The 49,629-nt window shown below is 32.4% G+C and carries 46 protein-coding genes; 22 read left to right on the top strand and 24 right to left on the bottom strand.

The features are described from left to right. Positions 1-2,128 (bottom strand): HYR-like domain-containing protein (locus VBY68_RS01910; protein WP_462218632.1); only part of this gene is annotated, 2,128 nt, incomplete at its 3' end. A 421-nt stretch (positions 2,129-2,549) separates the two neighbouring features. On the opposite strand from VBY68_RS01910, the gene mnmE reads away from it, so the two are divergent. The 7 genes from mnmE to VBY68_RS01875 all read left to right on the top strand — a co-directional run bounded on the left by mnmE (position 2,550) and on the right by VBY68_RS01875 (position 10,575). Then, the gene (mnmE, locus tag VBY68_RS01905) at positions 2,550-3,944 is read left to right on the top strand and encodes a tRNA uridine-5-carboxymethylaminomethyl(34) synthesis GTPase MnmE (protein ID WP_273695449.1); all 1,395 of its coding nucleotides are present in this window, start codon (positions 2,550-2,552) and stop codon (positions 3,942-3,944) included. Positions 3,945-4,156: 212 nt separating this feature from the next. Next, the gene (locus tag VBY68_RS01900; protein ID WP_415268694.1) at positions 4,157-4,954 is read left to right on the top strand and encodes a hypothetical protein; all 798 of its coding nucleotides are present in this window, start codon (positions 4,157-4,159) and stop codon (positions 4,952-4,954) included. A gap of 24 nt (positions 4,955-4,978) precedes the next feature. Then, complete coding sequence (locus VBY68_RS01895; RefSeq protein ID WP_415268693.1) at positions 4,979-5,974, top strand: metal-dependent hydrolase; 996 nt, start codon at positions 4,979-4,981, stop codon at positions 5,972-5,974. A 260-nt stretch (positions 5,975-6,234) separates the two neighbouring features. After that, positions 6,235-6,588: a hypothetical protein gene (locus VBY68_RS01890; protein ID WP_164723475.1), complete on the top strand. Its 354-nt coding sequence runs from the start codon at positions 6,235-6,237 to the stop codon at positions 6,586-6,588. Then, entirely contained in the window at positions 6,588-7,031 is a 444-nt protein-coding gene (locus tag VBY68_RS01885) for a hypothetical protein (protein ID WP_176550604.1), read from the top strand. Before VBY68_RS01890 ends, VBY68_RS01885 begins: the two co-directional genes overlap by 1 nt. A gap of 141 nt (positions 7,032-7,172) precedes the next feature. Further along, positions 7,173-8,069 (top strand): leucine-rich repeat domain-containing protein, encoded by an 897-nt coding sequence (locus VBY68_RS01880; protein ID WP_415268692.1) that lies wholly within the window; start codon positions 7,173-7,175, stop codon positions 8,067-8,069. Positions 8,070-8,199: 130 nt separating this feature from the next. Next, positions 8,200-10,575 carry an FdhF/YdeP family oxidoreductase gene (locus VBY68_RS01875; RefSeq protein ID WP_415268691.1) on the top strand — a complete coding sequence of 792 codons (2,376 nt, stop codon included), beginning with the start codon at positions 8,200-8,202 and terminating at the stop codon, positions 10,573-10,575. A gap of 4 nt (positions 10,576-10,579) precedes the next feature. Here VBY68_RS01875 and VBY68_RS01870 read toward each other — a convergent pair whose 3' ends face one another. Beyond that, a complete protein-coding gene (locus tag VBY68_RS01870) occupies positions 10,580-10,870 on the bottom strand; it encodes a chaperone modulator CbpM (protein ID WP_415268690.1) in 291 nt (96 codons plus the stop codon). Between the two features lie 2 nt (positions 10,871-10,872). Continuing rightward, complete coding sequence (locus VBY68_RS01865; protein WP_415268689.1) at positions 10,873-11,775, bottom strand: DnaJ C-terminal domain-containing protein; 903 nt, start codon at positions 11,773-11,775, stop codon at positions 10,873-10,875. A gap of 110 nt (positions 11,776-11,885) precedes the next feature. Between VBY68_RS01865 and VBY68_RS01860 the strand changes: the two genes are divergently transcribed. Next, positions 11,886-12,245, top strand: coding sequence for a hypothetical protein (locus VBY68_RS01860; RefSeq protein WP_415268688.1), 360 nt, complete (start codon positions 11,886-11,888; stop codon positions 12,243-12,245). Between the two features lie 14 nt (positions 12,246-12,259). On the opposite strand, the gene VBY68_RS01855 is transcribed toward VBY68_RS01860, so the two are convergent. The 5 genes from VBY68_RS01855 to VBY68_RS01835 are packed head-to-tail and all read right to left on the bottom strand — an operon-like array spanning position 12,260 to position 15,972. After that, positions 12,260-12,970, bottom strand: a complete 711-nt coding sequence (locus VBY68_RS01855; RefSeq protein WP_121147287.1) for a LytR/AlgR family response regulator transcription factor — start codon at positions 12,968-12,970, stop codon at positions 12,260-12,262. Between the two features lie 10 nt (positions 12,971-12,980). After that, a complete protein-coding gene (locus VBY68_RS01850; protein WP_273694063.1) occupies positions 12,981-13,298 on the bottom strand; it encodes an Hpt domain-containing protein in 318 nt (105 codons plus the stop codon). A gap of 2 nt (positions 13,299-13,300) precedes the next feature. Further along, entirely contained in the window at positions 13,301-15,025 is a 1,725-nt protein-coding gene (locus VBY68_RS01845) for a GAF domain-containing sensor histidine kinase (protein ID WP_121147285.1), read from the bottom strand. Continuing rightward, positions 15,025-15,564 (bottom strand): heme NO-binding domain-containing protein, encoded by a 540-nt coding sequence (locus tag VBY68_RS01840; RefSeq protein WP_099216161.1) that lies wholly within the window; start codon positions 15,562-15,564, stop codon positions 15,025-15,027. Before VBY68_RS01840 ends, VBY68_RS01845 begins: the two co-directional genes overlap by 1 nt. Before the next feature lie 3 nt (positions 15,565-15,567). Continuing rightward, positions 15,568-15,972 carry a response regulator gene (locus VBY68_RS01835; protein WP_415268687.1) on the bottom strand — a complete coding sequence of 135 codons (405 nt, stop codon included), beginning with the start codon at positions 15,970-15,972 and terminating at the stop codon, positions 15,568-15,570. Positions 15,973-16,133: 161 nt separating this feature from the next. Here VBY68_RS01835 and VBY68_RS01830 point away from each other — a divergent pair, with 161 nt between their 5' ends. Further along, positions 16,134-16,499 (top strand): YchJ family protein, encoded by a 366-nt coding sequence (locus VBY68_RS01830; RefSeq protein ID WP_415268686.1) that lies wholly within the window; start codon positions 16,134-16,136, stop codon positions 16,497-16,499. 142 nt (positions 16,500-16,641) lie between these two features. Here the strand turns inward: VBY68_RS01830 and ilvA are convergent, their stop codons facing one another. The 6 genes from ilvA to VBY68_RS01800 form a co-directional block, all read right to left on the bottom strand. After that, complete coding sequence (ilvA, locus tag VBY68_RS01825; RefSeq protein ID WP_099216164.1) at positions 16,642-17,907, bottom strand: threonine ammonia-lyase IlvA; 1,266 nt, start codon at positions 17,905-17,907, stop codon at positions 16,642-16,644. A 4-nt stretch (positions 17,908-17,911) separates the two neighbouring features. Continuing rightward, the gene (gene ilvC, locus VBY68_RS01820) at positions 17,912-19,414 is read right to left on the bottom strand and encodes a ketol-acid reductoisomerase (RefSeq protein ID WP_121147282.1); all 1,503 of its coding nucleotides are present in this window, start codon (positions 19,412-19,414) and stop codon (positions 17,912-17,914) included. 19 nt (positions 19,415-19,433) lie between these two features. Further along, positions 19,434-19,961 carry an acetolactate synthase small subunit gene (gene ilvN / locus VBY68_RS01815; protein WP_121147281.1) on the bottom strand — a complete coding sequence of 176 codons (528 nt, stop codon included), beginning with the start codon at positions 19,959-19,961 and terminating at the stop codon, positions 19,434-19,436. A 6-nt stretch (positions 19,962-19,967) separates the two neighbouring features. Continuing rightward, positions 19,968-21,701: a biosynthetic-type acetolactate synthase large subunit gene (gene ilvB / locus VBY68_RS01810; protein ID WP_415268685.1), complete on the bottom strand. Its 1,734-nt coding sequence runs from the start codon at positions 21,699-21,701 to the stop codon at positions 19,968-19,970. Positions 21,702-21,866: 165 nt separating this feature from the next. Then, positions 21,867-23,543, bottom strand: a complete 1,677-nt coding sequence (gene ilvD / locus VBY68_RS01805) for a dihydroxy-acid dehydratase (protein WP_415268684.1) — start codon at positions 23,541-23,543, stop codon at positions 21,867-21,869. 1 nt (position 23,544) lies between these two features. Further along, positions 23,545-24,432 (bottom strand): branched-chain amino acid transaminase, encoded by an 888-nt coding sequence (locus tag VBY68_RS01800; RefSeq protein ID WP_415268683.1) that lies wholly within the window; start codon positions 24,430-24,432, stop codon positions 23,545-23,547. A gap of 897 nt (positions 24,433-25,329) precedes the next feature. Here VBY68_RS01800 and VBY68_RS01795 point away from each other — a divergent pair. The 9 genes from VBY68_RS01795 (at position 25,330) to argH (ending at position 34,724) form a co-directional block, all read left to right on the top strand. Continuing rightward, entirely contained in the window at positions 25,330-25,941 is a 612-nt protein-coding gene (locus VBY68_RS01795; protein ID WP_124591130.1) for a GNAT family N-acetyltransferase, read from the top strand. Next, the gene (argG, locus tag VBY68_RS01790) at positions 25,938-27,116 is read left to right on the top strand and encodes an argininosuccinate synthase (RefSeq protein ID WP_415268682.1); all 1,179 of its coding nucleotides are present in this window, start codon (positions 25,938-25,940) and stop codon (positions 27,114-27,116) included. The genes VBY68_RS01795 and argG overlap by 4 nt, the downstream gene beginning before the upstream one ends. Before the next feature lie 150 nt (positions 27,117-27,266). Continuing rightward, complete coding sequence (argC, locus tag VBY68_RS01785; protein ID WP_415268681.1) at positions 27,267-28,244, top strand: N-acetyl-gamma-glutamyl-phosphate reductase; 978 nt, start codon at positions 27,267-27,269, stop codon at positions 28,242-28,244. An 86-nt stretch (positions 28,245-28,330) separates the two neighbouring features. Then, positions 28,331-29,128 (top strand): pyrroline-5-carboxylate reductase, encoded by a 798-nt coding sequence (gene proC, locus VBY68_RS01780; RefSeq protein WP_415268680.1) that lies wholly within the window; start codon positions 28,331-28,333, stop codon positions 29,126-29,128. After that, complete coding sequence (locus tag VBY68_RS01775; protein ID WP_415268679.1) at positions 29,128-30,255, top strand: aspartate aminotransferase family protein; 1,128 nt, start codon at positions 29,128-29,130, stop codon at positions 30,253-30,255. The genes proC and VBY68_RS01775 overlap by 1 nt, the downstream gene beginning before the upstream one ends. Continuing rightward, positions 30,252-31,187: a Rossmann-fold NAD(P)-binding domain-containing protein gene (locus VBY68_RS01770; RefSeq protein WP_415268678.1), complete on the top strand. Its 936-nt coding sequence runs from the start codon at positions 30,252-30,254 to the stop codon at positions 31,185-31,187. Before VBY68_RS01775 ends, VBY68_RS01770 begins: the two co-directional genes overlap by 4 nt. Then, on the top strand, positions 31,184-31,963 hold the full coding sequence (gene argB / locus VBY68_RS01765) for an acetylglutamate kinase (RefSeq protein ID WP_415268677.1): 780 nt from the start codon (positions 31,184-31,186) through the stop codon (positions 31,961-31,963). The genes VBY68_RS01770 and argB overlap by 4 nt, the downstream gene beginning before the upstream one ends. Next, positions 31,960-33,018 (top strand): M20 family metallo-hydrolase, encoded by a 1,059-nt coding sequence (locus VBY68_RS01760; protein ID WP_415268676.1) that lies wholly within the window; start codon positions 31,960-31,962, stop codon positions 33,016-33,018. The genes argB and VBY68_RS01760 overlap by 4 nt, the downstream gene beginning before the upstream one ends. 434 nt (positions 33,019-33,452) lie before the next feature. Beyond that, positions 33,453-34,724 (top strand): argininosuccinate lyase, encoded by a 1,272-nt coding sequence (gene argH, locus VBY68_RS01755; RefSeq protein WP_415268675.1) that lies wholly within the window; start codon positions 33,453-33,455, stop codon positions 34,722-34,724. Positions 34,725-34,859: 135 nt separating this feature from the next. Here argH and VBY68_RS01750 read toward each other — a convergent pair whose 3' ends face one another. Genes VBY68_RS01750 through VBY68_RS01740 form a run of 3 tightly spaced genes read right to left on the bottom strand, consistent with a single transcriptional unit; the run spans position 34,860 to position 37,632 of the window. After that, positions 34,860-35,525, bottom strand: a complete 666-nt coding sequence (locus tag VBY68_RS01750; RefSeq protein WP_415268674.1) for a response regulator transcription factor — start codon at positions 35,523-35,525, stop codon at positions 34,860-34,862. A 2-nt stretch (positions 35,526-35,527) separates the two neighbouring features. Continuing rightward, the gene (locus tag VBY68_RS01745; protein WP_415268673.1) at positions 35,528-37,399 is read right to left on the bottom strand and encodes a hypothetical protein; all 1,872 of its coding nucleotides are present in this window, start codon (positions 37,397-37,399) and stop codon (positions 35,528-35,530) included. Between the two features lie 59 nt (positions 37,400-37,458). Next, positions 37,459-37,632 (bottom strand): hypothetical protein, encoded by a 174-nt coding sequence (locus VBY68_RS01740; RefSeq protein WP_415268672.1) that lies wholly within the window; start codon positions 37,630-37,632, stop codon positions 37,459-37,461. A 373-nt stretch (positions 37,633-38,005) separates the two neighbouring features. Here VBY68_RS01740 and VBY68_RS01735 point away from each other — a divergent pair, with 373 nt between their 5' ends. After that, on the top strand, positions 38,006-38,710 hold the full coding sequence (locus tag VBY68_RS01735; protein ID WP_099216597.1) for a hypothetical protein: 705 nt from the start codon (positions 38,006-38,008) through the stop codon (positions 38,708-38,710). Positions 38,711-38,766: 56 nt separating this feature from the next. On the opposite strand, the gene VBY68_RS01730 is transcribed toward VBY68_RS01735, so the two are convergent. Next, the gene (locus tag VBY68_RS01730; RefSeq protein ID WP_415268671.1) at positions 38,767-39,099 is read right to left on the bottom strand and encodes a hypothetical protein; all 333 of its coding nucleotides are present in this window, start codon (positions 39,097-39,099) and stop codon (positions 38,767-38,769) included. A gap of 103 nt (positions 39,100-39,202) precedes the next feature. Then, positions 39,203-40,678, bottom strand: coding sequence for an IMP dehydrogenase (guaB, locus tag VBY68_RS01725; protein ID WP_099216670.1), 1,476 nt, complete (start codon positions 40,676-40,678; stop codon positions 39,203-39,205). Between the two features lie 255 nt (positions 40,679-40,933). Between guaB and VBY68_RS01720 the strand changes: the two genes are divergently transcribed. From VBY68_RS01720 to VBY68_RS01710, 3 genes are all read left to right on the top strand, one after another. Further along, positions 40,934-41,698, top strand: coding sequence for a hypothetical protein (locus VBY68_RS01720; protein WP_415268670.1), 765 nt, complete (start codon positions 40,934-40,936; stop codon positions 41,696-41,698). 123 nt (positions 41,699-41,821) lie between these two features. Next, on the top strand, positions 41,822-42,409 hold the full coding sequence (locus VBY68_RS01715) for a hypothetical protein (RefSeq protein WP_415268669.1): 588 nt from the start codon (positions 41,822-41,824) through the stop codon (positions 42,407-42,409). A gap of 5 nt (positions 42,410-42,414) precedes the next feature. Further along, on the top strand, positions 42,415-42,684 hold the full coding sequence (locus tag VBY68_RS01710; RefSeq protein WP_099216594.1) for a hypothetical protein: 270 nt from the start codon (positions 42,415-42,417) through the stop codon (positions 42,682-42,684). Here the strand turns inward: VBY68_RS01710 and VBY68_RS01705 are convergent, their stop codons facing one another. From VBY68_RS01705 to VBY68_RS01685, 5 genes are all read right to left on the bottom strand, one after another. Beyond that, on the bottom strand, positions 42,685-43,428 hold the full coding sequence (locus VBY68_RS01705; protein WP_121147395.1) for a LytR/AlgR family response regulator transcription factor: 744 nt from the start codon (positions 43,426-43,428) through the stop codon (positions 42,685-42,687). Between the two features lie 3 nt (positions 43,429-43,431). Further along, positions 43,432-45,150, bottom strand: a complete 1,719-nt coding sequence (locus tag VBY68_RS01700) for an ATP-binding protein (protein ID WP_415268668.1) — start codon at positions 45,148-45,150, stop codon at positions 43,432-43,434. Between the two features lie 4 nt (positions 45,151-45,154). Continuing rightward, positions 45,155-45,643, bottom strand: a complete 489-nt coding sequence (locus VBY68_RS01695) for a hypothetical protein (protein WP_415268667.1) — start codon at positions 45,641-45,643, stop codon at positions 45,155-45,157. Between the two features lie 168 nt (positions 45,644-45,811). Then, positions 45,812-48,274, bottom strand: a complete 2,463-nt coding sequence (locus VBY68_RS01690) for a TonB-dependent receptor family protein (RefSeq protein ID WP_415268666.1) — start codon at positions 48,272-48,274, stop codon at positions 45,812-45,814. Then, positions 48,264-49,628 (bottom strand): HTTM domain-containing protein, encoded by a 1,365-nt coding sequence (locus VBY68_RS01685; RefSeq protein WP_124590318.1) that lies wholly within the window; start codon positions 49,626-49,628, stop codon positions 48,264-48,266. Before VBY68_RS01685 ends, VBY68_RS01690 begins: the two co-directional genes overlap by 11 nt. Position 49,629 lies beyond the last annotated feature (1 nt).

Here is a 49,629-nt window from a genome sequence, read left to right as displayed (position 1 = left end):
ACACTACGTCTACTACTGTATCACAATTATCGGTTGCGGTAATTGTTGGTACTGCTGGTATTCCTTCACAGTCTACACTTACATCACCTGGTTCTGATGATAAGACTGGTGCAGTAGTATCGGTTACAGTGATGGTTTGGGTATGACTTACTGTGTTTCCACAATTATCAGTTGATTCCCATTGACGTACAATCTCTCCACAGCCGTCTACTACCGTGTTACTTACTTCGGTAAACACTACGTCTACTACTGTATCACAATTATCGGTTGCGGTAATTGTTGGTACTGCTGGTATTCCTTCACAGTCTACACTTACATCACCTGGTTCTGATGATAAGACTGGTGCAGTAGTATCGGTTACAGTGATGGTTTGGGTATGACTTACTGTGTTTCCACACTGATCTGTAGCATCCCATTTACGTACAATCTCTCCACAGCCATCTACTACCGTATTACTTACTTCAGTGAATACTACTATAGCATTATTACAATTATCTGTTGCAGTGATGGTTGGTACTACTGGAATTGCTTCACAGTCTACACTTACATCGGCTGGTTCTGATGATAATACAGGATTTTCTGTGTCTTGAATAGTAATTATAATTGAATCTGTTCCTGTTTTACCACAAGTATCTGTTACAGTAAACGTTCTTGTAACTGTAGTAATACATCCATCATCAGAACTAATTGCATCTATATAAGTTATATTTGCTATTGTTCCATCATCTGAAGCCGTATAACCAGTGGTAAAAAAGCTATCTTTTATATCTGAAGATTCTACTAAACTAAAAGAGTATCTAGCATTAGTATTTGTAATATCGTTTTCATCACAACCTTCTAAGTCTAAAGTTTCAGGAACACTTATTACAGGATCCTCATCATCATTTGATACTAAGGTAATAGAATCTACTTCTTGACAACCATTGGCATCAGTAACGGTAACTGTATAAGTCCCCTCTGTTAACCCACTAAGGTCTTCTGTAGTTGCTCCTGTATTCCATAAGTAAGTATAATCTGCTGTTCCTCCTGATACTGTCAAATCAATAGCTCCATCACTTCCTCCACAACTTAAATCACTTCCTAAAAGAGAAAGAGATAATATTGGTGGTTCTGTTATAGTAACATCCGCTAATGCTATACAACCATTGGCATCTGTTACAATAACATTATGTGTTCCTACTCCTAAGCCACTTACATCTTCTGTAGTGGCTCCCGTACTCCATAAATAGGTATAAGGAGCTTTTCCTCCTGTTACTGTTAAATCAGCTGTGCCATCATTAACCCCATTACAAGTAATATTCGTTCCAACAATAGCAGCTGTAGGAGTACTATCAATGGTAATATTTTTTATTATTGAGTTTGTATCACCATCTTCGTCGGTCACAATTAATGTTACCATCTTTGATCCTGCACTCGTGTAATTAACAAGATGAGGGCCTTCTGATGTTGCCACCGTCGGAGAAGCATCCGTTCCAAAACTCCATTCATAAGTTAACACCCCATCTCCTCCTGTAGAAGTATTTGTAAATGTTGCTCCTTGAAATCCGCTATCGTTAGTTCCACAATTATATTCAAATGTAAAATCTGGTGCTATTGGTGTTTGTACATCAATTGGTGGTAAGTTCTCACCAGAACACTTGGAAGTTTGTGTAGCACATCCTGGTCCTACAACACTTCCAGGTGTTTGCCAAGAAAGATAAACGTCTGTTAAAGTTAATTCTTCACCACAAGTGTAATTTATTAATTCAAACATTTGATAAGTACCTGGACTAATTGAACCTGGGATTCCAATACTAATCTTATCAGTACCTACATAAACATTTCCGTCTTTATCAATTTTATCTGTACCATTCATCAAGTAAAACTGCATGTATAGGTCAATTTTACTTGCTGCTTTTGAAATATCTACATATAAATAAACGTTAGAGAGCTGTTGCCCTACTGTACACGTGCTTATTGGATTTCCATTTATGTCTCCTATATAAACACTCCCTATTTCAACATCCTGAGCTCCACACCCAGAAAGGCTACAGGGACTCTGCATAGATACCGTTGTTTGTGAAAAAATATAGTTAGCACTAAACAACAAAAGTATCAGCATTAATTTTCTTAAATGAGTAGTTTTCATTCCCATACCTTAACTTTTAAAATTTAACTTTTAAATACTCTAAACTTCTTTAGGTATTACTCTTATCAAGTCTTAGTGTTAGCTAAAACCATTTTACGGGGATAGGGTAAAATGGGGGTGGTTGGGGTAATTAAGGGTTACGCATTTCTGGGTATTACAAGAATGTAACACATCAATAATACACAATGGGTATACAATAAAATTTTTTGAGGAAACTAAAATAATACTGAGTGGGAATAGTATTATTTTGAGGGATTAACGTTTTTTAAGTTCTAAAAACTGTTATACCAAAAGTAGCACTTATTTTTAGGTTTAAAAAATGAAATGTTAAAAAAGGGTGTTTTCCCCTATGCTTATACAGGTAAAAAATATGTTCTATATATTTTATAATACTTCTTTTTTAATTAGGTAATTTTGCAGTATGATACAAAACGATACAATTATTGCTTTAGCAACACCAGCAGGGGTTGGTGCTATTGCTGTTATTAGACTTTCTGGGGAAAAATCGATAAAAATTGTAGATTCATTTTTCTCTTCTATAAAGAAAAATAAATCATTATTAAATCAAAAATCTCATACCCTACACTTAGGTCATATTGTAAATAATGGTGTGGTTATTGATCAAGTTTTAGTATCTATTTTTAAAAACCCGCACTCTTATACTGGTGAAGATGTAGTAGAAATTTCGTGTCATGGTTCTAGTTTTATTCAACAAGAAATCATTCAACTTTTCTTACAAAATGGTTGTAGAATGGCTGATAATGGCGAGTTTACTATGCGTGCTTTTTTAAATGGTAAAATGGATTTATCGCAAGCTGAGGCTGTTGCTGATGTAATTGCTTCTAATTCTGCTGCTTCTCATCAAATGGCAATTCAGCAGATGCGTGGAGGTATCACCAATGAATTAAAAGAGTTAAGAGCTCAACTATTAGATTTCGCTGCATTAATTGAGCTTGAACTAGATTTTTCTGGTGAGGATGTTGAGTTTGCTGATAGAACCAAATTTAAAGAATTGGTTGCTAAGATATCAGCTGTTTTAAAGCGTTTAATTGATTCTTTTGCTTTTGGAAATGCTATGAAAAATGGAATTCCTGTTGCTATTATTGGAGAACCTAACGTTGGTAAATCTACGTTGTTAAATGCCTTACTAAACGAAGAAAAAGCTATTGTATCTGATATTGCTGGTACTACTCGTGATGCTATTGAAGACGAACTAATTATTGATGGTGTTGTTTTCCGTTTTATTGATACCGCCGGGATTCGTGAAACAGAAGATGTTGTTGAAAGCATCGGGATTAAAAAAGCTTATGAAAAAGCAGAAAATGCACAACTAATTATCTTTTTAATTGATTCTAATAAATATATACACTCAAAAGAATTATTTTTAGAAGAAATAGAAACTATTAAACAACGTTTTCCTAATAAACGTTTATTAGTTATTGCTAATAAAATAGATACATTATCTTGCCATGATTCTTCTATTTTACAATCAGAAATTGAAAACTTAATTCTACTTTCTGCTAAACAAAATATTGGTATTGATGAGTTAAAACAAGAACTTATTTCTTTAGTAAACACAGGTGCTTTAAGTAACAATGAAACAATTGTTACTAACTCACGTCACTTCGAAGCATTAAACCATGCTCTAGAAAGTATTAATTCGGTAAAAAATGGAATTGATTTAGATATTTCTTCTGATTTATTTGCTATTGATATTCGAGAGTGTCTAAGACACTTAGGAAATATTACTGGTGAATATGATGTTGACAAGGATATTTTAGGTCATATTTTTGGAAATTTCTGTATCGGGAAGTAAACTTATTTTCTCAAATTTATAACGGTTTACTACGCTTATAAAACAAATTTCTATCTACTTACATAGGTTTATAATTTTACTACAAATTGTAAACTAAAAAATGGGACTATACATTACTAGCGAAGCACTATAAATATTGACCTTTACCTCAAAAGGTCATATAGTGTAGTCTGCTTGTCTAATATTCAAACAATCATAAATACATCTCATGCATGGAAAGAAACATTAAAACACAATCACAGGAAAAAAAATATCAAACTATAGGTAAACTTACAACTAGTAAAATTATAGACCATTTCGTTGAAAGTGAAAATGAAGCTCTACAACATGAATTTCAAGGTAAATTTTACCCTTATCGTCATTATGATATTACTTCAACTTTAACTAAAGCCTTAAAAGGAATTGACAAACAAAAAATTATTGACGCTTTTTTTCACTCATCTAGATTAGGCATTATTATAAAAGTAAAAGAAAACAATTACCCACTTTTATTAAAAGGTATTGAAAGAGCACTACCATCAATTGGAAAAGGGTATAATGTTAATGTTTTAAAGCCTAGCAAGGTATTTTTACTCTTTGGAGTGAATTCACTTAATGATATAGAAAACTTATATAATACAAAGTATAACGAGTTTTTAGAAAATTTAAAGTTTGTCACCAAAGTTAACTCTTATACAAGCTATCCTAGTTTGCGAAAAAAACTAAAAACAACACTTTTCTTAGAGAATCCTATACTTTTAAAAAGGGCTCAAAAAATGACTCCTTTCTTTAATCAATTTAATTTTGAAACAGCTGGAGCATTGGTTCTGCTATTAGTTGACTCTTCAAAAACTTCAAAACAAGTTCTTTTAGAGTATCATAAAACAGGCTTACCTAGAGAAACAGTTTGGGTTCTTGGTAGTTTTTATAAAGACTTTAAAACTTCTGAAGCAAATAAGCTACTTCTTAACGACTTATATAATAAATATCCTGCGGAATGGGTTGACGAATATTATAACTCTGTTTACTAGTAGTTTTATAAGTATTTTTGCTTTATGGATTCACTTACACAAATTGTTCTTGGAGCAGCAGTTGGAGAAGCTGTATTAGGAAAAAAGGTAGGAAATAAAGCAATGCTTTATGGAGCTATTGCAGGTACTATCCCTGATTTAGATGTGTACATTGGTAAGTTTTTCGACACTGTTACAGCGCTTGAAATACACAGAGGTTTTACACACTCTGTTTTTTTTGCAATTATTTTTGGGTGGATTTTCGGTTGGCTCATTTCCTTGTATGAGAAAAAAGCCTCCACTAAAGAATGGGCACAACTTATGTTTTGGGGATTTTTTACACACCCAATTCTCGATGCGCATACTACCTGGGGAACTCAGCTTTTTTGGCCTTTAGACATACGGTTAGCTTTCAAAAATATTTTTGTTATCGATCCAATATATACACTACCTTTTTTGGTGTTTCTTTTGATGGCAATGTTTCAATCAAAAGGATCTAAAAAAAGAAGAAAATATAACAACTTAGGTCTTATAGTAAGTAGTTCTTATATGGCAATTACCATTATTATCAAGGGAATTACTTATACTAAATTTGCACATGCTTTAAAAGAACAAGGAATAGCTTATAAAGAAATAGAAACCAAACCGACACCCTTTAATACCATTTTATGGTCAGCAAATGTTGAAACTGAAGATGCTTACCTTATTGGTTATTATTCTTTTTTTGATACCCAACCAATTGAGTTCTACTCCTATCCTAAAAACCATCATTTATTGGGTAATTACAAAGATGATATTTCAGTAAAACGACTCATTAAAATCACCAAAGGTTGGTATACCATTTCTGATAAAAACAATAGTTTATACTTAAACGATCTTCGTTTCGGCCTTTTAAGCGTAGCTCCTAACTTTCAACAATTTGCTTTTAGCTTTGAAATAGCTGAAAAACAAGGTAAAACTATTATAAATGAAGTTCCTAGAAATCGTGAAAAAGCAAAACAATTATTAAAAGACTTATGGATAAGAATTCAAGGAAATTAACTGAGTAATCCCTTTATATATCGTAAATTTGCTGCTCTATTGTAAAGCAGGATTACTCAGGTTTGAGACATAAATATTTTCACTTTTTTTCAATTGTTTTTATAGTTCTTACTCAATTCGCATTTATTACTGCGTTATTATTGGAATATATGAACATTTTTACGGTAATATCTCTAATAACACTTATTAGTGCTCTCATAATTTACACTTATATAAAATTTTTTAAGGTAACAAAAATAGATTTTGAGCCTTTTTATGTAATGATTTTTGTTATAACTGGTGCTCTACTTACAAGTTGCTTGCATCTTTTCACTAACTTTAATTCTGTTTTAGCAGCAGCATTTATAGGAACAATCGCTTCCTTTTTACCTAACCTAAACAAGAAATCAACATTTCTTCAAAATATCCCTAATGCCATGTATTGTGGTTGTTTTGTAGGAATGTCGCAAAAGCATGTTGCAATTGATTATAGCTTTATAGTTATTTCAGGTACAATAGCTAGCATCTTTTATATGTTTTCAAAAAATCTGTTTCATGGGGTCGGCGGCAAACTGGGTACTCTTGCTTTTGGTAGTGTTGTTATATCCTCTTTATTGCTTTTAATCCTTTCATAATGCTTCCTACAATATCAATATACTTAACAAGTATACTCGGAGCTTTTTTAACGTTTTTAGTAAGTACTAAATATAAACAAGGCCCTGTAAGAGCCTCTGCTCTACTCACTCTTATTGTTGCTGGCTTTTGCTTTCTTTTTCCTGAACTATTTTCAGAAGATGTAACTAAACAAATTCCTTGGGTATTCTTTGGAGCCTCATTTGTTGGTATGACTTCTGAAAAACTTACTCGAAACTATACTTCAATTGTTTTCGCTGGAGTTGTTTTTGGTTTTATTTATACAGTTAGCCCTACTTTTTTCAATGGTTATGGAGGTGCGTTAGGAACGGCTGCTTGTATATCTATTTTAGTTACTATTGGACTAAATAACCTTATTAGACATTCAAAAGCATTAAAAAAGAAAAAAGCTTTACTTAAGAAAGTATCTAAAACGTCTTCTTAAATACAGTTTTACCACTAAAAAACAAAGACTTATAATCTTATTTGGTTTATAATTAATAAGACTTAAAAAATTAAGTTAAATTAATTTTTTTAAGCAGTTTATTTGCGAATTTTGTTGTCTCAAAAAAATAAAATCTTACCTATGAAACGTTATTTAAAACCATTAAGCTTTCTTCTTATATCATGTTCTCTATTTATTTCATGTTCAAGTGATGATAATATCGAAGAGCAAAAATATTTAAACATTCCAGATGCACAATTTGAGACTAAACTAATCAATCTGGGTATAGATTCTGATGGCATTATCAACCAACAACTATTAAAAAGTGACGCATTAGGAGTTATCAGCCTAGATTTAAACTCATCTAATGATGGTATAATTACAGATCTAACAGGTATTGAAGGATTTACTAATCTAAAAAAATTACATGCAACGGGAAACAATTTAACCACAATAGACTTGAGGTTTAATAAACAATTAGATACTTTGGTACTTGCTGGGAATTCCCTTAAAAATATTGATTTGAGTAACAATACAGAATTAATCAAGTTAGACCTTGATGTAAATGAATTAAGAGCTATTACTGGGTTAAAAAATGCTACTAATCTAAAATCGTTAAGCCTATACTATAATTCATTAGAAACGTTAAGTATTGACAACCCTAATTTAGAAACCTTAAATGTTAGAGATAATTTTCTAGTGTCTTTAGATGTTAAAAAGGCAGTAAACTTAAAAACCATTTTAGCACAAAATAATAAGATTTTAGAAGTAGATTTTTCTGCTAATAAAGCTTTAGAAGTTTTAGCTTTATCTGATAACAAGCTTAAAAATATAAACTTGAAATCTAACAGTAATATTGAAGTATTATATTGTTCCAGTAATTTACTTACATCACTCGATATAAGTGGGTTGGTTAATTTGGGTCGCTTAACTGTTAATGCAAATCCTAGCTTATTCTGTATTAAGATACATAATGGTCAAAATATCCCCACTTTTTCTAAATCTGATTACCAAGAATTTAACACAAGTTGTAATTAATAAAATCTTGCTATGATAATATCTCCTAATTATTTAACTTAAATTACTTTTGCTAAAAACAATAATTCTCAGATAATATCACTTCGTTTTTTTTCTTAATTTTATATCTCATAAAGATTATATAAAAGGCATGAGCAACAAACCTAATAAACAAGCCGATAAACAACCTTCTGCTGAACCTCCATACAAGTTATTAAGCTTAAGAACTGGTAAACCAAAAGATTGGGCTGCAGGAATTCCTGGAGTTACAAACGCTATAAAGAGTTTAATAAACGATAAAGCTTTGGTAAGAGGTGGAAAAGCTTTGTTTAAAATGAATCAGTTTGATGGTTTTGATTGTCCTAGTTGTGGTTGGCCTGATCCAGATGATGAGCGATCACCTATTGCTGAATATTGCGAAAATGGTGCAAAAGCTATAGCTGAAGAAGCTACCAGTAAAAGAATTACTTCAGATTTTTTTAAACAAAATTCTATTTATGAGCTTTCTCAATTAACTGATTATGAAATTGGGCATCTAGGTAGACTTTCTGAACCTATGTATCTCCCTAAAGGCGGTACCCATTATGAACCTATAAGTTGGGATAATGCTTTTAATAAAATTGCCGAACACTTAAATAGGTTAGAGTCTCCAGATAATGCTGCTTTTTACACTTCTGGTAGAACTAGTAATGAAGCTTCTTTTGCATACCAACTTTTCGTACGTGAATTTGGAACAAACAACTTCCCTGATTGTTCTAATATGTGTCACGAAACATCTGGTTTTACCCTAGCCTCAGTTACGGGAATAGGAAAAGGAACTGCTACTTTAAAAGACTTCTACGATACCGATATCATTATGATTATTGGTCAAAATCCAGGAACGAACTCTCCACGAATGTTAAGTGCTTTAGAAAAAGGAAAAAAGAACGGAGCTAAAATTATTGCTGTTAACCCTCTTCCCGAAGCTGGTTTAATGGGATTCCGAGATCCTCAAAAAATAAGTGGTATTTTAGGAAAAGGGATCCAACTTGCCGATTTACATCTTCCTGTTAAAATTAATGGAGATTTAGCTCTCTTAAAAGCAATTGAACAATTACTATTACATTTTGAAAAAGAAACTCCTGGTAAAGTTTTCGATCAAGAATTTATCAAAAATAAAACAGTTGGTTATGAAGATTTAATTAAGCAAATTGAAAGCTATGATTTAGATGAATTAGCAAATGCATCTGGTGTTTTAAAAGAAGATATTCAAAAAGCTGCAGAAATGCTAGCTCATAAAAACCGAATTATTATTTGCTGGGGAATGGGACTTACGCAACAACCTAACGGTGTTGATATTTTAAAAGAAGTTCTAAACCTGTTATTCTTAAAAGGAAGTATTGGTAAACCCGGAGCAGGTTCTTGCCCTGTACGTGGACATAGTAATGTACAAGGAAATAGAACGATGCTTATTAACCACAGTCCTTCTGTAGAGCAACTTGATAAATTACAAGAGGTTTTCGGTTTTAACCCGCCAAGAAATAACGGATATGATGTTGTAGATACCATAAAGGCTATGAATGAAGGGAAAGTTAAAGTACATTTTAGCATGGGTGGAAATTTCTTATCAGCAACTCCTGACACCACATATACTGCAAACGGAATGAGACAGCTTGATTTGTCTGTTTCTGTTTCAACTAAGTTAAACCGAACCCATTTGATTCATGGAAAAGAGGCTTTAATTTTACCTACTATTTCGAAAAGTGAAATTGATATCGTTAATGGTGAGCATCAGTATACAAGTGCTGAAAATGCTATGGGAATTGTAGAGTGGTCTAAAGGAGTATTAAAACCAATATCTGACAAACTTATCAACGAGACTCATATTGTGTGTCGTATGGCAAAAGCTACTTTAGGAAATAAAAGTGTGGTTGATTGGGATCGATATATGAATAGTTATGATGCTGTAAGAGATGATATAGAAAAATGTATTCCTGGTTTTGACAACTACAATGTTCGTGTAAAACAAAAAGGCGGATTTTACTTACCTAATGCGGCTCGTGAAGGGAACTTTAAAACAAAAGAGTTTGGAGATCGTGCTCCTTTTTCTATAACGACATTACCTCAAAACACATTAGCTGATGATGAGTATTTAATGGCTACAGTAAGAACACACGACCAATTCAATACTACTATTTATGGATTAAATGATCGTTATCGTGGAATTCATAATGAACGTCGTGTAATTTTCATGAATAAAAAAGATATTGAAAAAGCAGGTTTTACATCTGGTGATAAGGTAGATTTATATAATTATGATAATGACACAGAGCGTATCGCCCCGCTATTTATTATTGTTGAATATCCTATCCCCGAAAAAAACACGGTTACTTATTTTCCTGAAACTAACGTACTTGTTTCAATCCATAATACCGTAAAAGGAAGTAATATGCCAGCTTCAAAACATATTAAAATTAAAATAAAAAAACACAATCCGAATATCTATGATAAAATAGAGGGAGTTCTTCATAAGAAATCCAATTCATAAAAATTTACTCGTATAATTTTAATTTATTTTCTAGTTGTTTAATTGTTTTATGCATAGAATCCATTCTATCAAGCATATTATTAATTACGTCTATACCTTGCATGTTTACCTCTAAATCGTAGTGTAATCTGATTATTTTCTCTAAAATAGGTAACTGTTCTGTATGTAAGTATTTATTGGAATCTTTAACTACAAACTCTATGAGCTGAAAAGATTCAATACTTTCTATAAATTGTTCATCTAAATTGTGATGAACAATAACTTTTTGTACACTTATTAGTTCTGTATTGCTCATATCTATTTCAATTTAGAAAGTTTTGTAAATAACTCTCGTTGTTCATCTGTTAAATTGGTTGGAATCTCTATTTTGTAAGTAACATATAAATCTCCAAACTGACCTTCTTTTTTATACTTCGGAAATCCCTTTCCTTTCAATCGAATTTTGGTTCCATTTTGGGTACCAGCTTTTACTTTTAATTTAGCTTTATCAACAAAAGTATTAATCACTACCTCTCCACCCAATACTGCGGTATATAAATCAATAGTTTGTTCTGCATATAAATTAGCGCCATCACGTTTAAAATTAATATCAGGTTTAATATCAAAAGTGATGTATAAATCTCCTTTTGGACCTCCGTTTATACCTTCGCCTCCATGCCCTTTTATTTTAATTGTTTGACCATTTTCTACCCCAGCAGGAATCGTTATTCGTATTTTTTTCCCATTTACAGTTAATACTTGTTTTTGCGAAGTATAAACATCTCTTAAGTTTAATTGTAATGAAGCGTTAAAATCTTGACCTCTAAATTGAGCTGTTCGTCTTCCTGAGCTTCTTCCACCACCAAAGGCAGCATTAAAAAAATCAGAAAAATCAGTTCCATCAAAATCTGAGGATGAATATTGCTGATAAGCCCCTCCTCTTCCAAATCCACTTTGGCTAGCACGTTGTTTTTTAGCCTCCTCATATGCTTCTGCATGTTGCCAGTTTTCTCCGTACTCATCGTACTTTTTACGATTTTCAGGGTTACTTAATACTTCATTGGCTTCATTTATTTGCTGAAACTTCTTTTTAGCTTCTTCATCATTCGGGTTTGTATCTGGATGATATTTTCTTGCTAACTTCCGATAGGCTTTTTTTATATCGGCAGCAGTTGCTTTTTTAGTTATTCCTAAAACTTTGTAATAATCTATAAATTCCATATCAATTCAATTGACCTAACACACTAAAATTACGAAATTTAATAACATAAAACCAATGCTTTACCCCTACTTCTTTTTAATGTATTTTTGCACCTTTATTTGAAGATTGAATGACAGTAGAAGATTTAGTAGGAACATACAATATTATTGGTAGTAACCAAGATGAAAGTGAGAACACTTATAAAGGCACTCTTTCTTTAACTCTTGATGAAAATAGTAGAATTATTGCAAAATGGATAATTAACAACGAACAAGAACAGTTTGGAACTGGCTTTTTTAAGAATAACATTCTTGTTATCAACTTTAATTATAATGGTAATGACAATACTACCTACAAAGGTGTTGCTGTATACTCTTGTCTTTCTAAAAATATTTTAGACGGGTTTTGGTCTGAAAAGCACGGAAACCCATTATTTCTTGGAGAAGAACGTTGTTTTAGAGTTCAAGAACAAAATGAGTTAGTTAATTAACTTAAATAAGGTAATTATAGTAAGTTTAGTCTTCTTTTAAGCTCATTTCTATTAGACCTACTTACAGGAATTACATCTTGTTTTATAAGCACACTATTATCCTCTATATCTATAATTTCATTTGTATTTATAATATAAGACCTGTGTACTTTTAAAAATGACTCTGAAGGTAGTTTTTCTTCAATCTTTTTTAAAGGACTATGAACAATGTAGTTTTTTTCTTCTGTTTTAACTTTAATATAATCGCCTTTAGCTTCTACAACATAAATACTCGGAATATCAATTTTTACTAATCTTCTATCAATATTTACATATAGTGTATTTACATCTGTGGGTTGATCTTTCTTTACTGGTTTTACATTATTATCTTTTTCTATGGCTGCAATAATTTTCTCTACTGATTTTTTAAAACGCTCTAACTCTATTGGTTTTACTATGTAGTCTACAACAAAATCATATTCAAAAGCTTCAACAGCAAAATTTCTATCAGAGGTAGTCAAAACAATTTTAGGTGGATCTTTTAACGTTTGAATAAGGTCAAACCCTGTAAAATCTGGCATATGAATATCTAAAAAGATAGCATCTACTTTATTATTGTTTAAAAATTTTATTGCTTGTATTGCATTAGAAAATTCTCCTACAAGTTTTAATCCTTCTACTTGTTCACTCACTTTTTTGAGAATCATTCTTGACATTAGTTCATCATCAATAACAATACAGTTCATAGTTAATCTTTTAAAGTTCCTTTAAAAAAGCAAGCATTACAGGCAATACACTTTCAAAATATTCTTTGTTTTCTATGCTATTGTCTGCAAGGTTGTTTTCAAACTCGTTGGTTATTTTATAGCTTTTTTCTAAGCCTAAAATACTCATTTTATGCTTAATTCTATGAACAATTTCTTTAGTTTTCTTAAAATCGTTATTTTTAATGTATAAAAAATAGCTTTCTATTTCACCTGAAAGCTCCTCTTTTAAAACTGCTGTAACTTGTTTTTTAAACTCATCATCTCCTTTAGAAAGTGCATTTATATAAGATAAATTTGGTTGCTCCATAATTACTTTTTTATTGTAAAAAAGAAGGTTGTTCCTTTATTTATTTCAGACTCTAACCATATTTCTCCTTTATATAGATTTACAATTTTTTTGACGATAGATAAACCGATACCTGAAGAGTCTTTAGACTTTTTTAAAGATTGAAAAATTTTAAAAATTTTATCAAAATGTTCTTTTTCAATACCAATTCCATTATCCTTTATTGAAAACTTATAAAAAGAGTTTTGGTCTTTCACATCAATTTCAATAATCCCTTTTTCTTTATCGTTAAACTTAATTGCATTATTTATCAGGTTTTGAAATAATTGTAGAAACTTTGTTTTGTCTCCTTTTATAATGGGTAATTTCTGTAAAACTTTTATTGAAATGTTTTTTGGTACATATATTACTTTCTTAACTTCTTCAATTAGCAAATTTAAATCTACATCATCGTCTTCTTTAACTCCATTAACTACACTAGAGTATTCTAGCACATCAGTAATGAGTTGTTCCATTTTTTCAAGAGTATTTTCAATATGCTCAAAATTTTGGAGACTAGCTTCATCAAAAACTCCTTCATTATCAGTTTTAATCCAACTGGTTAACGCATGAATACTTCTAATAGGAGATTTTAAATCATGAGATACTATGTGTGCGTATTCTTCAAGCTCTTGATTACTTTTTGCTACCTTTTTTAATAAGTCAGTATTTTTCTTTTCTACTTTTTTACGTTTTTTTATGTTTATTGCACTTTTTAACTGAAGCGATACTAAACCTGCAATACCTTCTATCGTTTTTAAGTGCTCTTCTGTAAAATAGTTTTTCTCTTGATGCTCTGCATTTATAACTCCTATTACCTTATCTTCATTCTTTATAGGTACTGTTAATTCTGATAGTTTTGGGGTAATATAAACCACGTATCTATCATCTAAATTTGTATTATCTATAATTTCTGAAACACCTGATTTTGCTACGCTTCCAACCACACCTTTTTCAAAAGGTAATCGCATTTTTTCGTAAATTTCTTTGCTCTCTCTTTCTCTTTTATCAAATGAAGCTACTAATTCTAATTGTTTTTTCTTCTCGTTTACTAAGTAAACAACACAATCGTCAGTATTTAAATAGTTAGCAACGCTGTTTGATACTTCCCATGCTATTTCGTAGATATCTTCTTTTCCTAAAATTGATTTGGCTGTGTTATTTATAACTTCAATTACTTGCCGTTCTTTTCTTTGGTTAGTTATATCTCTAATAATTCCTTGTGCAGCTATTGGAGTATTATTTTTATCAAAAACTACGCTTGAGTTAATATTTACCCATTTTACTTCTTCTTTTTTAGTAATAACTCTAGCTACATAATTGGTGAAGTATCCATTTTTTAATAATTGTGCGTAAGAATTCATCGCATAATCATAATCTTCTTGTTCAGGATAAATAAGGCTTACAACATTTACATCTTCTTCATTTACATCAAAACCAAATAACTCTACGGCAACATCGTTCATTTTTAACACATTGCCATTAATATCCATTACTAGATAAGCATCATTAATATTTTCAAAAATTCCTTTTAATTGTGAATCTTTCTCATCTAAAAGGTCTTCTAATTGTTCATTAACTACCTTTAGCTCTTGAGAAATATTAAATAATTCTAGCGATTTTTCTTCTAGTATTTTCTCTGCTTGTTTTCTAGCTTTTTTTTGTCTTTCTAGCGCTCTTTGTAGTATTTCTATTTCTTTTATACTCACTAATTTTTATTGATAATAAACCTTACTTCAGTTCCGTCATTTTTAATTTTTTCTAAAATAATTTCTGCTGAACTATTAAAATGTTCAAACGTTTTATTCATTAAACCTAATCCAAAATGATGCATTGCTCTGCTTGATTTGTATAGCATTACAAGTGAATTTTCGGTTTTCTCTTCTACAAGAAATGTTGGTAATTCTGCATCTGGATAAATCTTTTTTACTTCTACATGAATATGATCTTCAATAGATGACAGCATCTCTATAGGATCATTATATGTAGCTAAAAGTCCAGGATAACTGTCTTCTATAACTGAAAAGAAATGTTCTGCGTATACTAACAACAAATCATCTGTTGAAACTCCTGTGTTATTACTCAAATTCTCTAATAATTGTAGCATTTCAGAAAATTTGTATGTACCAATAGCAGTGTATACTCCACCAGAATCTAACTCAGATTGTTCTATAATTTTATCTACCATTTCGATACCAAACTTATCTTCAACTAAATCCAAGAACTCTGTAAAAACAATCCCTTTCATATTTTATTTTTTAAATTCATTAAGGCTCCAATACTCTATTATTGTTCCTATTTTTTTTTCATAATCTTGATACTTTAAAGGCTTTAAAACATACCCTGCTATTCCCAATCTATAACATTCTGTAATGTCTTTATCATTATCTGATGTTGTTAGTACTATGGTGGGAACATGTTTTAACTTTTCATCGTTTTTTAGAATAGATAAAAACTCAATCCCGTTAGTATCAGGCATATTCAAATCTAATAAAATTATATTTGGTAAATCTTTTTCCAATAAAGATAAGGCTTCTTTTCCATTATTAGCTTGTGTGATTATATGATTTTCTAAAACAGGAGTAATAGCTCTATTAAACTTAAGCACCTCTATCTTATCATCTTCTATTAAAAGTATTTTTATTTTTTTATTCAAAACCTTAGATTAAAAACTAACTTGATAAAAATAAATCAAATCTAAAGTTATAATTTTTTTCTTTGATAAAGAACTATTTATCTATAGATGAAATGCGCTTTACTATAGACGAATTGATTTTTTACTTTTTTCACCTACTTTTGAAACAAATATTTTAAGCTATGCAATGTCCTTGCAACCCAAATAAAAAATACAGTGATTGCTGCCAAAAAGCACATCAAAACATTCATTCAGTTACCTCAGCTGAAGCTTTAATGCGTTCAAGATACAGTGCTTTTGTACTAGCTAACATTGACTACCTACAAAAAAGTCACCATAGTAGCACCAGACCTTCTAAAAGAGAAAAGAAAGAAATTTTAGCATGGACAAAATCTGTTAACTGGATAAAACTAGAGGTGCTACACACAACAGAAACTACAGTTGAATTCAAGGCTTTCTTTATGGAGAATGGCAATATTGATGTGATCCATGAAAACTCTCTTTTTTGTAAAGAGAATGACCATTGGGTATATCTTAGTCAAAAATAAGACTGTCTAATAAACATTGTTTCTACTGTCATTACGAGAAATTTTAATTTCGAAGTAATCTGTTAATCCAATTTTGGATTTTACATAAGATTGCTTTATTTCATTTGAAATGACGCTGTTTTTTAGACAGTCCTAATAAAAATTACACTAAGAACTCAAATAAATTCGGTTTATCGTTTAGATATTCACCATAAAAACTACGCTCTTTCATTCTACGAATTAAAGGTTGTAAATCTTCTTTCTTTTCTAATTCTATACCTACTACAGCTGGTCCGTTTTCTCTATTGGTTTTTTTAGAATATTCAAAAAAAGTGATGTCATCATTATCTCCCAATACCTCAGCTACAAACTCTTTTAAAGCTCCAGCACGTTGTGGAAAACGAATGATAAAATAATGTTTCAATTTACCGTACAACAATGCGCGTTCTTTTATTTCGGCAGTACGAGTGATATCATTATTACTTCCACTAATAACACATACTACATTTTTATCTTTTAATTCGTCTTGGTAAAAATCAAGTGCACTTATGGTCAAAGCTCCTGCAGGTTCTACTACAATGGCTTCTTTATTATACATTTCTAATATCGTTTGACACACTTTTCCTTCAGGAACGGTAATCATATCTGACAAATTTTCTCGACAAATTCTGTAGGTTAACTCACCTACTTGCTGAACTGCTGCACCATCTACAAACTTATCAATGCTATCAAGCTTAATATTGTTATTTTCCTCTAACGATTTTTTCATCGAAGGTGCTCCTGCTGGCTCTACTCCTATAATCTTTGTTTTTGGAGACAATAACTTAAAAACACTTGACAAACCAGAAGCCAATCCACCACCACCAACAGGTACAAAAACATAGTCGATAGGTTGTTGTGATTGCTCTAAAATTTCTAAGCCAACGGTTGCTTGTCCTTCTATAATTTTTTCATCATCAAATGGATGTACAAAAGTCTTTTGTAAACTATCGCATAAAAGTTTTGCTGCCTTGTAAGCATCATCAAATGTATCTCCTATTAATTGAATATCTACAAAATCGCCCCCAAACATTTTTACTTGTTCTACCTTTTGTTTTGGTGTAGGTGCTGGCATGTAGATAGTACCATAGATTTCTTTTTTTCTACACGCTAAGGCAACTCCTTGTGCATGATTTCCTGCACTAGCACATACAATTCCGTTTACTAATTCATCTTCCGTTAAGGAACTAATTTTATTATAGGCTCCTCTTATTTTATATGAACGGACTTGCTGTAAATCTTCTCTCTTCAAAAAGATATTTGCATTGAATTGTTGCGATAAGTTAAAGTTTTCTTGCAGCGGGGTAACTGCTACGACTTCTTGTAAAGTCGCAGCAGCTTGTTGTATTGCTTCTAATTTTGGAAAATAAGTTTCTTTTTGAACTTCCATAGTGTTATGCTAAAACAGGTTCTTCTTGATTGACGCTTGTTTTGATTACTTTCATTGCAGTCATTGCCTCACGCAACTCTGCTCCTACTTCTTCAATAGGATGATTTCGAATTGCTTTATTCACTTTAATTAATTCAAGATTATCTACTTCATTGGAAGTGCTGTACTCTTTTCCAATAACATCAGTACTTACTTGTTTCATAAAATCAGTCAACAACGGTTTCGCTGCATGATCAAATAAATAACATCCGTATTCAGCAGTATCAGAAATAATTCTGTTCATTTCAAATAATTTCTTACGAGCAACAGTGTTTGCTATTAGTGGTAACTCATGTAGTGATTCGTAATAAGCCGATGCAGAAATGATTCCTGATTTCACCATGGTTTCAAAGGCTAATTCTACTCCTGCTTTTACAAAAGCTACTAACAAAGTTCCTTTATCAAAATACTCTTGATCTAAAATTTCTTCGGAAGTTGCCGCTGTTTTTTCAAACTGAGTTTCTCCTGTCGCTGCTCGCCATGTTAGTAAATTTACATCGTCATTCGCCCAATCTTCCATCATCGTTTTTGAAAAATGACCAGACATAATATCATCCATGTGTTTATTAAACAAAGGCTCTAGTACCTCTTTTAATTCTTCGGAAAGTTGGTAGGCTTTAATTTTTGCAGGATTCGATAAACGATCCATCATATTGGTAATTCCTCCATGTTTTAAAGCCTCGGTAATAGTTTCCCATCCGTATTGAATTAATTTAGAAGCATATGCTGGTGCTACTCCTTCTTCAACCATTTTATTGAATGATAAGATAGACCCTGTTTGTAACACCCCACATAAAATGGTTTGCTCTCCCATTAAGTCTGATTTTACCTCAGCAACAAACGATGATTCTAACACACCTGCTTTATTACCACCTGTAGCAAATGCATAGGCTTTTGCTTGTGCTAAACCTTTATTTTCAGGATCATTTTCAGGATGTACAGCGATTAACGTTGGTACTCCAAATCCGCGTTTGTATTCTTCTCTTACTTCTGTTCCAGGACACTTAGGGGCTACCATAATTACTGTTAAATCCTTACGTACTTGCATACCTTCTTCAACAATATTAAATCCGTGAGAGTATGATAAAGTCGCCCCAGATTTCATTAATGGCATTACTGCATTTACTACCTGCGTATGTTGTTTGTCTGGTGTTAAATTACATACCAAATCAGCAGTTGGAATCAACTCTTCGTAAGTTCCTACAGTAAAACCGTGTTCAGTTGCGTTTTTATACGATTGACGTTGTTCTTTAATTGCTGCTTCTCGTAATGCGTATGAAATATCTAAACCAGAATCGCGCATATTTAATCCTTGATTCAATCCTTGTGCTCCACATCCTACAATTACCACTTTTTTACCTTCTAATGCTGCTGTTCCGTCTGAAAACTCATCAGCTTTCATAAATCTACATTTTCCTAATTGTTCTAATTGTTCTCTTAATGATAATTGGTTGAAATAATTTTTCATTTTTATTTGTGTTGTTTGTTTATGCTGTTATTAATTGTAATAGTTTTGATACTGGCATTTCTTCTTTCGTAATAGCTATTCTTCCTGAACGAACAAATTGCTTAATACCATGTTTGTCTAAAATGTGATAGAGTTCTTCTACCTCTTCTTTACTTCCTGATTTTTCAAGGACAAAAAAGTTTTTGTTCACATTAATGACTCTTGATTTACTTTGATTGATAATTGTTTGGATATCGTCGTTATCGGTCAATAAGTCTGTACTTAGTTTAAACAAACACGATTCTTGATACACCGTTTCTTCATCAGTATGGTAAAAAGCTTTAATTACTTCCACTTGCTTTTCTATCTGCCCGATAATTTTTTTCATTTGTTCTTCAGTAATCTTTACTAAAAGTGTAATTCTAGAAACACTTTTTATTTCTGATGAAGAACTATTAATACTTTCTATATTAATATGTCTTCGTTGAAATATTGCTGATATTCTATTCAATAATCCAATATTATTTTCTGTGTATATTGAGATTGTATAGGTGTTTTTTGTATTCATATTTTCTTATTTTAATCGAACTTCTGATACTGACGCCCCTGTTGGAATCATAGGAAATACATTATCTTCTTTTTCTACACAAACCTCTAAGAAGTAAGCTTCTTTAGATTGTATCATTTCTTGAACAGCAGTTGCCAAATCTTCTCTTTTAGTTACTCTATTCGCTGCCATATGGTACCCTTTAGCTATCGCAACAAAATCAGGGTTGGTCATTACAGTTGAAGCATATCGTTTATCAAAAAATAACTGTTGCCATTGACGTACCATGCCTAAAAACTCATTGTTTAGCACCACAATTTTAACTGCTGCTTTGGTTTGTAAAATAGTTCCTAGCTCTTGTATGGTCATTTGATAACCACCATCACCTATTACTGCTACTACTTCACGCTCTGGCATTCCCATTTTAGCACCAATAGCTGCAGGTAAAGCAAATCCCATGGTTCCTAATCCGCCTGAAGTAATATTACTTTTAGTTTGGTTAAATTCTGCATAGCGACTCGCTATCATTTGATGTTGCCCTACATCGGTAACTACGATAGCCTTCCCTTTTGATGCTTCATTAATTTGCTTGATAACCTCTCCCATTGTTAAACCATCTTTGGTTGGAAACAGGTCGTTTTTTATGACATTATCAAATTCTACCGCATCTAAATTTCTAAACTCTTGCAACCACTCTTTGTGTGAATTTTCTTCTAAAAGAGGAAGCGCTGCTGCTAAAGTTTGTTTTACATTTCCTAAAACAGCTATATCTGTCTTTACATTTTTATCAACTTCCGCAGGGTCTATTTCAAAGTGAATAACTTTTGCTTGCTTCGCATAACGATTTAAATCACCTGTAACACGATCATCAAAACGCATTCCGATGGCAATTAACACATCACATTCATTGGTGAGTTTATTCGGACTATAATTACCATGCATTCCTACCATTCCCACATGTAATGGATGCTTAGTTGGTAAAGCTGATAAGCCTAATAAAGTACTTGCCGATGGAATTCCTGCTTTTTCTATAAACGCTTTAAATTCTTCTTCTGCTTCACCTAAAATCACACCTTGTCCCCAAACTACAAACGGTTTTTCTGCATTGTTAATTAACTCAACCGCTGCTTCAACACTTTGAATATCCATATTCGGAACAGGCTGGTAACTTCGCACTGAAGTGCATTTTTTATATTCAAAATCAAATTCTTCAAACTGTGCATTTTTTGTGATATCAACCAACACAGGTCCTGGTCGTCCCGAGCGAGCAATGTAAAATGCTTTCGCCATTACTTCAGGAATCTCACTAGCTTTCGTTATCTGATAATTCCATTTTGTTACTGGAGTTGAAATACCCACAATATCGGTTTCTTGAAAAGCATCAGATCCTAATAAATGTGCTCCTACTTGCCCTGTAATACACACCATTGGAGTAGAATCTATTTGCGCATCGGCAATACCTGTAATTAAATTCGTTGCTCCTGGACCCGAAGTTGCCATGGCTACACCAACTTTACCTGTAGCTCTTGCATATCCTTGTGCTGCATGTGTAGCTCCTTGCTCGTGACGTGTTAATACATGATGTAATTTATCTTGATATTTATACAACTCATCATAAACTGGCATAATAGCACCACCAGGATATCCGTATAACAAGTCGACTCCTTCAGCTAATAAACATTTGATTACAGCTTCTGCACCTGTAATGGTTACTTTTTGTGTTGTTTCTTGTTCTGTTTGTTGTTTCGTTTTTGTTTCCATAAACTCAGCTTTATGCTTTTAGCTTTTAGCTATATGCTTAGTTATTTTATTAAATTTTAACACTACTAAGTGTAGTATTGAATCTTAATTCTCATGTTATTTTCTAAAAATCAAATACTTTTAGGCAAGCCTCAGAAAATGAATCCTCTGGCTATCGCCCTGCGATTAAAATTCGTCTGTTACACATCCGTTGGATGCTGATGCTACTGTTCTTGCATATTTATATAGTACTCCTCTTTTTACTTTTAAAGGAGGAGCTGTCCACTCTTGTTTTCTCTTTGCTAATTCTTCTTCAGAAACAGCTAAGTTTATTGTATTGGTTTCTGCATTGATAGTTATCGTATCTCCATCTTTTACCAAAGCAATTACCCCACCTTCTTGTGCTTCTGGTGTAATATGCCCTACTACAAATCCGTGAGTTCCTCCTGAAAAACGACCATCTGTAATTAGAGCAACCTCTTTACCTAATCCTGCTCCCATAATTGCGGCTGTGGGTTTTAACATTTCTGGCATACCTGGGCCTCCTTTTGGACCTTCATAGCGGATTACTACAACATCACCTTTTGCTACTTTTCCATCTCGTATTCCGTCATTAGCTTCATATTCTCCTTCAAATACTTTTGCTTTTCCAGAAAAATACAATCCTTCTTTTCCTGTTATTTTTGCTACTGAACCTTCTTTAGCAAGATTTCCATAAAGCATTCGTAAATGTCCAGTAGCTTTGATAGGCTGTTCTGTAGGTTTAATTACATCTTGTCCCTCTGTTAAACTAGGAACCGCAGCTAAATTTTCGGCTAATGTTTTACCTGTTACTGTTAAGCACTCTCCATGCAACAAACCTTTTTCTAGTAGATATTTTAAAACTGCAGGTGTACCACCTACTTTATGTACATCTTCCATTAAGTATTTCCCACTAGGTTTTAAGTCGGCTAAGAATGGAGTTTCATCAGAAATACGTTGGAAATCTTCTAAGGTAAACTTCACTCCTGCTGCTTTTGCTATGGCTAAAAAGTGTAATACCGCATTAGTAGAACCTCCCATAACTGTTACCAATCGTACTGCATTTTCTAAAGCTTTTTTAGTAACAATGTCTGATGGTTTGATATCTTTTTCAAGTAATACACGTAGTGCTTCACCTGCTTTTACACATTCTTGCTCTTTGTTATCACTAATTGCAGGATTGGATGAATTGTATGGTAAACTCATTCCCAACGCTTCAATCGCTGATGCCATGGTATTTGCAGTGTACATTCCTCCGCAAGCACCTGCTCCTGGGCATGCTTTTTCAATTACACTTTGATATTCTTTTTTTGTAATCGTTCCTGCAACTTTCTCTCCCCATGCTTCAAAAGCTGATACTACATCTAATTTTTTTCCTTCATGACACCCTGAAGCAATTGTTCCTCCGTACACTAAAACAGAAGGGCGATTTAAACGCAACATTGCCATTAATGCTCCTGGCATGTTTTTATCACATCCTACTACGGTTACCAGTCCGTCATACGACATCGCTTGCACTACGGTTTCCATAGAGTCGGCAATTACATCACGAGATGGTAGTGAATAACGCATCCCCGGAGTTCCCATAGAAATTCCATCAGAAACTCCAATGGTATTAAATATCAATCCAACTAAATCAGCGTTTTCTGTTCCTTCTTTCACCAATTTTGCTAAATCGTTTAGGTGCATATTGCATGGATTTCCTTCGTATCCTGTACTTGCTATTCCTACCAACGGTTTTTCTAAATCTGCTTTTGATAAGCCTATGGCATGCAACATTGCTTGTGCTGCAGGCTGTGTATCATCTTGTGTTACTTGTTTACTAAATTTGTTTAGTTCCATGTTAACTTGCTTTTCTTTTTTGACGTAAGCCCAATACTTCGTCTTTATATAATTTCATTAGTTTGTATCCATGTGATTTTTCCCACGATAGTGGAAATTGATAATCGTCTAACGATTGTAATCCTACCACTTCGGCTGCTGTTCCTGTAAAAAAGCAGGCATCTGCCTGTTTTAATTCTTCTAGTGTAAAGTGCTTTTCTTCAACAGGTATTCCTTCTTCCTTAGACAAATCGATAACCGTAGCACGTGTAATTCCTGCCATGATATGACCTCTTGGTGGAGTGTATAGCTTTCCATCTTTTTGCATAAAAACATTGGCTCCTGAGCACTCTGCTACATTACCGTTCATGTCTAATAATAATGCTTCATCATACCCATTATTTTTTGCTTCGTTGGTTGATAATATTGAATTTGTGTAGTGTCCTGTTACTTTGGCTTCTACAAAACATGATTTCGGATTCGGGCGTTGGAATGAAGACGTTTTTACACGTAGTAATTTATCTCCCATATATTTTCCCCATTCCCAACATTGGATAATTAGGTTTGTTTCTTTAGAAGTCAACAAACTCATATCGGCTCCAGTAGTGACTAACGGACGGATGTATGCATCTTTCAAACCATTACGTTCTAATAATTCATACGTAATTTGTGTGAGTTCTTCTTCTGAATAATCTAATTGAATATTCATTACTTCTGCGCCAAACTTTAGTCTTTTGTAATGCTCATACGACTTAAAGACTCTAGCTCCCTCGGTTGTATTGTAAGCTCTAATTCCCTCGAAAACTCCGTTTCCGTAGTGTAAACTCTGGCTATACAAATTAGCGCTAGCATCTTTCGCTTTTATAAACTCTCCGTTGAAAAAAATTACTGTTTCCTCGTTATAGTACATTTTTAGTTGTTTTTACTGTTCAAAATTATTTTTCGCTTTTTACTTTACTTTCTTCTATTTTAAGGCTTCAATGATTCTCACTTACTCACAAAAACATTTAACCTATTTAAAATCAAATATTTAACATCCATTCATTATGATATTCAAAAGCATAAAAAAAGCCTGTATCTTGAGTTAGATACAGGCTTTCTTATAGGTAATAACCATCTGTATCAACTCGGTGGAGAGCTAATAATGACAATAATAATTACCACGATGTTAAAAAATTGATTCATGTTTTTTGTAACAAAAAAAGGCTTCCTAAATTTAGGAAGCCTTCTTATAATTTATATGTTAAACTATTAAATACCGCTTCCTTATCCTTGTGAAATAATCACAATGACAATAATAGAAATGATATTTAAAATTTGTTTTTTCATCTGTTGCCACAAATATTTGAAATTATTTTTTAGTTATCCTAATATTTTTTTAACTTTTTTATTCCCCTTCTAGAAAAAACACTCACTAACCCTCTGTATTACTTACACTTATAAAACTTTTTATTTTTTATATAGCATTAATCAAAATTTATTTTATAGATTTGCGCCATTATGCAAACAAATAAAATATACAACAATATACCCAGTTTCTTAGTGCGGTTTTTCAACCGACGCTAGTCTTTCCTTGCACAAAACTGAGTATTGTATAATTTTATTTTTATCCTTTTGATTTCTATAATCTACATTTTTATATCGTTACTAACTCTTGTTATTGTTTTCAATAACGTAGTTGTTGTACGACCTATTTTTATCCGACGTCGCCCGTAAGGGTGCTACTTCTTTTGGGAACCTAGGTGCGTCCGGTTCTTCTTTTCAAACCACCGATTTATAACAAAATGTTTATCTAAAATCAATTTCAATGAGAGTTGTTATTGCTGATCAATCGCATAGTAAGTATGCCGAAATTATTTGTCAAACTATTGACGAAGCTGCTCTGGTTAGAGGCACAGGAATTGCTAAAAGAAAACCAGAATATATTATTACAAAACTAGAAAATGGTAACGCAGTTATTGCTTTAGATGGCGATAAGTTTGCTGGCTTTTGCTATATCGAAGCTTGGAGTCATGGCAAATTTGTAGCTAATTCAGGATTAATTGTTCATCCAGATTACAGAGGTATTGGTTTAGCCAAGCAAATAAAAAAAGTAGTTTTTGAACATTCCAGAGCAAAATTCCCTAACGCTAAAATATTTAGTATCACTACAGGCTTAGCAGTTATGAAGCTCAATAGCGAATTGGGTTATAAGCCTGTTACCTTTTCTGAACTTACAGAAGATCAATCTTTTTGGAATGGTTGTCAAACCTGCAAAAACTACGATGTCTTACAACGTACACAACAAAAAATGTGCTTGTGTACTGGTATGTTATACGATCCTAACAAAAAATCTCAAAACATAAAGATAAAAGGAAAAGTCTTTCAAAGACTTAAAAGAATTAAGGAGAGCATCTTCCTAAAAAAAGACAAAAAATGAAAAAATTAGTAATTGCATACAGTGGAGGTTTAGATACTTCATACTGCGCGGTAAGCTTATCAAAACAAGGATACGAAGTTCATGCTGTTAGTGTGAATACTGGTGGGTTTTCTTCCGAAGAAATTAAAAAAATTGAAGAAAATGCCTATATAATGGGAGTAGCTACATATAAAAACATTAATGCTGTTGATGATTTTTACAAGAAGGTAGTAAAGTATTTAATCTTTGGAAATGTTTTAAAAAACAATACCTACCCCCTTTCTGTAAGTGCTGAAAGAATTGTACAAGCTATTGAAATTGTAAACTATGCCAAAAGTATAGGTGCTGACTGTATCGCTCATGGTAGTACAGGTGCAGGAAACGATCAGGTAAGATTTGATATGATTTTTCAAACGATAGCTCCAGAAATAGAAATCATCACACCAATTAGAGATTTACAACTTTCAAGACAGGAAGAAATCGAATATTTAAAGAATAATGGAATCGATTTGTCTTGGGAAAAAGCCAAATACTCTGTAAATAAAGGGTTGTGGGGAACTAGTGTTGGTGGTGAAGAAACGTTGACCTCTGAACAACCATTACCTGAACATGCCTATCCTTCACAAGTGACTAAAACAACATCAGAACAGGTAAAACTTTCTTTTGTTAAGGGTGAATTAATAGCTATTAATGATGACAAAAAAACTCCTTTTCAAAATATTGAGCAATTAAATCAAATTGCTTCTAAATTCGGGATTGGAAGAGATATTCATGTAGGTGATACGATTGTAGGAATTAAAGGAAGAGTTGGTTTTGAAGCTGCTGCTGCGTTAATTACTATCAAAGCGCATCATTTGTTAGAGAAACACACCTTAACCAAATGGCAATTACAACACAAAGAGTATTTGGCTAGTTTTTACGGAATGCACTTGCATGAAGGTCAATATTTAGACCCTGTGATGAGAGACATGGAAGCTTTTTTAGAAAGCAGTCAATCAAAAGTTACGGGTGATGTTTTTGTTACACTAAAACCTTATCACTTTACACTAGACGGAATTACTTCTCCATATGATTTGATGAATACCAAATTTGGAAGTTACGGAGAGCTTAACAACGGATGGACCGCTGATGATGCTAAAGGTTTTATCAAGCTCTTAGGAAATCAAAATAAAATATATCAACAAGTGAATCAATAGACAGTAAACAACGAACAGATTGCCACTCTTTAGCCTGTCTTGAGCGACAGTCGAAAGGCTCGCAATGACAAAACCGTCATCATGAGGAGTGATAACGACGTGATGATCTTATAAATGGAAACTGATTCTACTATTTAAACAACAAACAATATGATACAAGTAGGAATTATAGGTGGTGCAGGGTACACAGCTGGCGAGTTAATAAGACTTTTACTACAGCATCCTGAAACTGCTATCAATTTTGTGTACAGCACCTCTAATGCAGGAAATAAAATAGCAAACATACATCAGGATTTAGTGGGTAGCACTGAGCTAACATTTACAAATACAATCAATGAGAACATAGATGTACTATTCTTATGCTTAGGACATGGAAACTCTAAAAAGTTTTTAGAAGCTCATACCTTTTCAGACCACACAAAGATTATTGATTTAGGAAATGATTTCAGATTAAAAGCTGATAACACTTTTCAAAGAAAAGAGTTTGTATACGGTTTACCTGAACTTCAAAAAACAGCGATACAAGGAGCTTCATACATAGCAAACCCAGGGTGTTTTGCTACCGCTATTCAATTAGGATTACTTCCACTGGCAGATGCTAATTTATTACAAGGTGATGTACACATCAATGCAGTTACAGGTGCAACGGGTGCGGGAACTTCATTATCAGCTACCACACATTTTACGTGGAGAGATAATAATTTTTCCTATTACAAACCTTTTACCCATCAACATTTGGGAGAAATTAATCAGACGTTAGCTACGCTTCAATCTAGTTTTAATTCAGAAGTATTATTTCTTCCTAACAGAGGGGACTTTTCTAGAGGTATCTATGCTACGTTATACACACATTTTGAAGGAAATTTAAAAGAGGCACAGCAACTGTATGCTGACTATTACAAGAATACTTTTTTTACACATGTTGCTGATAATGACCTGCATTTAAAACAAGTGGTAAACACGAATAAATGTTTAATTCACTTACACAAACACGAAGATAAACTACTGATAACAAGCATTATTGACAACCTATTAAAAGGAGCTTCTGGACAAGCAGTTCAGAATATGAACCTAATGTTTGGTTTTAAAGAAGATACGGGTTTACAGTTAAAGGCAACTTATTTCTAACCCTCACAGAGGGATTAGGTAAACCAAGATGAATGTCTTAATACAAGAAATGAATAATACAAAATATATAATCTAAACTTTCTCAAATGAAAATAGCAATTATAGGAACAGGTAACTTAGGAAAATCAATCGCTAAAGGATTAATACAAAACAATTCGTTTTCTCAACTTTTCTTAACCAAAAGAAATATTGAAGAACTTAATGAATTTAATGAGGTACCCAACGTTTTCATTAGTCCTAATAACAAGGAAGCAATCACAGCATCTGATGTATTAATTTTTGCTGTACAACCAACACATTTAGAAGCTCTTTTAAAAGAATCTGCTCCTCTGTTATCAGACAATCATATAGTAATTTCTACAGTTGCTGGTTTTTCTATTGAAAAAATGGAAACGCTGATTGGTTCAGATACTACTATTATCAGAGCCATGCCTAATACTGCTATTGCCGTTGGAAAATCGATGACTTGTCTTAGTGGCAATACTCAAAAGAAGGAAGATTTAGAAATAGCTACAACTATTTTCAATCAACTAGGAACTTCTATGATTATTCCTGAAGATCAAATGCAAGCAGCCACCGTAATATGTGCTAGTGGAATTGCTTTTTGGATGCGCTTAATACGGGCAACTACACAAGCCGCTATTCAGTTGGGTTTCGATGCAAAAGAAGCACAAGAACTCGCTATGCATACCAGTGAAGGTGCTGCCAACCTACTCATAGCTACAGGAAATCATCCTGAAGAAGAAATCGATAAAGTTACCACTCCTAAAGGCTGTACCATTGAAGGCTTAAATGAAATGGAACACAAAGGATTAAGTGCAGCATTAATACAAGGAATGGTAGCCTCTTTTAATAAAATTAACACCATAAAAAAAACACCATAATGAGTTTATTTAACGTATATCCTCTATTTGATATAACCCCAATAACCGCCAACGATGTATATGTGTACGACGATAAAGGCGCAGAATATTTAGATTTATATGGCGGACATGCCGTAATTTCAATCGGGCACTCACACCCTACCTATGTAAAAAACATTAGTGAGCAAGTAAGTAAACTAGGCTTTTATAGCAACGCGATTCAAAATCCGTTACAAGTTGAGTTAGCTTCACAACTAGAAAACATATCTGGCTGTAACGATTATCAACTATTTTTATGCAATTCAGGAGCTGAAGCCAATGAAAATGCTTTAAAACTAGCTTCTTTTCATACAGGTAAGCAGAAAGTAATTGCTTTTAAGAATTCGTTTCACGGGCGTACTTCTGCTGCAGTAGCAGCAACCGACAATCCTAAGATTGTGGCGCCTATCAATGCGCAGCAAGAAGTTATCTTTTTAGAGTTTGAAGATTTAGTAGGTGTTGAAAAAGCTTTACAAAGCAACGATGTTTGTGCTATTATAATAGAAACCATTCAAGGTATTGGTGGATTGGACGAAGCATCAACTACTTTTTACCAAGGGTTAGAAAAACTATGCAAGCAATACAACACCTTACTTATTGCTGATGAAATTCAGTGCGGATTTGGTAGAACGGGTGATTTCTTTGCTTTTCAAAAACACGGCATTACTCCGCATATCATTTCCATGGCAAAAGGAATGGGGAATGGATTCCCTATTGGGGGAATCTTAATCCATCCAAGTATTGAGGCTTCTTACGGTTTACTAGGAACTACGTTTGGCGGAAATCACTTAGCCTGTGCTGCTTCCTTAGCAGTTATTGAAACCATTAAAAAAGAGCATTTGATGGAAAATGCACAGCAAATTGCTGCATATTTTATGGAACAAGCAGCTTCTATTCCGCAGATAACAACTGTAAAAGGAAGAGGTTTAATGTTAGGGTTAGAATTCGATTTTCCTATTACTGAGCTAAGAAAGAACCTAATATTCAAACATCACATTTTTACAGGGAGCGCTAAGAATCCTAATTTACTAAGAATTCTTCCGCCATTAACCATTCAAAAGCAACATATCAATGTGTTTTTTGAAGCTTTAAAAAAGGAACTGTCATGAAAAAATACACCAGCCTAAACGACATTGAAAACCTTTCGGATACCATTCAAAAGGCAATTCAATTAAAAGAAAATCCCTATCAGTTTACTGATTTAGGACAACATAAAACCTTAGTCATGCTTTTTTTCAATGCTAGTTTACGTACAAGATTAAGCACCGAAAAAGCAGCTAAAAATTTAGGTATGGAGATAAGCGTGTTAAACATTACCAATGCTTGGAATATGGAGTTTGAAGACGGTACTGTGATGAACTTAAGTACTTCAGAGCATATTAAAGAAGCTGCCATGGTAATTTCTCAATATGCTGATATCATTGCGGTAAGAGCTTTTCCGACGTTGAAAGACAAAGAAAAAGACACCTCTGAAATTGTACTCAACAGTTTTATAAAATATGCTACGGTGCCTGTTATTAATATGGAAAGCGCTACTGATCATCCGTTGCAAGCCTTGGCAGATGCGATTACTATTACGGAAACTAAAAAAGTTAACAAACCTAAAGTTGTGTTGTCTTGGGCTCCACACCCGAAAGCATTACCACATTCGGTTGCCAATGCTTTTGTTCACTTGATGCACAAAATGGATGTAGAATTTGTTATAACGCATCCAAAAGGGTACGAGTTAGATTCTGAAATTACGAAAGAGTTTCCTGTAGAGTACAATCAAGATAAAGCTTTTGAAAATGCCGACTTTATCTATGCCAAAAACTGGAGTTCTTTTAATGAGTATGGTAACATACTAAATGAAGACCCCAACTGGATGATTACCAAAGAAAAAATTGGAGATGCTAAGTTTATGCACTGTTTGCCTATTAGAAGAAATGTAGTAGCGGAAGACGCTGTTTTAGATAGTGAGAATTCTCTTGTCATTGAACAAGCCAACAACAGAACCTTTGCTGCCCAAATAGTTTTACAACAAATTTTAGGAGAATTATGAAAACCATAAAGATTGTTAAAATTGGCGGAAACATCATTAATGATGAGAAAGCCTTACATAGCTTCTTAGCTGATTTCGCTCAGTTAAAAGGACCTAAAGTATTGATACACGGTGGTGGAAAATTAGCTTCTGAATTGGCTAAAGAATTGAATATTCCTGTAACTATGATTGATGGCAGACGTGTAACCGATACGCAAACTTTAGATTTAATTACTATGGTATATGCAGGTAAAATCAACAAGCAAATTGTTGCGCAGTTACAAGCGTACAACGCCAACGCCATAGGTTTTACAGGAGCTGATGGAAACACAATTATATCAACCAAACGTCCTGCTGAACCTATAGATTACGGATTTGCAGGCGACGTTGTTACCGTGAATCCGCAAGTAGTAACGATATTAATTAATAATGAAGTAACTCCAGTATTTTGTGCAATTACGCACGATGCAAACGGACAATTACTCAATACCAATGCCGATACTATTGCTGCTGAATTGGCTATAGGGTTATCTGCTGATTTTAATACAGAATTGTACTACTGTTTTGAAAAACCAGGAGTATTAAGTGATGTTTCTGATGATACTTCTGTTATTGAACAAATCACGTTAGAAACCTATACTCAACTAAAAACTGATGGAGTCATTTTTGAAGGAATGCTTCCTAAGTTAGACAATTGCTTTCATGCCCTAAAAAACAATGTTCAAAAAGTACACATAGGCAATACAGCTATGGTATTTAACTCAAAAAACAAACACACCTCATTACAACTATCATGATACAAAGACTCACTACAAAAGCTATCAGCTTATTAAAAAACTTGATAGAAACTCCTTCTTTTTCTTCGGAAGAAGATGCTACTGCCCTACTATTGGAAAACTGGTTTCAAGAATTTGATATTCCGTATACCAGAACACAGAACAATGTATGGTCGGTAAACAAACATTTTGATGATAGCAAACCTACGCTGTTACTCAACTCGCATCACGATACCGTAAAACCTAATAACGGCTATACCAAAGATCCGTTTAAAGCTATTGTAGAAGATGGCAAACTCTACGGGTTAGGAAGTAACGATGCTGGTGGATGTTTGGTATCATTACTAGCAACCTATACCTATTTCTACCAAAAAGAAAACTTAGCGTATAATTTGGTATTTGCAGGAACTGCCGAAGAAGAAAGCAGCGGTCCTAACGGTTTAAACGGATTACTAAAAACCTTACCTAACATTGATGTAGCCATTGTGGGAGAACCTACCTTAATGCAATTAGCTATTGCCGAAAAAGGCTTGGTAGTTTTTGATGCTGAGGTTGCAGGTACATCGAGTCATGCAGCACATCCGAACCACGATAATGCTATTTATAACAGTATTGAAGTATTGCAGTGGTTTAAAGATGTTGAATTTGAAAAAAACTCGGAAACCTTGGGAGACGTAAAACTCACAGTAACACAAATCAATGCAGGGAAACAACACAATGCTGTTCCTTCCGAAGTAAAATTAGTGGTAGATGTTCGTGTAAACGATAAATATACCAATCAGGAAATCAGTGACTTTTTACAAGAACATGCACCTTGTAACATACAACCACGTAGCTTGAATTTAAATTCATCGTCAATACCAAAAGAGCATCCATTGGTACAAGCAGGATTGGCTTTAGGAAGAAAAACATATGGTTCTCCTACCCTATCTGACCAAGCTGTATTGAGTTGTCCCTCGTTAAAATTAGGACCTGGAGACAGCACACGTTCACATACTGCTGATGAATTTATTTATCTTCAAGAAATTGAGGAAGGAATTGAATTGTATATAAAATTATTAGAGAAAGTATTGTAGAAGAACAGAGAACCAAGAACAAAGACTTTCTAAAATCTTTATTCTAAGCCAACCGTCATTCCGAACGAAGTACGAGGAGGAATCTCATTAAAAAGAGTAACAAACATACTTAAGATTTCTCCCTCTGGTCGAAATGACAACAAACAAAAAAAACATAAAAAAAAGAGAATAGAATATAGATTTATGAGAAGTCTTTGCTCTAACAGCGAAGCGGTCTATTCTCTTGGCTCTAAAAAACAATCGTCATTCCGAACGAAGAGAGAAACCGTAAGGTTCAGCGTAGCTAAATCTCATTAAAAAGAGTAACTCATAAGTTTGAGACCTCTCACATACGTTCGAGGTGACAAACAAACAATGAGAATTTTGTTAGTTATAGTGTTTAACACTCAATACTAACTTCTCAATACTCAGTACTAATTAAAAAACATAAAAACATGAAACTTTGGGACAAAGGATTATCCATAGATAAAAAAATAGAACATTTCACTGTTGGGAACGATAGAGAAATAGATATACATATTGCACCGTATGATTTACAAGCATCATTAGCACATGCGAAAATGCTGGCTTCCATCGGTATTATTACTTCGGAAGAATTAGCACAAGTAACTAGTGGAATTGCTACACTACAACAGAAAGTGGCAGACGGTACTTTTATAATTGATCCTCAGTTTGAAGATGTACATTCTAAAATTGAGTTTGAATTAACCAACATGTATGGTGAAGTTGGTAAAAAGATACACACGGCACGTTCCAGAAACGATCAAGTTTTAGTGGCTTTGCAGTTGTATTATAAAGACAATTTACAGCTGATTTCTGATAAAACTAAAACACTTTTCAATACGTTATTACAGTTGGCAGAAGAACATAAAACCAAGTTATTACCTGGGTACACCCACTTACAAGTGGCAATGCCTTCTTCTTTCGGGTTATGGTTTTCTGCGTATGCTGAATTGCTAATTGACGATTTGTACATGGTAGATGCTGCACTAAAAACGGTAGATCAAAATCCGTTAGGTTCTGCGGCTGGGTATGGTAGTTCGTTCCCTATTAATAGAGAGTTTACCACTAAAGAACTTGGGTTTGAAACCTTAAAATACAATGTAGTGGCAGCACAAATGAGCAGAGGAAAAAGTGGGCGTACGCTTACCATGGCATTAGGAAGTGTAAGTAACACCTTAGCTCGTTTTGCCATGGATATTTGCCTGTATATGAGTCAGAATTTCAACTTTATCTCTTTTCCTGATGAATTAACCACAGGAAGCAGCATTATGCCGCATAAAAAGAATCCTGATGTGTTTGAACTCATTAGAGGTAAGTGCAATAAAATTCAAGCGTTGTATACCGAAACCTTGTTAATTACTAACAATTTACCGAGTGGTTATCATAGAGATTATCAGTTATTAAAAGAGAATATCATCAATGCTTTTGAGGAATTAAAAGATGTGTTGGATATTTTTGATTATGCTATTCAGCAAGTTATTGTGAAGGATATTAACCTACAGGATGAAAAATACAAATACTTATTTACGGTAGATAATATGAATACTTTGGTTGAAAATGGAATGAGTTTTAGAGAGGCTTACCAAAAAATTGGTGGCGAAGTTGTCAACGGTACATATACACCTGATACTTCTAAAAAACACACGCATAAGGGTAGTATTGATAATTTGTGTTTAGATAAAATACGTGAGAAGCTTGGTTAGTGGTAAATACTAAAAAAAGTCGTCATTCCGAACGAGGTACGAGGAGGAATCTTATTAAAAAGAGTAACAAACATGCTTAAGATTTAGCTACGCTGAACCTTACGGTTTCTCCCTCTGGTCGAAATGACATTTATTTTAGATGAGTCCAAAATCTTTGGTGATGGCAATCAGTTGTGTAGGGTTATTGGCGTTAAAGTTTTCTTTTAATAGCTTTAAGCGTTTTTCTACAGAGCTAACACTGCTGGGCTTTATGTCTTTGTTTTTTAATGCTTCGCTAATTTCTTTTTGATCTAAGCCTTCTGCTAAATGTTTTAATAAAAAAACGTCGTAGTCTGTAACTTCAAAAGCTTCTTTATCTCGTAAGGCATGTGCTAATTGTGGTGTTATAAAAAACTCACCGTTAAATACACTTTGTACTGCTTTTTTTAGCTCTCTTTGTCCGTGGTTAGATTTCCATACATACGCATTTACCTCTAACTCATTACATAGTTGCTGAATTCGGTAGGGTTTGTCTTCTACAGAAAATACGACTGTTTTTAAAGTTGGCTGTAGTTTTTTTGCCTCGGCTATGAGATCTTCTCCTGATTCTAATCGTTGCTCATGTATATTGTCTTTAAATGATAAATCGCTTACTAATAAATCAAATGGTTCTTTCTCCAACCATGCTTTTTTAAGTTTTAAAAAAGCCTCATCGCAATATTGTGCATATTCAACATTAGGAATTTGCATGTTTTCTAAGGCTACTTTAATTCCGCTTGACATAAAATCAGCATCTTCTGCTATCAATACTTTTTTGAACATAACTACTTTTTAAAGTGAAACTTTGCTTGAAATCCTTTTTCTTGCTTTGATTCAAAAGTAATAAACCCTCCTACTGATTTAATACGGATTTCCATATTTTGCAAACCATTTTTTATAGAGAGGTTTTCTACACCTATTCCATTGTCTTGATACGCTATTGATAATTTATTTTTTTCTACTGAAAAAGTGATAAGCACCAAAGTTGCTTCGCTGTATTTTTTCATGTTTACCAAGAGCTCTTGTAAGGCTCTATACACTACTATTTGTTTTTCTTTAGTTAACTGGTTTATGTTTACTTCTTGTAATCCTTTGTGAATTACTTTACAACGATCGTTCGTAAAATCTAAAAACAGTTGTTTTAAGAAACTCTCAAAGTGCTCTCCTGTAAGTACAGGACTGTTCTCGTGAGAAATATCTCTGGTTTGTGCATATATTTTCTCTACTCTTGTAAGTAACCTTTCATCTGTTATTGATGTATTTTGTAGTGTATTCATTACCGCGTATACATCGTTTGCCAATTCATCGTGTATTTTTTTAGCTAAGCGGGTTTCTGTGTTGTAAACTTCTATGGCTTTTTCTTTTTTATTTTTTTCTCTTTTGTTAAAGAAATAGACTATTGAGGATAGAATGGTAAGAATTACTGCAAAAATCCAGAGTTGTTTTTGCGATTTTTGTTGTTCCGTTTTAATTTCTGCTTTTAATTTCTGCTCCTTTAACAGATCAAAGTTATATATCGTTTTAACTAATTTATTTCTTGACTTTCTTCTAGCATCAATTATACTGTCTTTTAAATAACTTCTTTCAATTGCATACTTTCTAACCTCATTTCCTTTTATTAGTTTGATTATTTTATCTATTGCTTCTATTCTATCATTAGGTCTTTCTCTTTCTTTTGATAAATCATACATTTTTTGAGCATAGAATAGAGATTTATCAGAATTTTGATTATAAAAATAATCTGATATATATGAGTAATTAGTTATTAACCCCCCATAGTCTTTAATACTATCTTTTAATCTTTGAACTTTAAAAAAATCATTAACGTCAACCTTTTCTCCTAATAAATACTTTGTATACGTATAATTATCCAGTATTTTAAATTTTAATTTTAAATCTATTTTTTTAAAATAATCATTTCTAATCAATCCTTTATAAATATTTATAGACTTATCATATTGATTAATATCCTTATAAACTACTGCTTTATTTGCTATATATCTTATCTTTCTTATACTATCATTAGTAGTATTAATAGCTAGTTTATAATATTTAAAAGCTTCTTTATATTGTTTTTGAATTACTGAATTAATTCCTAAGCTATTATAAATAGCCCCTTTAACTCTGTTATATTTAAATTCATTTCCTGCGTATTTCAAGCCTTGAATTGCCGTAGAATCACTTTTTAAATACATTTCCTCTTCTGATTCGATAAAAGCAATATTATAGAACCTGTTTATTATTTTTAAACTATCATTTAACTTAATGTTGATTTCATTAGATTTTAAATAATAATAATATGCACTATCATTCTGCTTAAAAAAACGATACCCCAACCCCATATGATAATACGCAAAGGAGCGTGATTTTAAATCTTTACTATTTTCAAGTAAACTGTTTAATTCTTTTGCGTAACGAATTCCTTCATTATAGTTTTTCAACTTAAAATAACAATAAGTAATTATTTTTGCTGATAATATTTGTTCTTCTATTCTAGATTTCTTTTTTGCTCTTTCATAATTCTTTAAACTTTTTTCCAGTCTTTCAATACAAGGTAGTTTTTCCTTTGGAGTTTTACTTACTTCATTTTCAGGTTTACATGTAGTAAATAGAATAATAACTAATACAATTAAAAATCTTTTAAATTTTCTTCTCATTTTATAAAAATAAGATAAAAAAAGAGGATGATTATCATCCCCTTTATATTTTTAATTTATTAGTTCCCTTCTGGATCTTCTGGTTCATCAGGATCATGGTCATGTTCCCCCCCTGTATCACTTGTCGTTGTCTCTGTAGAGTCTGTTTGTGGTACTACGGTGGTTGAGTTTGTATTTATAGTGTATAATCCATTTGTTACTAAAAATGTTATAATTAATAAAACCTTGTTCATTTTGTTACTTTTAAAAATTGATAATATTTATCCTGTCCAAGCACTTTGCTTAGCTACAGTTACACCGAGTTTGGGTGTAGAATTTTTAAAAGAGTCGCGCGCCTCTTTCGCGGGAAGTAGAGATGAACATCGGTATTATTAAGTAGCTTCCCCCTAAGAAATTCTACCGACATTTCATCTTTTAATTAGAACCAATCAATTTGTTTTCTTTTTTATTTCTCGATTAATTCTGGTACAAACATAAAACTGATCTCTAGGGAACTATAGAAAATGAATAGAAAAGAATTGGAAAATATTTTTCCAATTTTACGGGTTTCCTTTTCCATACTTTTTCTATAATTTTTAACTTTGGAAAAACCAATAAAACATAGTGATGCTTAAAGAATTACTTAGACTTCTTTATATAAAGCTTGAAAGTGAAAGTGAAAATGACAGGAAAAACAAGACTGGAAATTTTGATTTTTTCGAAGAGCAAATATTAACTCAAAAGCGTTTTGACAAGTACAAGGATTACATGGTTAAATCCAAAACAATGAAGAATTATTATGAAAAGCATGTAGAAGGAAGAATAAATAGTTCTAAAGAACCAACGCTACAATTAAAAAACTTAATAGCTGAGTACTTAGGATTCGATGATTATCTCGATTTTGAGTCTAAAAATCCAAGAAATGGTAATTTTTCAAAAGAAACTAGCAAACCAATAAACAAAAAACATATTTACATTATCACTAGTTCTATAATAGTTCTTCTTTTAGTTCTTTCCCTCTCTTACAAAAATGTACTTTTTATGGATTATAACTGTATTGTTTGGGAAAAAGACCATTATACAAAAGCCCCTTGTTATTATCTTAATTCAATAGACAATACAATTTACCACATAGATATTGATCGTTTTAAAAAAGTAACACTTACCAAAGGCATGGAGTTTTTCACTAACGGAAAACCTAATTTTTGGTATGGAAGTAATAAAGATGATAAACGAGAGTTTTTTACGGCTAGAGGTGTACATCCTGAAACCTTGAAAGAATTAGATCCTATTACTGAATATATTCTTAAGAAAGAAGGTTTTAGACCATAAAAAACGCCGTTAATAATTAAATTAACGGCGTTTATATCTCTTATCGATTAGAAGAATTAATCTTCCTCATCGTCTTCTATAGGAGTTGGTTGATCTTCTCCACCTGTATCAAGACTCTCAATTCTGCCCTTAATAGATGTTTTATTTGAATCTGGATCTTCAGGTTCATCAGGGTCTAGGTCAGTTTCTCCTCCAGTATCAATGCTTTCAGTTCTGCCTTTAGTAGAAGCTCCTTTTGAGTCTGGATCTGGATCTTGATCTTCCTCTCCTCCTGTATTTTGAATTTCTAATTTTTCTTGTTCTTGAATATTATCTTCAAATACATCTGTACAAGATGTAAAAACTCCACTTGCTAATAAAAGTGCTACTGATAAAATTACTTTTCTCATATAAATAAATTTTTCCGCTAAAAAAAAGCTGTTAATATTTAAATCAACAGCTTTTGTCTTTAATATTATTCTACCCAAAGTAGGATAGTAATAACTTTATATTTTATCGTCTACTATAGTTTGGTGCTTCTTTAGTAATAGCAACATCGTGTGGGTGACTTTCGTTAATTCCACTTGCAGTAATACGGATAAACCTTCCTGTATTTTTTAATGTTTCAATGTCTTTTGCTCCACAGTATCCCATTCCTGCACGTAATCCACCTACAAACTGATGAATACTTTCTTGTAATTCTCCTTTGTAAGCAACACGACCTACAATTCCTTCTGGAACTAACTTTTTAATATCGTCTTCTACATCTTGGAAATAACGATCTTTTGAACCTTGTTTCATTGCTTCAACAGATCCCATTCCACGGTACGATTTGAATTTTCTTCCTTCGTAAATAATAGTTTCTCCTGGTGATTCTTTAGTTCCTGCTAATAAAGATCCTAACATCACACAATCTGCTCCTGCAGCAACCGCTTTTGGAATATCTCCTGTATAACGAATACCTCCATCAGCAATTACCGGAACTCCACTTCCTTTAATTGCTGCGGCTACTTCTAATACTGCCGAAAACTGTGGAAATCCTACACCAGCAACTACACGTGTTGTACAAATAGATCCTGGTCCTATTCCTACTTTTACTGCATCAGCTCCTGCTTCTACTAAATATTTAGCTGCTTCAGGAGTTGCTATGTTACCTACAACTACATCTAATTCAGGAAATTTTGCTTTTACTTCTTTTAATACAGAAACTACTCCTTTGGTATGTCCATGAGCTGTATCAATAATCACAGCATCCACCCCTGCATTAACCAATGCTTCTGCTCTATCAACTGCATCGTGTGTTACTCCTAATGCCGCAGCTACGCGTAAACGACCATAAGTATCTTTATTTGCTGTTGGTTTCTGTGTAAGTTTTGTTATATCTCTAAAGGTAATTAACCCTACAAGTTTATCATCATCATTAACAACTGGTAATTTTTCAATCTTATTTTCTTGTAAGATAACTTCGGCATCTTTTAAAGAAGTTCCTTCTGCAACTGTTACTAGGTTTTCAGAGGTCATAACTTCAACTATAGGACGCTCGTTATTTTTTTCGAAACGTAAGTCACGATTAGTTACAATTCCTACTAATTTTCCTGCTTCATCAACAATTGGAATACCTCCAATTTTATGCTCACGCATTGCTTGTTTTGCATCTAAAACGATTGCGCTTAACGATAAGGTAATCGGGTCGATTATCATTCCGCTTTCTGCACGCTTTACCTTACGAACTTCTTGAGCTTGCTGCTCAATTGTCATGTTTTTATGTAACACTCCTATTCCTCCTTCTCTTGCAATAGCAATTGCCATAGCAGACTCAGTTACCGTATCCATTGCCGCAGATACAATAGGAACATTGATTGTTATATTTCTTGTAAATTTTGTTTGAATTGAAACTTCTCTTGGAAGTACTTCTGAATAAGCAGGAACTAATAAAACGTCATCATACGTTAATCCTTCGCCTAGTATTTTAGATTGATGAGCTTGCATATGCAATCAATTTAGTGTGTTGTTAATTAATTGCATGCAAATATACTACAAATAATGCAAAAACAACCTTTAAATTTAAGTTAAGAAAATCATTTTTTAAATGTCTATTTTTTTAGTAGCATTTTATTTTAACCTTTTTTCTATTACGTTAATAATCAAGTTTTATACGTTGAGGGTTTTTCTTCTATTTTCTTTTTCACCTTTTTTTTAAATTTATATTGCTTTTGCATATATTAGAACTCATAAAATAAAGCAATGGAAAATAACACCCTTCAAAAAGACAGTAAAAAAATTGTTAGCACTAATAGTAATGGTGTTTACCCTAAAGTATCTATAGAATTAATCACTGAGATTAACAACATGCTATCGTACGCTATTTATAATGGTATTGTTATTAATACTGAAGTGAACTCTTTAATTGAAAGTAAGAACCTGAATGATTTGATAAATGCTCATAATATTCTTGTTAAAAATATTGCTCCTGCAACACCAAAATCGATAGAATACACGAAAGCTCTTCGTGATGAAGGTCAAAATAAATCTATTTTCAGTAAGCTTCCTATAGTTAGGAATCTTATTTTCTTAGCGCTTTTCTTTTTGGTTTTATTCATTGTTACTGCACTTTCTCCTGATGTTAATAATGACTCATTAGATAAAGGCTTAATGAATAACTCTGGATTGCCTCTCCTTTTAAACCTCTCTTATTTAGCGTCTGTTGCTGGTTTGGGGGTTATTTTTTATTTATTAAAAAGAGTTAGCGATTCTATTAGAGAATCTACCATGGTATCAGAAGAGTCTATTTCTTATTTAGCCCAAATAGTACTTGGTATTATTGCCGGACTTATCATGTCTGAAATTATTTCGTTTTACACCAAAAGCCCTGAAGATATTAACTTGTTTAACAAAGGTGTTTTAGCTCTTATTGGAGGTTTTTCTTCAGAAGCTATTTTTAGTATCCTACAGGGTATTATAGATAGAGTTAAATCTATTTTTATCATACCAAAACCCAATACAAATTAACTATACTTAAAAACAAAGAGGTTGTTACGTTAAGTGATTATTTATAATAGAGCTTACAGCATACTAACCGAACTTAGCTCAATACTGTAGCAACCTCTTTTTAATTATAAACTAACTATACTTATGAAATACTTTTACGTATCTATTTTTTCTTTTTTTCTTTTTTCCTGCGCCAGTATTCCAAGCTCTACTGTAACATTAACGAAAGAGGTTATTAAAGAAGCAGATAATATGCATCAGCTAAATGTTTCTTTAGTCAACAGACTTTTTGATGAAAGAAAAGAAAAAATAAATTTATTTATTGAGAACAAATACACCCCTACGCTACTAAAAAAGTTTGAGGGTTTATTACCTGATTCTTTAGATTACAAAAAGGAATTGCCTAATATTCTAAATAGTATTGTTCCTATTATTAATCGTAAAAAAGACTCTCTTCAAAGTGTATTGGATTTACAAAGGCAAGATATTTTAAACCAACTAAATTCTAATTATAGTGATTATAGTAAAGCTACTACTTCACTTCAAAACTTAATTAATTCTGTTGTAAAGGTAAAAACTACAGAAAGTGATGCTTTATCGGCTATAGATCAACTTACAGGTGACAGAATTAACATAAAAAAAGTTGAAAACACCATTAATCAGAGTATTGATAAAACTGGAAATACTCTAAATAAATTGATAAATATTGAAAAAGTAATTACTGAAAAATAACTATTATGAATTCTATAGATTGGAACAATATAGCTAAAGAAGCTGCTTCACAAACTGATGCTGAGTTTAACAAACAATTAGCTAGTTTAACTAACTTAAAACTTAGTGAAGTAGATGCTTTTATTAAGGAAAGTAAAATTACCAATGCTAACGCCATAAAAACACTTAAACTTATTGATGATGCTACTATTAGTAATAACGAAAAAGCCAAAGCTATTTCTAATATCGAAAATGGCTTTGGCTTTGTTATAAGTTTAGTTTCTAAAATTGTATAACTATCTAAAAATTGTATTGTCTTTTATAAATGCTGTTTTATAACGCTCACTAAAGAGAATTTTCTCTTCATTGTCTAATACTATAAGGTTATCTTCAAAGTAAATTTCTTTGATTTTCTTAACGTTTACCAAGTAATTTCTATGCACTTGTCTAAAATCTGGATTAGATAGCATGTCTTTTAGCTTGGTTAGCGATAACTTTATTAGGTAATTTCCTGAGTCGCAAATTATACTACAGTATTTTTCTTTTACTTCTACATAATTAATAGCAGCTACATCAACTTTTACTACGCTTCTTTTTTTCTTTATGAATAAAAAAGCAGGACTTAACACTGCATTGTCTGAAGCTAAGCTTATACTATTACTTTGTTGATAGCATGACTCTATCGCCAACTCTAAAGAGAATAACAATTCCAGTTTATTATATGGCTTTAAAAGATATACTAACGGATTGGTTAGTTTTGCTTCATCAAAAATTTCTCTTCCTTGCATACTTGTTAAGAATAAAAAAGGCACATTAATTCCTTCTTTATTCAAACGGTGTGCTAACGAAATTCCGTCTGGTCTTCCGTTTATCATGATGTCTAAAATAATAACATCAAAAAAGCGATTTCTAATTAACTTTTCTGCTTCTACCGCATTTTTTGCTAATGATACCTCGTAATCATTATCTTCTAAAAAAGAAGAAAGTTCTAAAGCTTCCTCTCCTGAATCTTCTAGCAATAGTAATTGTAGTCTTTTCATAATTTATGCGCTTGCGTTGGGTAACAAAATTCGTATAGTTGTCCCCACTTCCAACTCACTATCTATGAGTAATTTTCCATTATTCTTTTTAATAAGTGTTTGACACAGTAACATACCTAGCCCTACGCCTTCAGATCTGTTAATTTTGTCAATACTTAAGTCTTCTAATCCTTTAATTTTTGCTAGTTTTTCTTCTGAAATTCCAAAACCTGTGTCTTTAATTTCAATTGTACTAAATTCTTCAGAGTCGTTATAGGTTTTTACTTCAATCTTGCCGTTTTCTCCTGTGTATTTTAGTGCATTATCTAACAAATTTCTCAATACTATTTTCAAGGATTCCTTATCTGCTTTTACTAAAATAGTAGCTTCTAACATTGTTGTTAATGCAATGTTTTTAGCTTCTGCAATCTCTTCAAAGTTATAAACAGCCTGTTCTACCAACGATTTTAAAGGATATTCTTCTGCTTTAAACGATAACTGATTGTTTTGCTCTAACGACCAATGTAATACATTATTTAATAAATGACTCGTACTTTCAGTTAATGCAATAGCATTGTTAGTAGTTTCACTTACCGCATCGTATTCTTTATTTTTTAATTGTCGTTTTAGCTTTTCGTGTTGTCGCTTAATTGTATTAATTGGCGAACGTAAATCGTGAGACACTACAGAAAATAAATAGTCTTTGGTTTTGTTAGCTACGTTTAACTCCTCCTTTTGTTGGGTAATAAACCTATTTTTACTTTTTAACTCTCTATAAAAATAACCTAAAAATCCGAGAAAAACTAATAAACCCGAAGCTCCTATTACCAAACTCTTTTGCACTACTGCTTGACGCTTTAGCTGTTCTTCTTGTAATACAATTTCTTGTTGCTTTTGAGCTACAGCTAATTGTTTGTCTTTTTCTGTAAGCTCCCAAATTTTATCACGGTTCCAAATAGAGTCTTTCCAACGACCGTATTCTATATAATAGTCTACACTTTTTTGGTAGTTTTTTCTATTCTTCTCAACAACCGCCATGTTTTTGGCTGTATATTGTTTAAGTTCTAAATCAGAAAATAATTTTGCTAAATCATACGCCTCTATAAATAACGGAATCGCTTCATCATCTAAATATTGATTGTAATAGACATTTGCTAAATCCATTTTAGTCCTAATGGTTGCAGCAGTATCCTGACTTTCAATTAATTTTAATTCTTTTTGAAAATATTCCTTTGCTTTAATATAGTCTTTTTTATGAACATAACTCAATCCTAAGTTATGAAGCACATCTTTATTTACATCTACATTTTCAACCTCTATTCCTTTTAGTTCAAATTTTTTTAGAAAAAAAATAGCACTATCGAACTTTCTCAGGTTAAGATATGTTATTCCTAACTGCCTATTCTTTAAAAATTCATATGATGAGTTTTTAGAAATTGAAGACAAACTTTTTAAAGCTTTCTTATACAAACCTTTACGAATAGCACTACTGCCTTGTATATAATTCAAAATATCTTTTTCTTCTACATTTCCGGCAGATAAAAGTCCTTTAGAGCTATAGGCATAACTAGAATCATGTTTCTTTTTTTTATAAAATATTAATGCTTTTTTAAAAGTTTGTTTGTTTATACTTAAGGAATCTCCTCTAGTATAAAGATATTCTAGACTTCCTTTATTTATATCTTGTGATAAAGCTTTTACTGTAAAAAAAATAAAGAAAATCCTAAATATAAAAGACAACATTTAATTATTGAGATTTTGCTGGCGCAGTTACAGTTCCCCTATCCGTTTCTGGATCATCATTTTCACTACGTACTAAAATCATATCTACAGAGGGAGTTCCTTCATCCAATTGATAGGCAAACTGTACATAATATAAATCGTACTGGCTAGCTACTTCATCACAATTAAACTCTACTCTAAAATCTCTACAACTTACCGTATCATATCCTCCATCTTTGTTTAAGATTTTAGTTGGCGTAACTCCGTAGTAATTTAAATAAACTTCGTTTCCTTGTAGTTGCAATCCACTTGTATTATCTACTGGGTTTAATGTATTGTCTGGTAAATATGCTAAAACTGTTATAGTATTAGGAGTTGCACTGTTTCCGGATTCATCTCTAGACATGTTTACTAAAGGACCTGTAGGTACATTTTCTGCACTAATATTTGTATCAAACTTACTAAAGCTTTTTAATGTTAATGTAACTCCGTTAACGTTTACTGGGTTTCCCATCTTTTATAATTTTTTAATTTGGTTATTTGGCTAAAATTACAATTATAAAAAGAAAAGAAAAAATAGTTTGTTAATAATTTATAGCAGTTATAGAGAAAATTATCTTTACAAAACCTCTCTTATTTCTACCGATTAAAAAAGGGAGAAACCGAAGCTTCTCCCTTTATTTTAAATTTTGAACTGTAATGTTACATACCAGTTTCTCGGAGCGGATGGTATAATACCTGGTCCAGGGTATCCTGTTGCTCTACGTGTAAAGTATTTTTCGTCTAACAGATTATTTACTCCTGCTTCTAACTTGAAAATTTTGTATTTGTAAGAAGCTGAGAAGTCTAGTACACCATAAGCAGGAATTTCTCCTACTACTCCACTTATTTTAGCTATACTAGAATTTGAATCTGCTATAACAGCATTAGATGCATCAGAAAATTGTTGTGTTAGGTAAGTATATTGTAAGCTTGATAATAAGTTTTTATATCCAAACTTAACACCAGTTTTAAAGTTAAATTCTGGTACAAATTCTACTTTATTGCCTACAATTCCATTTGCTATTGAAGAGGTATACTCTGAGTTTGTATATGATGTATTTACGAAGTAATTAAAGTTATAATCACTATTTATATCTAACATCTTTTTTAGATTCAAATCAAAAAGACTCTCTATACCAAGAATCCTTGCATCTCCAATATTATCTCTTTCTGGTTTACCATCTGTTCTTGTATAAATACCTATTCTGTCATTGTAAAAAAGTCCAAAAACACTTACATCATATGATACTACTTTGTTAAAATCTCCCCTTACTCCTATATCGGCTGTAAACCCTTTTTCGTCTGTAATATCTTCTGCTATTGCAAAAGCAGGATTCGCGGTACTTATATCTGCAAATGTTACTGAACGATAGTTTTGTGAAACATTTCCGTAAAATTCTATTGAGGTGTTAGGCTTATAACTAGTTCCTACTCCTAATAATAAAAAAGTACGCTCTTTTGTTTCTTCCTCGTCTCTTTCATTTCTATTGATAACATTCCCTGCTGCATCGGTGGTAATATCTGTTATGAATTCTTCTCTTTCGGTTTTTATATGTTCTAAACGAAAACCTGGAGTTATTGACCATTTATCATTTAAATAGAAAATATTTTCTCCAAACAATGCGATATTTAAATTAGGAAATGTACTGTTTGATTGTCTTGGGTAGTTTGGATACTCTTCTGAATAAATTTTAAAGTCAGCATCTGATAACTCTGACCCTGGACCTTGTGCTGATGTATTGTTTGCTTTGTAAAACTTACTTCCTATTAAAAAAGTAGCTTTTTTATTGAATAACTCATATTCTGATAATAACCTAGCTTCAAACCCGAAGTTATTAAAATCTCCCTTTATAACTTGTCTTTCTCTACCAGGATCTTCATCACTAACTCTATTAGTTCTATATCCTACAGCATCTCTAGAAGCATTTAAACCAAAGAAATTAAATGTGAAATTTGTTTTATCTGAAAAACGATGTGCTAACTTAAGATTGTACAAAAACCAATCTACTTGAAACCAATTACGTTCTCTATTACTCTGAAAAGGGTTTTCTACAAACATTGCATCAGTTAATCCACCTGCTTGTTGAGCTACATATTTCAAATATGTAATTTCTGCTTCTAGCTTTGTTCTGTCTGAGATCTCATATCCTAAATGTGCAAAGGCATTTTTTGAATCGAATTCTGAATTCGAACGGAAACCATCTCCTTGCTTGTAATTGTAATATCCGTAATAGCTAAATTTACCTTTGGTTCCTCCAACACTTGTAAAGTTGGTAAATAAGTTATTACTTCCTAGGGTATTTCTTGTAATGATTTCTAATGGTTTGTTAGGGTTCGATTTCTTCATTATAAAGTTTACTAGCCCTCCAAACTGAGTTCCATATTGTAACGAAGCTGCTCCTCTTACAATTTGAATTTCATTCAATGCTTCTGCCGGTGGTGTATAATAACTTTCTGGGTACCCTAACACATCTGCACTAATATCGTATCCGTTTTGACGTGTATTAAAATTAGAGGTTCTGTTTGGATCTAATCCTCTACCACCAATATTTAACTGTAAACCTGCATCGTCATTCTGAAAAATATTTAATCCTGCTACTTGACTGTATAACTGACGTGCGTTATTAGAAGCTAATGCTGCTGTAGATTGATTTACTAAAACAACTTCGGTCTTTTTTCCTGCAAAAATGGCTGTTTCTTCTACATCTTTTAAGCGTTTTAACTCAAATACTTTTCTTCGTTGTGTTTTGATTTGTATTTCTGATAACTCCTCTGAAAAAGAGTTTAATTTAACGTTTAATACAACGTCTTTTACAACTGTAATTTTAAGCTCTTTTAATTGGTACTCTTCAACATAAAATAACAATTCTAATTGTTCTTTTTCAGTTGAAAATTGATAAAACCCTTTACCGTTAGTCTCTGCTAACAATCTACCCGTTTTATTATATACTTTTACATTTTGCAACTTCGTATTCATTTCAGAAGTTACCACACCTGAAACTTTGTTTTGAGCAAAAGTTGAGGCAGTAAAGAATAATACACATATTAACCTTACTATATTCTGAGCTAATTGTGTGTGTTTGAACATATGTTTATAGTCCATAAATTTTAATTTTATCATTAAAAGGTAATATCCAGTCTTTGTGTTTAAAGCTTTCTTTTTGTTTATATAAATCTATGTTAGGGTTTATATATGGTTGACTTAATCGTCCGTTTAATGCCACAAAACTCTCCACGTAGACTTCTATATTTTTATGACCGTCTTTTTTAAAGTGATCTCCTAAATAATGAGCATATTCCAAAATAAAATCAGGCTGAAAGCTCATTTGCTTTTCTTGAAAAGAGGTTAAAAAATCAGTATTGTTTACATAAAAAAACTTCCCTGTTTCACCATCAACAATCTTAAAGTTTGCATAACCTGCTTTCTCCATTAACATAACTCGCCACGAAAAACGAAAACCTTCTTCTGTCCAGAATAATTCTCCTGGATACATTAAGTAACGCCATGGTAATAGTATTTGAAGTATAAAAAGAGTTCCTAAGATTGATAAGATGACTTTCTTTTTAAGTTTTGGATATGTATATTCTTTAACTTGTTGAACTGTTTCTGATGAAATTGAGAACACTCGTTTTATATATTGAATAATTTTCTCGTGCAAAGAAGCATCGAAAAAAATAAGTGTTGCAACAATCATTATAAAAGGAAACATGCCTATAGGAAATAAAACCCTAGTAAATACATGAAAAAACACAACCAATCCGAAAGCTAACAAACGTGTTCTTTTATACAATAATAAAAAGGGAATTGATAAATCATACAAAGCTCCACTCCAACTCATTGTGTAGTGAAACCATTCTTGTTGCATTAAATTATTCCCAATTAAAGGTAAATCGTATTTTGATGGTAACCATATTTTTAGGGGTTGTGCTCTAAATAACCAATCGGAATTTAATTTTGCTAAACCTGCATAAAAGTATACAATTCCTAAAAGCAATTTTACACTATCTATTGTCCATTTTGGCACATTTATATATTCTCTTTTTCTTAGGTAAGCATCTAAAGAAAAGTGAGCATTTGCTGGTAAAAAGATTAGTACAAAACTTAGTATGCTTATAAAGTAGTAATGGTTTAAATAGGTTGTTTTATCCATTAACTCTATATAGGTAAAGCTTAGAAAGAATGTTATAATAGCCAATCTATATTTAAATCCTAAAGCCACCAATGCTGCTGATAAACCACTAATTATAAATAGTAAATATGTATAATTTCCAATAGGTTTTATCCATTCAAAACCGTAATATGAAAAGTGAAATGTAGGTTGTACATATAGTTTTTCTATCCAGCCATGATACCAAAACCGTAGGATACCAAAAAGCATCATAACCCCAAAAAAAACACGAAAAACAGCCAAAGGGGCTGAATTTGTTTGCTTTGAAAGGTAATTTTTAGAAATCATT

Source organism: Tenacibaculum ascidiaceicola (assembly GCF_047470925.1).
In the GTDB taxonomy this organism is placed as follows: Bacteria; Bacteroidota; Bacteroidia; order Flavobacteriales; family Flavobacteriaceae; genus Polaribacter; species Polaribacter discolor.
Note: the sequence above shows the minus strand (reverse complement) of the source record. Positions and strands in the feature narration are given on the sequence as shown.

What these genes read in the sequence shown, in the direction of transcription:
- mnmE (WP_273695449.1), top strand. Translation starts at nt 2,550, where the DNA reads ATGATACAAAACGATACAATTATTGCTTTAGCAACACCAGCAGGGGTT.
- VBY68_RS01900 (WP_415268694.1), top strand. Translation starts at nt 4,157, where the DNA reads ATGGAAAGAAACATTAAAACACAATCACAGGAAAAAAAATATCAAACT.
- VBY68_RS01895 (WP_415268693.1), top strand. Translation starts at nt 4,979, where the DNA reads ATGGATTCACTTACACAAATTGTTCTTGGAGCAGCAGTTGGAGAAGCT.
- VBY68_RS01890 (WP_164723475.1), top strand. Translation starts at nt 6,235, where the DNA reads ATGATTTTTGTTATAACTGGTGCTCTACTTACAAGTTGCTTGCATCTT.
- VBY68_RS01885 (WP_176550604.1), top strand. Translation starts at nt 6,588, where the DNA reads ATGCTTCCTACAATATCAATATACTTAACAAGTATACTCGGAGCTTTT.
- VBY68_RS01880 (WP_415268692.1), top strand. Translation starts at nt 7,173, where the DNA reads ATGAAACGTTATTTAAAACCATTAAGCTTTCTTCTTATATCATGTTCT.
- VBY68_RS01875 (WP_415268691.1), top strand. Translation starts at nt 8,200, where the DNA reads ATGAGCAACAAACCTAATAAACAAGCCGATAAACAACCTTCTGCTGAA.
- VBY68_RS01870 (WP_415268690.1), bottom strand. Translation starts at nt 10,870, where the DNA reads ATGAGCAATACAGAACTAATAAGTGTACAAAAAGTTATTGTTCATCAC.
- VBY68_RS01865 (WP_415268689.1), bottom strand. Translation starts at nt 11,775, where the DNA reads ATGGAATTTATAGATTATTACAAAGTTTTAGGAATAACTAAAAAAGCA.
- VBY68_RS01860 (WP_415268688.1), top strand. Translation starts at nt 11,886, where the DNA reads ATGACAGTAGAAGATTTAGTAGGAACATACAATATTATTGGTAGTAAC.
- VBY68_RS01855 (WP_121147287.1), bottom strand. Translation starts at nt 12,970, where the DNA reads ATGAACTGTATTGTTATTGATGATGAACTAATGTCAAGAATGATTCTC.
- VBY68_RS01850 (WP_273694063.1), bottom strand. Translation starts at nt 13,298, where the DNA reads ATGGAGCAACCAAATTTATCTTATATAAATGCACTTTCTAAAGGAGAT.
- VBY68_RS01840 (WP_099216161.1), bottom strand. Translation starts at nt 15,564, where the DNA reads ATGAAAGGGATTGTTTTTACAGAGTTCTTGGATTTAGTTGAAGATAAG.
- VBY68_RS01830 (WP_415268686.1), top strand. Translation starts at nt 16,134, where the DNA reads ATGCAATGTCCTTGCAACCCAAATAAAAAATACAGTGATTGCTGCCAA.
- ilvA (WP_099216164.1), bottom strand. Translation starts at nt 17,907, where the DNA reads ATGGAAGTTCAAAAAGAAACTTATTTTCCAAAATTAGAAGCAATACAA.
- ilvC (WP_121147282.1), bottom strand. Translation starts at nt 19,414, where the DNA reads ATGAAAAATTATTTCAACCAATTATCATTAAGAGAACAATTAGAACAA.
- ilvN (WP_121147281.1), bottom strand. Translation starts at nt 19,961, where the DNA reads ATGAATACAAAAAACACCTATACAATCTCAATATACACAGAAAATAAT.
- ilvB (WP_415268685.1), bottom strand. Translation starts at nt 21,701, where the DNA reads ATGGAAACAAAAACGAAACAACAAACAGAACAAGAAACAACACAAAAA.
- ilvD (WP_415268684.1), bottom strand. Translation starts at nt 23,543, where the DNA reads ATGGAACTAAACAAATTTAGTAAACAAGTAACACAAGATGATACACAG.
- VBY68_RS01800 (WP_415268683.1), bottom strand. Translation starts at nt 24,432, where the DNA reads ATGTACTATAACGAGGAAACAGTAATTTTTTTCAACGGAGAGTTTATA.
- VBY68_RS01795 (WP_124591130.1), top strand. Translation starts at nt 25,330, where the DNA reads ATGAGAGTTGTTATTGCTGATCAATCGCATAGTAAGTATGCCGAAATT.
- argG (WP_415268682.1), top strand. Translation starts at nt 25,938, where the DNA reads ATGAAAAAATTAGTAATTGCATACAGTGGAGGTTTAGATACTTCATAC.
- argC (WP_415268681.1), top strand. Translation starts at nt 27,267, where the DNA reads ATGATACAAGTAGGAATTATAGGTGGTGCAGGGTACACAGCTGGCGAG.
- proC (WP_415268680.1), top strand. Translation starts at nt 28,331, where the DNA reads ATGAAAATAGCAATTATAGGAACAGGTAACTTAGGAAAATCAATCGCT.
- VBY68_RS01775 (WP_415268679.1), top strand. Translation starts at nt 29,128, where the DNA reads ATGAGTTTATTTAACGTATATCCTCTATTTGATATAACCCCAATAACC.
- VBY68_RS01770 (WP_415268678.1), top strand. Translation starts at nt 30,252, where the DNA reads ATGAAAAAATACACCAGCCTAAACGACATTGAAAACCTTTCGGATACC.
- argB (WP_415268677.1), top strand. Translation starts at nt 31,184, where the DNA reads ATGAAAACCATAAAGATTGTTAAAATTGGCGGAAACATCATTAATGAT.
- VBY68_RS01760 (WP_415268676.1), top strand. Translation starts at nt 31,960, where the DNA reads ATGATACAAAGACTCACTACAAAAGCTATCAGCTTATTAAAAAACTTG.
- argH (WP_415268675.1), top strand. Translation starts at nt 33,453, where the DNA reads ATGAAACTTTGGGACAAAGGATTATCCATAGATAAAAAAATAGAACAT.
- VBY68_RS01750 (WP_415268674.1), bottom strand. Translation starts at nt 35,525, where the DNA reads ATGTTCAAAAAAGTATTGATAGCAGAAGATGCTGATTTTATGTCAAGC.
- VBY68_RS01745 (WP_415268673.1), bottom strand. Translation starts at nt 37,399, where the DNA reads ATGAGAAGAAAATTTAAAAGATTTTTAATTGTATTAGTTATTATTCTA.
- VBY68_RS01740 (WP_415268672.1), bottom strand. Translation starts at nt 37,632, where the DNA reads ATGAACAAGGTTTTATTAATTATAACATTTTTAGTAACAAATGGATTA.
- VBY68_RS01735 (WP_099216597.1), top strand. Translation starts at nt 38,006, where the DNA reads ATGCTTAAAGAATTACTTAGACTTCTTTATATAAAGCTTGAAAGTGAA.
- VBY68_RS01730 (WP_415268671.1), bottom strand. Translation starts at nt 39,099, where the DNA reads ATGAGAAAAGTAATTTTATCAGTAGCACTTTTATTAGCAAGTGGAGTT.
- guaB (WP_099216670.1), bottom strand. Translation starts at nt 40,678, where the DNA reads ATGCAAGCTCATCAATCTAAAATACTAGGCGAAGGATTAACGTATGAT.
- VBY68_RS01720 (WP_415268670.1), top strand. Translation starts at nt 40,934, where the DNA reads ATGGAAAATAACACCCTTCAAAAAGACAGTAAAAAAATTGTTAGCACT.
- VBY68_RS01715 (WP_415268669.1), top strand. Translation starts at nt 41,822, where the DNA reads ATGAAATACTTTTACGTATCTATTTTTTCTTTTTTTCTTTTTTCCTGC.
- VBY68_RS01710 (WP_099216594.1), top strand. Translation starts at nt 42,415, where the DNA reads ATGAATTCTATAGATTGGAACAATATAGCTAAAGAAGCTGCTTCACAA.
- VBY68_RS01705 (WP_121147395.1), bottom strand. Translation starts at nt 43,428, where the DNA reads ATGAAAAGACTACAATTACTATTGCTAGAAGATTCAGGAGAGGAAGCT.
- VBY68_RS01700 (WP_415268668.1), bottom strand. Translation starts at nt 45,150, where the DNA reads ATGTTGTCTTTTATATTTAGGATTTTCTTTATTTTTTTTACAGTAAAA.
- VBY68_RS01695 (WP_415268667.1), bottom strand. Translation starts at nt 45,643, where the DNA reads ATGGGAAACCCAGTAAACGTTAACGGAGTTACATTAACATTAAAAAGC.
- VBY68_RS01690 (WP_415268666.1), bottom strand. Translation starts at nt 48,274, where the DNA reads ATGGACTATAAACATATGTTCAAACACACACAATTAGCTCAGAATATA.
- VBY68_RS01685 (WP_124590318.1), bottom strand. Translation starts at nt 49,628, where the DNA reads ATGATTTCTAAAAATTACCTTTCAAAGCAAACAAATTCAGCCCCTTTG.